The sequence below is a fragment of the Rhizobium sp. 05N49 genome (genome assembly GCF_056396805.1).
In genome coordinates this window covers 1-43457 of record NZ_JBFTME010000033.1, presented here as the reverse complement: position 1 = coordinate 43457, position 43457 = coordinate 1, and the positions used below count along the sequence as shown (strand labels likewise).

53 protein-coding genes and 2 pseudogenes are annotated in these 43457 nt (G+C 63.3%); 37 read left to right on the top strand and 18 right to left on the bottom strand.

The window, feature by feature from the left end:
• Positions 1–568: 568 nt before the first annotated feature.
• Complete coding sequence (locus AC1DF8_RS34215; protein WP_478157182.1) at positions 569–2137, bottom strand: hypothetical protein; 1569 nt, start codon at positions 2135–2137, stop codon at positions 569–571.
• A gap of 190 nt (positions 2138–2327) precedes the next feature.
• Between AC1DF8_RS34215 and AC1DF8_RS34210 the strand changes: the two genes are divergently transcribed.
• The 5 genes from AC1DF8_RS34210 (at position 2328) to AC1DF8_RS34190 (ending at position 6140) form a co-directional block, all read left to right on the top strand.
• The gene (locus AC1DF8_RS34210) at positions 2328–2915 is read left to right on the top strand and encodes a transglutaminase-like cysteine peptidase (protein ID WP_112543398.1); all 588 of its coding nucleotides are present in this window, start codon (positions 2328–2330) and stop codon (positions 2913–2915) included.
• A gap of 548 nt (positions 2916–3463) precedes the next feature.
• Entirely contained in the window at positions 3464–4804 is a 1341-nt protein-coding gene (locus AC1DF8_RS34205) for an alpha/beta hydrolase family protein (RefSeq protein ID WP_478157180.1), read from the top strand.
• 106 nt (positions 4805–4910) lie between these two features.
• Complete coding sequence (locus tag AC1DF8_RS34200; protein WP_478157178.1) at positions 4911–5384, top strand: DUF3597 domain-containing protein; 474 nt, start codon at positions 4911–4913, stop codon at positions 5382–5384.
• A 199-nt stretch (positions 5385–5583) separates the two neighbouring features.
• Positions 5584–5862 carry a CopG family ribbon-helix-helix protein gene (locus AC1DF8_RS34195; protein WP_478157176.1) on the top strand — a complete coding sequence of 93 codons (279 nt, stop codon included), beginning with the start codon at positions 5584–5586 and terminating at the stop codon, positions 5860–5862.
• Positions 5850–6140 (top strand): type II toxin-antitoxin system RelE/ParE family toxin, encoded by a 291-nt coding sequence (locus tag AC1DF8_RS34190; RefSeq protein WP_112972752.1) that lies wholly within the window; start codon positions 5850–5852, stop codon positions 6138–6140. The genes AC1DF8_RS34195 and AC1DF8_RS34190 overlap by 13 nt, the downstream gene beginning before the upstream one ends.
• A gap of 66 nt (positions 6141–6206) precedes the next feature.
• Here the strand turns inward: AC1DF8_RS34190 and AC1DF8_RS34185 are convergent, their stop codons facing one another.
• Entirely contained in the window at positions 6207–6503 is a 297-nt protein-coding gene (locus AC1DF8_RS34185; protein ID WP_478157174.1) for a YkgJ family cysteine cluster protein, read from the bottom strand.
• Between the two features lie 149 nt (positions 6504–6652).
• Entirely contained in the window at positions 6653–7453 is an 801-nt protein-coding gene (locus AC1DF8_RS34180; protein ID WP_478157172.1) for a hypothetical protein, read from the bottom strand.
• A gap of 63 nt (positions 7454–7516) precedes the next feature.
• On the opposite strand from AC1DF8_RS34180, the gene AC1DF8_RS34175 reads away from it, so the two are divergent.
• The 3 genes from AC1DF8_RS34175 (at position 7517) to AC1DF8_RS34165 (ending at position 9457) form a co-directional block, all read left to right on the top strand.
• On the top strand, positions 7517–7780 hold the full coding sequence (locus AC1DF8_RS34175) for a hypothetical protein (RefSeq protein ID WP_018114411.1): 264 nt from the start codon (positions 7517–7519) through the stop codon (positions 7778–7780).
• 134 nt (positions 7781–7914) lie between these two features.
• Complete coding sequence (locus AC1DF8_RS34170) at positions 7915–8433, top strand: hypothetical protein (RefSeq protein WP_478157170.1); 519 nt, start codon at positions 7915–7917, stop codon at positions 8431–8433.
• A gap of 181 nt (positions 8434–8614) precedes the next feature.
• Complete coding sequence (locus AC1DF8_RS34165) at positions 8615–9457, top strand: alanine--tRNA ligase-related protein (RefSeq protein ID WP_478157184.1); 843 nt, start codon at positions 8615–8617, stop codon at positions 9455–9457.
• A 271-nt stretch (positions 9458–9728) separates the two neighbouring features.
• Here the strand turns inward: AC1DF8_RS34165 and AC1DF8_RS34160 are convergent, their stop codons facing one another.
• The 4 genes from AC1DF8_RS34160 to AC1DF8_RS34145 form a co-directional block, all read right to left on the bottom strand.
• Positions 9729–9947, bottom strand: coding sequence for a hypothetical protein (locus AC1DF8_RS34160; protein ID WP_112972756.1), 219 nt, complete (start codon positions 9945–9947; stop codon positions 9729–9731).
• Positions 9944–10696: a TMEM165/GDT1 family protein gene (locus AC1DF8_RS34155; protein ID WP_113212808.1), complete on the bottom strand. Its 753-nt coding sequence runs from the start codon at positions 10694–10696 to the stop codon at positions 9944–9946. Before AC1DF8_RS34155 ends, AC1DF8_RS34160 begins: the two co-directional genes overlap by 4 nt.
• Before the next feature lie 290 nt (positions 10697–10986).
• Positions 10987–11805 (bottom strand): COG4705 family protein, encoded by an 819-nt coding sequence (locus AC1DF8_RS34150; protein ID WP_478157167.1) that lies wholly within the window; start codon positions 11803–11805, stop codon positions 10987–10989.
• A gap of 29 nt (positions 11806–11834) precedes the next feature.
• Positions 11835–12104, bottom strand: coding sequence for a hypothetical protein (locus AC1DF8_RS34145; protein WP_478157166.1), 270 nt, complete (start codon positions 12102–12104; stop codon positions 11835–11837).
• 279 nt (positions 12105–12383) lie between these two features.
• Between AC1DF8_RS34145 and AC1DF8_RS34140 the strand changes: the two genes are divergently transcribed.
• Together AC1DF8_RS34140 and AC1DF8_RS34135 are read left to right on the top strand one after the other, a co-directional pair.
• Positions 12384–13061, top strand: a complete 678-nt coding sequence (locus AC1DF8_RS34140; RefSeq protein ID WP_112543412.1) for a winged helix-turn-helix domain-containing protein — start codon at positions 12384–12386, stop codon at positions 13059–13061.
• Between the two features lie 98 nt (positions 13062–13159).
• A complete protein-coding gene (locus tag AC1DF8_RS34135; RefSeq protein ID WP_478157163.1) occupies positions 13160–14548 on the top strand; it encodes a HAMP domain-containing sensor histidine kinase in 1389 nt (462 codons plus the stop codon).
• 35 nt (positions 14549–14583) lie between these two features.
• On the opposite strand, the pseudogene AC1DF8_RS34130 reads toward AC1DF8_RS34135, so the two are convergent.
• The 3 genes and pseudogenes from AC1DF8_RS34130 to AC1DF8_RS34120 all read right to left on the bottom strand — a co-directional run.
• A pseudogene (locus AC1DF8_RS34130) lies at positions 14584–14853 on the bottom strand (hypothetical protein); the annotation flags it as partial.
• 3 nt (positions 14854–14856) lie between these two features.
• Positions 14857–15567, bottom strand: a complete 711-nt coding sequence (locus tag AC1DF8_RS34125) for a phosphatase PAP2 family protein (protein ID WP_112543413.1) — start codon at positions 15565–15567, stop codon at positions 14857–14859.
• Positions 15568–15697: 130 nt separating this feature from the next.
• The gene (locus AC1DF8_RS34120; protein ID WP_183877605.1) at positions 15698–16150 is read right to left on the bottom strand and encodes an Lrp/AsnC family transcriptional regulator; all 453 of its coding nucleotides are present in this window, start codon (positions 16148–16150) and stop codon (positions 15698–15700) included.
• A 119-nt stretch (positions 16151–16269) separates the two neighbouring features.
• Here AC1DF8_RS34120 and AC1DF8_RS34115 point away from each other — a divergent pair, with 119 nt between their 5' ends.
• The 5 genes from AC1DF8_RS34115 (at position 16270) to AC1DF8_RS34095 (ending at position 21258) form a co-directional block, all read left to right on the top strand.
• Complete coding sequence (locus AC1DF8_RS34115; protein ID WP_478157160.1) at positions 16270–17247, top strand: nucleoside recognition domain-containing protein; 978 nt, start codon at positions 16270–16272, stop codon at positions 17245–17247.
• 314 nt (positions 17248–17561) lie between these two features.
• Entirely contained in the window at positions 17562–18080 is a 519-nt protein-coding gene (locus AC1DF8_RS34110) for a hypothetical protein (protein WP_113017306.1), read from the top strand.
• A gap of 93 nt (positions 18081–18173) precedes the next feature.
• Positions 18174–18566, top strand: coding sequence for a COG4315 family predicted lipoprotein (locus AC1DF8_RS34105; RefSeq protein ID WP_049800935.1), 393 nt, complete (start codon positions 18174–18176; stop codon positions 18564–18566).
• A 543-nt stretch (positions 18567–19109) separates the two neighbouring features.
• Complete coding sequence (locus tag AC1DF8_RS34100; protein WP_478157159.1) at positions 19110–19745, top strand: hypothetical protein; 636 nt, start codon at positions 19110–19112, stop codon at positions 19743–19745.
• A gap of 163 nt (positions 19746–19908) precedes the next feature.
• Positions 19909–21258 carry a carbohydrate porin gene (locus AC1DF8_RS34095; protein ID WP_478157158.1) on the top strand — a complete coding sequence of 450 codons (1350 nt, stop codon included), beginning with the start codon at positions 19909–19911 and terminating at the stop codon, positions 21256–21258.
• 95 nt (positions 21259–21353) lie between these two features.
• Here AC1DF8_RS34095 and AC1DF8_RS34090 read toward each other — a convergent pair whose 3' ends face one another.
• Entirely contained in the window at positions 21354–22298 is a 945-nt protein-coding gene (locus AC1DF8_RS34090) for a hypothetical protein (protein WP_478157157.1), read from the bottom strand.
• Between the two features lie 369 nt (positions 22299–22667).
• Between AC1DF8_RS34090 and AC1DF8_RS34085 the strand changes: the two genes are divergently transcribed.
• Complete coding sequence (locus tag AC1DF8_RS34085; RefSeq protein WP_478157155.1) at positions 22668–22883, top strand: hypothetical protein; 216 nt, start codon at positions 22668–22670, stop codon at positions 22881–22883.
• Complete coding sequence (locus AC1DF8_RS34080) at positions 22870–23229, top strand: DUF3140 domain-containing protein (RefSeq protein ID WP_478157153.1); 360 nt, start codon at positions 22870–22872, stop codon at positions 23227–23229. The genes AC1DF8_RS34085 and AC1DF8_RS34080 overlap by 14 nt, the downstream gene beginning before the upstream one ends.
• A 251-nt stretch (positions 23230–23480) precedes the next feature.
• On the opposite strand, the gene AC1DF8_RS34075 is transcribed toward AC1DF8_RS34080, so the two are convergent.
• Together AC1DF8_RS34075 and AC1DF8_RS34070 are read right to left on the bottom strand one after the other, a co-directional pair.
• Positions 23481–23705 carry a hypothetical protein gene (locus AC1DF8_RS34075; RefSeq protein WP_113146546.1) on the bottom strand — a complete coding sequence of 75 codons (225 nt, stop codon included), beginning with the start codon at positions 23703–23705 and terminating at the stop codon, positions 23481–23483.
• A gap of 162 nt (positions 23706–23867) precedes the next feature.
• Entirely contained in the window at positions 23868–24380 is a 513-nt protein-coding gene (locus tag AC1DF8_RS34070; protein WP_478157151.1) for a GNAT family N-acetyltransferase, read from the bottom strand.
• A gap of 103 nt (positions 24381–24483) precedes the next feature.
• On the opposite strand from AC1DF8_RS34070, the gene AC1DF8_RS34065 reads away from it, so the two are divergent.
• The 4 genes from AC1DF8_RS34065 to AC1DF8_RS34050 all read left to right on the top strand — a co-directional run bounded on the left by AC1DF8_RS34065 (position 24484) and on the right by AC1DF8_RS34050 (position 28279).
• Positions 24484–25275 carry a potassium channel family protein gene (locus tag AC1DF8_RS34065; protein ID WP_018115869.1) on the top strand — a complete coding sequence of 264 codons (792 nt, stop codon included), beginning with the start codon at positions 24484–24486 and terminating at the stop codon, positions 25273–25275.
• Positions 25276–25367: 92 nt separating this feature from the next.
• Positions 25368–25808 (top strand): large conductance mechanosensitive channel protein MscL, encoded by a 441-nt coding sequence (gene mscL / locus AC1DF8_RS34060; RefSeq protein ID WP_478157149.1) that lies wholly within the window; start codon positions 25368–25370, stop codon positions 25806–25808.
• 128 nt (positions 25809–25936) lie between these two features.
• Positions 25937–27286, top strand: a complete 1350-nt coding sequence (locus AC1DF8_RS34055) for a chloride channel protein (protein WP_183877611.1) — start codon at positions 25937–25939, stop codon at positions 27284–27286.
• Positions 27287–27361: 75 nt separating this feature from the next.
• Entirely contained in the window at positions 27362–28279 is a 918-nt protein-coding gene (locus tag AC1DF8_RS34050) for an alpha/beta fold hydrolase (protein ID WP_478157147.1), read from the top strand.
• A 12-nt stretch (positions 28280–28291) separates the two neighbouring features.
• Here the strand turns inward: AC1DF8_RS34050 and AC1DF8_RS34045 are convergent, their stop codons facing one another.
• Positions 28292–29092 carry an SDR family NAD(P)-dependent oxidoreductase gene (locus AC1DF8_RS34045; RefSeq protein ID WP_478157145.1) on the bottom strand — a complete coding sequence of 267 codons (801 nt, stop codon included), beginning with the start codon at positions 29090–29092 and terminating at the stop codon, positions 28292–28294.
• Positions 29093–29177: 85 nt separating this feature from the next.
• Here AC1DF8_RS34045 and AC1DF8_RS34040 point away from each other — a divergent pair, with 85 nt between their 5' ends.
• Both AC1DF8_RS34040 and AC1DF8_RS34035 read left to right on the top strand, forming a co-directional pair.
• Complete coding sequence (locus tag AC1DF8_RS34040; protein ID WP_478157144.1) at positions 29178–30098, top strand: LysR family transcriptional regulator; 921 nt, start codon at positions 29178–29180, stop codon at positions 30096–30098.
• 256 nt (positions 30099–30354) lie between these two features.
• Positions 30355–31221, top strand: a complete 867-nt coding sequence (locus AC1DF8_RS34035; RefSeq protein WP_113118116.1) for a LysR family transcriptional regulator — start codon at positions 30355–30357, stop codon at positions 31219–31221.
• A 6-nt stretch (positions 31222–31227) separates the two neighbouring features.
• On the opposite strand, the gene AC1DF8_RS34030 is transcribed toward AC1DF8_RS34035, so the two are convergent.
• Together AC1DF8_RS34030 and AC1DF8_RS34025 are read right to left on the bottom strand one after the other, a co-directional pair.
• Positions 31228–31431, bottom strand: coding sequence for a hypothetical protein (locus tag AC1DF8_RS34030; RefSeq protein ID WP_183846497.1), 204 nt, complete (start codon positions 31429–31431; stop codon positions 31228–31230).
• A gap of 31 nt (positions 31432–31462) precedes the next feature.
• Complete coding sequence (locus AC1DF8_RS34025) at positions 31463–32422, bottom strand: AraC family transcriptional regulator (protein WP_478157141.1); 960 nt, start codon at positions 32420–32422, stop codon at positions 31463–31465.
• Positions 32423–32525: 103 nt separating this feature from the next.
• Here AC1DF8_RS34025 and AC1DF8_RS34020 point away from each other — a divergent pair, with 103 nt between their 5' ends.
• From AC1DF8_RS34020 to AC1DF8_RS34010, 3 genes are read left to right on the top strand one after another with little or no spacing between them, the layout of a single operon-like run.
• Positions 32526–32996, top strand: coding sequence for a nuclear transport factor 2 family protein (locus AC1DF8_RS34020; RefSeq protein ID WP_478157139.1), 471 nt, complete (start codon positions 32526–32528; stop codon positions 32994–32996).
• Positions 32993–34084, top strand: a complete 1092-nt coding sequence (locus AC1DF8_RS34015; protein WP_113118119.1) for a Gfo/Idh/MocA family protein — start codon at positions 32993–32995, stop codon at positions 34082–34084. The genes AC1DF8_RS34020 and AC1DF8_RS34015 overlap by 4 nt, the downstream gene beginning before the upstream one ends.
• A 12-nt stretch (positions 34085–34096) precedes the next feature.
• The gene (locus tag AC1DF8_RS34010) at positions 34097–35065 is read left to right on the top strand and encodes a quinone oxidoreductase family protein (protein ID WP_183846505.1); all 969 of its coding nucleotides are present in this window, start codon (positions 34097–34099) and stop codon (positions 35063–35065) included.
• 37 nt (positions 35066–35102) lie between these two features.
• Here AC1DF8_RS34010 and AC1DF8_RS34005 read toward each other — a convergent pair whose 3' ends face one another.
• Entirely contained in the window at positions 35103–35522 is a 420-nt protein-coding gene (locus AC1DF8_RS34005) for a nuclear transport factor 2 family protein (protein ID WP_478157137.1), read from the bottom strand.
• Between the two features lie 192 nt (positions 35523–35714).
• Between AC1DF8_RS34005 and AC1DF8_RS34000 the strand changes: the two genes are divergently transcribed.
• Positions 35715–35852: a hypothetical protein gene (locus AC1DF8_RS34000; RefSeq protein WP_183846507.1), complete on the top strand. Its 138-nt coding sequence runs from the start codon at positions 35715–35717 to the stop codon at positions 35850–35852.
• Between the two features lie 19 nt (positions 35853–35871).
• Here the strand turns inward: AC1DF8_RS34000 and AC1DF8_RS33995 are convergent, their stop codons facing one another.
• Positions 35872–36552 (bottom strand): RNA polymerase sigma factor, encoded by a 681-nt coding sequence (locus AC1DF8_RS33995; protein ID WP_478157134.1) that lies wholly within the window; start codon positions 36550–36552, stop codon positions 35872–35874.
• A gap of 148 nt (positions 36553–36700) precedes the next feature.
• On the opposite strand from AC1DF8_RS33995, the gene AC1DF8_RS33990 reads away from it, so the two are divergent.
• From AC1DF8_RS33990 to AC1DF8_RS33945, 10 genes and pseudogenes are all read left to right on the top strand, one after another.
• Entirely contained in the window at positions 36701–37222 is a 522-nt protein-coding gene (locus tag AC1DF8_RS33990; RefSeq protein WP_029616571.1) for a DUF4142 domain-containing protein, read from the top strand.
• The gene (locus AC1DF8_RS33985; RefSeq protein WP_113118123.1) at positions 37219–37557 is read left to right on the top strand and encodes a cupredoxin domain-containing protein; all 339 of its coding nucleotides are present in this window, start codon (positions 37219–37221) and stop codon (positions 37555–37557) included. The genes AC1DF8_RS33990 and AC1DF8_RS33985 overlap by 4 nt, the downstream gene beginning before the upstream one ends.
• A 289-nt stretch (positions 37558–37846) precedes the next feature.
• The gene (locus AC1DF8_RS33980) at positions 37847–38131 is read left to right on the top strand and encodes a hypothetical protein (RefSeq protein WP_478157131.1); all 285 of its coding nucleotides are present in this window, start codon (positions 37847–37849) and stop codon (positions 38129–38131) included.
• Positions 38132–38144: 13 nt separating this feature from the next.
• Positions 38145–39830, top strand: coding sequence for a portal protein (locus AC1DF8_RS33975; protein ID WP_113138832.1), 1686 nt, complete (start codon positions 38145–38147; stop codon positions 39828–39830).
• Complete coding sequence (locus AC1DF8_RS33970) at positions 39830–40183, top strand: hypothetical protein (protein ID WP_183877619.1); 354 nt, start codon at positions 39830–39832, stop codon at positions 40181–40183. The genes AC1DF8_RS33975 and AC1DF8_RS33970 overlap by 1 nt, the downstream gene beginning before the upstream one ends.
• Positions 40167–40865: a hypothetical protein gene (locus AC1DF8_RS33965; RefSeq protein WP_478157129.1), complete on the top strand. Its 699-nt coding sequence runs from the start codon at positions 40167–40169 to the stop codon at positions 40863–40865. The genes AC1DF8_RS33970 and AC1DF8_RS33965 overlap by 17 nt, the downstream gene beginning before the upstream one ends.
• Positions 40866–40871: 6 nt before the next feature.
• The gene (locus AC1DF8_RS33960) at positions 40872–41906 is read left to right on the top strand and encodes a major capsid protein (protein WP_113205119.1); all 1035 of its coding nucleotides are present in this window, start codon (positions 40872–40874) and stop codon (positions 41904–41906) included.
• 61 nt (positions 41907–41967) lie between these two features.
• Positions 41968–42378 carry a Bbp16 family capsid cement protein gene (locus AC1DF8_RS33955; protein WP_018115847.1) on the top strand — a complete coding sequence of 137 codons (411 nt, stop codon included), beginning with the start codon at positions 41968–41970 and terminating at the stop codon, positions 42376–42378.
• Positions 42371–42676 (top strand): hypothetical protein, encoded by a 306-nt coding sequence (locus AC1DF8_RS33950; protein ID WP_478157126.1) that lies wholly within the window; start codon positions 42371–42373, stop codon positions 42674–42676. Before AC1DF8_RS33955 ends, AC1DF8_RS33950 begins: the two co-directional genes overlap by 8 nt.
• A gap of 165 nt (positions 42677–42841) precedes the next feature.
• A pseudogene (locus AC1DF8_RS33945) lies at positions 42842–43457 on the top strand (SGNH/GDSL hydrolase family protein); the annotation flags it as partial.

Below are 43457 nucleotides of genomic sequence, written 5' to 3'. Positions count from 1 at the left end.
TTGCCGCAGCGCAAAGAAGCGGCCGAAATCGGCGACCTTTTGCCGTTCAACTACTCCAAGACAAATGCCCAATAAAGCTGGGTACCGCTAGCATCCGTGCGCGATTACCCCTGAAGAAGCCGTCAAGGCGCATCGAAAATCGCGCTTACCCTCTATCCGCACCACTTGCCCCTTAATGTCACAAAAAAGGGGTACCTTGCGGCACCCCTCTTTCGTCCCCCAAACCGGAATCCCCCTCCCAGATGCAGGATCCCGGCCCCTCACAAATACCCCTCTCCCCCCTCATCTCTGTGTTCCCGGCCCAGCCCGGGTTATCTCACAGAGATCCAGCACTCTCCCCTTTCGGGTGCAGCAACTCCTACGCACTACATCTGAACCATCACTGCACAGAAGAGACGCTGCGATTCCTGTGACATCCTTTGCGCCAGCACGCGGGCACAGGAATGAGAGAGGAAAGGGAATGCGCCAGGCAAATAGTGAAGACACCGTCGCCGGGCCGCATCTCGGATATTTCCATTGAGGAAGGGCTTCGTAGCCTGAAGCCCCTCCTCCGCTTCGCTATGCCGGATCAGTTATGGCCGCCGCTCTTGCCGGGGCCACCGGTGCCGCTGCTGCCAGAGCCACCGTTGTTGCCATTGTTGCCGTTGTTGCCCGAGCCGCCGTTGTTGCCATTGTTGCCTGAGCCACCGTTGCCGCCGTTGTTGCCAGAGCCACCGTTGCCGCCATTGTTGCCTGAGCCACCGTTGCCGCTGTTGCCCGAACCACTATTGCCCGAACCGCTGTTGCCGCTGCTGCCGGAACCACTGTTGCCCGAGCCGCTGTTGCCGCTGCTGCCGGAGCCACTGTTGCCCGAGCCGCTGTTGCCGCTGCTGCCGGAACCACTGCCCGAGCCGCTGTTGCCGCTGCTGCCGGAACCACTATTGCCCGAGCCGCTGTTGCCGCTGCTGCCGGAGCCACTATTGCCCGAGCCGCTGTTGCCGCTGCTGCCGGAACCACTGTTGCCCGAACCGCTGTTGCCGCTGCTGCCGGAGCCACTGTTGCCCGAGCCACTGTTGCCGCTGCTGCCGGARCCACTGTTGCCCGAGCCGCTTTTGCCGCTGCTGCCGGAACCGCTGTTGCTCGAGCCGCTGTTGCCGCTCCTATCGTTGCGGTCGTTTCCGCCCTTGTCGTTGCGGTCATTGCCGCCCTTGTCGTTGCGGTCRTTGCCGCCCTTGTCGCCRCGGTCGTTKCCGCCCTTGTCGYYRCGGTCGTTGCCGCCCTTGTCGCCACGGTCGTTTCCGCCCTTGTCGTTGCGGTCGTTGCCGCCCTTGTCGTTGCGGTCGTTGCCGCCCTTGTCGCCRCGGTCGTTGCCGCCCTTGTCGCCGCGGTCGTTKCCGCCCTTGTCGCCGCGGTCGTTGCCRCCCTTGTCGCCACGGTCATTGCCGCCCTTGTCGCCGCGGTCGTTGCCGCCCTTATCGCCGCGGTCGTTGCCGCCCTTGTCGCCACGGCCGTTACCGCCCTTGTCGCCACGGTCGTTGCCGCCCTTGTCGTTGCGATCCCTGCCATCGTGATGGTCACGGTCCTTACCGTCGTGATGGTCACGGTCCTTGCCATCGTGATGGTCGCGATCCTTGCCGCCATGGTGGTCACGATCCTTGCCGCCATGGTGGTCACGGTCCTTGCCACCGTGGTGGTCATGGTCCTTGCCACCGTGGTGGTCATGATCCCTGCCGCCGTGGTGGTGATGATCCTTGCCGCCGTGGTGACCGTGATCACCGCCGTTATCGCCGGGGCCGTCACCGGGACCATCGCCGGGGCCATCACCGGGGCCATCACCGGGGCCGGAGCCGCCTGGATTGCCATTTCCGTCATTGCTGCCGGTGTTCTGATTGCCGGAAGAGCCCTGGCTCGATGCCTGCTTGCCAGGGTCGGAGCGGTTTCCGGAGCGGCCGCCGAAATTGTTGCCGCTGCTGTCGTCATTGACCGTGCGGCTGTCATCGTCCTTGCGGATGGATTTCGTCGGCAGGCACAGTCTGGCCTCAATGGTACCCGGCGCTGCCGTGGCGCAGTTGACGACTGCTGGCGCGGCCATTGTGAGGCTGCTGCTTGCCAAAAGGTAAGCAACGGCGACGCTATACTTCGCTGCTTTACGGATCATCTTCTCTCTCCCAAAGTTAACAAATCGTTAACTGCGGGAATTCTTATATTAGCAGACCGTTAATTCCAAGAATAAACTGTGGATAATGGCACAGGTTCTTAAGCTATAGTTAATTACGCAAGTAATAAATTTTATTAAAGTTCTAGTATAAACTGTGTTACCTTCCGCGCCGACAATAGAGGGGTGATTCATGCGATGGATTTTTTGCCTTGTTTCACTTGTGTTCTTTCCCGCGCAGTTTCAGGCCTTTGCCGGACAGCCTCTGCCGGTCGGCAGGAATATCGGCGCGCCGGTAGGCTTTGCCTCTGCCTGCGCGAGCTATCGCTGGCTTTGCCATGAGACATCCGCCGCGCGGCGCGCCCGCGGGCCGGCCGAGCAGGCGGGCATGCCGCTTCTGCGCAAGGTCACCCGCGCGGTAAACCTGCGCGTCCGCTCGACGGAGGACAGCTCCATCTCAGGAAACGGCGATGCCTGGACCCTGCCCGTCGGCGGCCGGGGCGACTGCGAGGATTACGCCCTGCAGAAGATGAAGGATCTCATCGACGCCGGATTTCCGGCAAGCCGCCTGGCGCTCTCGGTGGTGATCGGCCCGCATGACGAAAACCACGTCGTGCTGATCGCCCGCCTGGACGACGGCGATTACGTGCTCGACAATCTCAACAATGCCGTGAAGCCCTGGCGGGCGACGCCCTATACGTTTCTGGCGACGCAGGATTTTCGCGCACGAACAACCTGGCGCGTGACGCTGGCCGGGCCGCGGGCGGGCGAGTTTTCGTGATGGGAGATGACGGGTGCGGTTGGCGCCCGGAGCCCCCTCATCCGCCCTTCGGGCACCTTCTCCCCGCGGGGTAGAAGGGGTTTCGGGGCAAGGCCTTCCTTCCGATCAAACGTACTTCTCCGGATATTGCGGCTGCCCCTTTCTCCCCGGGGGGATGAAGATGGCGGGTGCGGTAGGCGCCAGGAGCCCCCTCATCCGCCCTTCGGGCACCTTCTCCCCGCGGGGTAGAAGGGGTTTCGGGGCAAGGCCTTCCTTCCCATCAAACGTGACTTCTRCGGATATTGCGGCTTTCCCCTTCTCCCCGGCGGGGAGAAGGTGCCCGAAGGGCGGATGAGGGGGCTGCGGGCGCAAACCTTGTCAGTCGTTTGACAGGACCCCTCCTCCGGCTCCGCCGCCACGAATTTCCACCAGCCGGAGATCGACGCAAGCACCGCATCGCCGCGCGAGTATTTCTCCATCACGCACCCTTCCTGACGCGTCTCCGCAACAATGCTAAAGTAAAATCGTCAGGCAATAGTCTGTGAGCCAAGTATCCGGAGGGGGATAGGATGAAGCTGACAAGAAAACAGTTCGGCATCGGCATGGTTGCCGCAGGTTTCGGGGCGGGAATGACTGCGCAGGCAACTGAAGTGCCGGACCAGGCTCCGGCCGGGAACAAGCCTGCGGAAAACCTGCCGACGACGCCGATGGCGGCGCATCAGGCGAGCTATTTCTTCAGGAATTCCGCCTTCGAATATGTGCTCCTGACCAGCCTCGGGCGCGCCTATCACCAGGGCGGCAATGTCGGCAAGGTTCTCTATCTCACCCGCCAGATCGAGGACGGCAATTTCGACAGCGCCTACAGCGCGATGGTATCAGCCGGCGACGAGGCGCTGACGATTGCGCAGGATTCGCTCTCCGGCAGCCACAAGGAAAGCGCCCGGCAGGCACTGCTCTGGGCGCAGAATTATTATGACAGCGCCACATACTTCGCCGATGGCACCGGCGATCCGACGAAGATCACCGCCGCCTGGCAGAAGATGGACGATTGCTGGCTGAAATCGCTTCCGCTCTTCGATCCGCCGATCGAAGAAGTGAGCATTCCCTATGAGAATACGGCGCTGCGCGGCTTCTATTTCCGCGGCAAGGGCACTGCGCAGAAGCGCCCGCTGCTGATCCTCGTCAATGGCAGCGATGGCTCGGCTCTCGACATGTGGATGATGGGAGCGGCCGGCGGCACCGCGCGCGGCTATGATTGCCTGACCTTCGACGGGCCGGGCCAGGGTTATGCGCTCTGGAAACAGGGCATGCCCTTCCGCCCGGATTTCGAGCATGTGGTGACCCCGGTCGTCGATTTCGCGCTGACGCTGCAAGGTGTCAATCCCGCGCGCATTGCGATCCAGGGCATCAGCCAGGGCGGCTATTGGGTGCCGCGCGCCGTCGCCTTCGAAAAGCGGATCGCCGCCGCGATCGCCGATCCCGGCGTGACCGACGTCTCCGCCTCCTGGACCGTCAGCCTGCCGCCGCCGATGCTGGCGCTGCTGAACGCCGGCAGGAAGGAGGAGTTCGACGGCTATATGGCCAAGATGCTGGACCCGGCGACGAAGAACGCGCTTGCCTTCCGCATGCGACCCTATGGCACCACCTCCTATTTCGACGCCTTCAAGGCGACGATGGCTTACCGGCTGGATGATGTGGCTGACAGGATCACCTGCCCGATGCTGATTACCGAGCCCGCCAACGAGGCCTTCTGGCCGGGGCAATCGCAAAAGCTCTACACGATGCTGACGGGCCCGAAGACGATGGCCGCCTTTGCGGTATCCGACGGGGCCGATCTGCATTGCGAGCCGGGCGGATACGGGCTGAGGGATTTGCGGGTATTCAACTGGCTGGACAAGGCTCTGGCGTGAGAACCGGGGCCTTTCGAACGATTGAGCCTCAGAACGACATCACCGCGCGGAACACCTGACCACCCAGCGGCGTTTCCCCATCTTCACCACCGGAGGAGGGTTTCCCATGAGCATTCTCAACCGCATCAAGCGCGCCATTTTCGGCGAGGCGCAAGCCACCGAGGCCGCAGCGCCCACACAGGCGCCCACCGCCCCTGCCAGCGCAGCACCCACCGCTCCCGCCAGCGCAGCACCCACGGCAAGCGCACCGGCTTCGGCCGCGCCCGCTGCCCCCTCGCCGGCGCCGACCACCAATCCCTCACCTGCCCCGGCCAAGGCGCAGCCTGTCGATATCGAGCAGATGCTGAACGCGGCCGTGAAAAAATCCGGCCAGAAGCTCGACTGGCGCCATTCGATCGTCGATCTCATGAAGGCGCTCGGAATGGATGCGAGCATGGCGGAACGCAAGGAACTGGCCGGCGAACTCGGCTATACCGGCGATACCGGTGACAGCGCGAAAATGAACACGTTCCTCCACAAGGCGCTGATGAAGATACTGTCGGAAAACGGCGGCAAGGTGCCGGCCGATCTCCTGGACTGAGTGCGAGCCGGACCGAGCGGCAGATGGCGTCGAGGCCTGGCACGGCGCCATCATATTCAAATCCGCGGGCCTGGTACTGGAGTGTTTTGAACCCGGGTTCAATCGTCTCCAAATCTTGCGGCACAGATATTGTCATCGACTTTTGCGCGCGCAGAGCCTAGATTAGCGTAAGGTATTACCTTTGACTAAGGAGGCTCCTGTGGCATCGCCGACCTCGCTGAAGCTCGATGACGAGCTGAAGAGCCGCGTCCAGCATCTGGCCGAAGCCCGCCGCCGCTCCTCCCACTGGATCATGCGGGAAGCCATCGCGCAATATGTCGAGCGCGAGGAAAAGCGCGAGGCTTTGCGACGGCAGACACTCGACGCCTGGGATGAATTTCAGGCAACCGGGCTTCACGTCACAGGCGACGAGGTCGAGAAATGGCTTTCCAACTGGGGAACTGACGACGAGCTGCCCGCACCCGAATGCCACAAGTAATCTTCTCGCCGGCAGCTATCCGAGACCTTCAGCGGCTGCGGGATTTCCTGGCATCGAAAAATCCGTTGGCCGCGAAGCGGGCGGGTGAGACGATCATTGCAGGTGTCAGAACACTCGGCCAGCATCCGCATAAGGGCCGCCTCATTGAGGACCTACCCGAGCAATACCGCGAATGGCTCATCGATTTCGGAGACAGCGGATATGTGGTTCGCTACCGCCTTGACGAGAAGACGGTGACGATCCTCGCGGTGCGGCACCAGAAGGAAGCCATGTTCTGATAGGGGTGACCTGGCGTTTGCCGTGACGAGATCAGGTTCCCCTGAAACAAGGTCCGCCCAAAACGGCTACGCCAGCCCGAAGGCCTTACGCGCCATCGAACAGGCGTCGTCGCCGGGAAGGCATGTGCGGCAGACGTCCGGCCTGAGGCCGTAGATCACGCATGATACTTGCGAACCGACGGTGCCCGAGAGCGCAGAGCAACGCTCTCCATCACAGCGCATGCCGGTCTGATCCGCCGAAACGAAATGCGCCGGCAGCAGATCGAGGTCCTCTTCGCTCTCGGTGGTGAACCTCGGCCATTCGCTCGAATAGGAACAGCACGCGCCGCAGGCCTGACAGTCTAGCTCTGTTGATAGGGTCATGGGTGGCTCTTACCACTGTATCGGCCAAGGATGCAAAGGCATCGGTGCTATGGCGGGCCGGCAACCAGGAACACGTTGGTCTTCTGAGAACCCACGCGTCGTCGCCGGTGGCAGTCACGTCGCCGGCACCGGAAACAATACCGGCAGGCTCACTTCGCTTTCAGCGGCACCGGAAAATCGTTGCTGAGGTCGGCCAGGCACAGTTGAAAATCGATGGCCGTATCCTTCGAACGCACCCGTTCCCCGTTCGACTTGACGTCCGTCACGTCGAGTTCGATCGGAACGGTGATCATCCTGTCCCCGTAAAACTGGTTGAAGGCAACACTGATCGCGTGAGAGGAGCTCGTCGCTTCCATGAGGATTTTCAGCGCCGGGTCGGTTTCGAGGAGCATCGACGCGCTCCCGGGCACCCTGGTGCCATATGGTTCCGAGCGCTTGTCCGCGTGGCTCTCCGTACCCGCCCCGATAAGATAGGCCTGCGAAGGCGCCGATGGCGTGAAATGGATCTCGCCATCCTCTCCCATCCAGGCCTCATCGACGATAAGGGTCAACGCAATACTCCAGAGGGAAGCTACGCCGGGCGTCTTCACGAAGAAACGGGTTTTGAGCAGATCGAGAGAGCCGGTCACCCGAAGATACTGTCCTGACCGATAGACATGATCCCTCGTGATCGCGACAAACGTATAGCTGCAGCCCCCAGTCCTGCCATCCTCCATCACCTGTGGTTCAGCCGCTGCATTCAACGTACCGTTCATGATATCGAGTAGCTCGATCGCCTTTGCAGGCACCACGGCGAGGCAGGCCGAAAGCAATGTCCCGGCCAGCGAAATCCACTTCATGCCAATCCCCCACCCTTGATGACGGCGCACCATAAATGCCCGCGGCTCGTAGTCCAGCCCCCTCACAGCGACCACAAAAGAAATGCGCCCACCCATGCGGGTGATATCCACGTGCTTGTCCGAGGCGTAAAGTTTCTCCGGCCCTGATATCAGGAGCAGCAAGAGGAGGACGCAATGCCGACCATCCTGGCTCATCACGACGTCAAGGACGTCAAACACTGGCTCGCCTCGCCCCGTCGCAAGCAAGTTTTCGAACCGATCGGCTGCACGAACATTCGCACCTTCGTCGATCCGCAATCGTCCAACAAGGTTGGCCTCGTCATGGACGTTGCCGACATGGGCCGGCTGGCGGAATTCATGAAGAGCAGGCAGGCGGCGGAGGCGATGGAATATGACGGCGTATTGCCCGAGACCCTGGTAATCCTCGTTCAATCCTGACCAGGCAGCCGAGTTCGATCCGTCATGGATCGATCCGTTCTGTCGGCGCACCGCGCCGGCAATCGATCCCCTCCGCCCATGCATCCTTTTTCCGCTTCGAACGTTTGAACTCCGTCAGCAAGAAGGAGACCGAAATGGCGAGCACGACAGGCAGGGACGCCATCGAAGGCATGGACGAGCTCAGGGACGCGAGCGAGCCGACGCCAGCCCCCGAACGTGAAAAGACCCCCGAACAGGAAAAGACCGATCAGCACGCAAACGCCGAGGGTTTTGCGAGCGAGGCCGAATACAAGGCCTATCTGGATGCGGTTGCCGAAGATGCTCCGGTCGAGGAAGTCATCGTCGATATCGAGCGCGCAGCAGCACGCGAGGAGCTCGAGCGGCAGATCGAGGATGTGCGTTACGAGATCAACAATCTGCGCGCCCGGCTGCATATCGTTCGCCATCAGGCGGGCACCGTGGTCGAGCAGAACCTGCGCTGGGCCGATGCCAGCGCCCATGCACAGCTCGGCGATTATCCCTGGCTGAAACTGTCGGGCGCCATGGCCGCGGCCTTCCTCGTCGGCAAGGCCCTGCAGCAGCTGCCCTTCGGCTCACTGGTGAGCGCGGCGGCACCGATGCTGATTGCGGCGGCGCGGGAAAAAAGAAGGTAGCGGGCGCCCTTTCCCCGATGCATGCTACCCTGCCCTGACCGACAGAGCTTTGCTCGGTGCCGGCAGGGCCCGCCGGTGGCGCAAAGCCAGCCGGGCGATCTTCTTGCAATCAAGGCGCGCTTTTTCTATCTTTGCTGCGGGCACTTGAACAAAGGAGGTTGCCTATGACACCGCGGGACGCCTGATCCAGGACTATCGTGACTACTGCCTTTCCAAAGGCATCGACTACGCATGCATTCGATCCGTACGGCCGCACGACGATACCACGCTCTTCTGCAGCGCCGGTATGCAGCAGTACAAGCCCCTCTTCTCCGATCCGTCCCACAAGGGAACCGTCGCAAACAGCCAGGCCTGCCTGCGCATGGGCGACCTCGACGAGATCGGCGATGGCACGCATTTCCTGCACTTCACCATGCTCGGACTATTCTCCTTCCGTCAGATGACGGTCGGCGAAGCGATCGATTTCTGGCTGGATTTCCTTGGGCTGCTCGGGCTCACGCCCGACCATGTCACCATCCATCCCGACAGGCTGAAGGAATGGACTCCGCTCTATCGCGGCCGCGTGCCGATCATTCCCGATCCCGAATGCATATGGAGCGACGGCAGCATCAGCGGATACTGCACGGAATTCTATAAGGACGGGATCGAGATCGGCAATATCGTCAATCCGTTGGGAACCTGCATCGACGTCGGCTTCGGCGCCGAGCGGCTGGACATGATCGTCAACGGCACCCCGCCCGGGACCGTCGTCGACAGGCTCAAATCCGCGATCATGACGATCATCGATAGCGGCTACCGTCCCGGCGGCAAGGAGCACGGCTATGTTCTGCGCAAGCTCCTGCGGCACCTGCATGCCGTTGGCGGAATGCTCGACCATCCCTTCTTCCGTGAGGAGGTGGAGCGGCAGAGCCGGCTTGTCGAAAAGTACGAGCGGCTTCGCCACAAGCATCCCGACAAGTCACCGGAATGGTGGTTCGACACGCATGGCGTGGATGTCGAGACAATGCGGTCCTCGGGGGAGTGATGCCCGGCGCTTGATTGGGGAGGCGCTCCCCAATCTCGCTTGCCAGGTCTGATGACGGTGAGGTTGAGCCCGGAGCCCCCTCATCCGGCCCTTCGGGCCACCTCTCCCCGCCGGGGAGAAGGGGTGCCGCTGCAACGCCTCGGCATCCCATCAAGTCGTCACATCAGAGATGGTGCCGCCGGTTTCCCCTTCTCCCCTTGGGGAGAAGGTGCCCGAAGGGCGGATGAGGGGGCTGCGGTCGCAAACCTCCCCCAAGCCTATCCCAGCACCATCACCGCCGAAACTTCCGCCGTGCCGCCCGCATCACGCTTTCCGCAAGGATCACAAGACACCCGACCATGAGCAGCACCGCCCCTGCGGCCGGACCAATCAGTGCCGTTTCCACGGCGAGGCCGACGGCGAGCACCAGGAGCAGGCTGAACAGCGCCAGCGCCCCGTCATCGATGAACATGCCGATGAGTTCCTTGACGGCGATCCTGAGAATGCTCATCGGGCGGGCTCCATATGCGTGTCGTGATATTGGCGCAGCCGCTGCACGGCGATGAAGGAAAAGGCGGCAAGCAGGGCGAAGATGCCGATCAGCGAGAAATCCTCGCCCGGCCATGGGGCACCGATGCCCTCGCCCACCCAGAAGATGCCGAAAGCCGTCAGCAGCAGCCCGACCGTGAATTTCAGCGTGTTCTCCGGCACCGAGGACAGCGGCTTGTGGACGAGGAAGCCGATGACGAGCACGGCGATGCAGGCAATCAGCGCGCCGGCGCTCGCATAGGGCAGCATGCCGGGCCGCGCGCCTGTGGCGATCACGATGAACACCACTTCGATGCCTTCGAGCAGCACGGCCTTGAAGGCGGCCGTGCCGGCCAGGAAATCGGCGCGCCGGTCGGCGGACTGCCGGGCCAGTGCATCGGTCTCGGCGGCGAAGGCCTTTGCCTCGTCATGCAGCGCGATGAAGCCGGAAGCGCGCAGGATCGCCTTTCTCAGCCACCGCATGCCGAACAGGATCAGCAGCGTGCCGATGGCAAATTGCAGGATATCGATCGGGACAAGGCCGAGCAGCGGGCCGAAGACCAGCACCAGCACCGCCAGCACGAAAAGCGCCAGCCCCGTGCCGATAAAGGCCGGCCGCCAGCTCTGCGTGACGCCGACCGCAAGGATGATGGTGAAGGCTTCCACGACTTCCACGAAGGAGCCGAGGAAGGAGGCTGCCATTGTCGAGGTTATGCTAGTTATCGTCGTCATCGTCTGCTCGGTTTTCCTGGGTCTCGATCCGGACTGGCCGGGTCCACGGCAAGGAGAATGCCAGCAGCAATCCAGCCATGTCTATCGCACTTATGGCTCGGTAGACACCGGCTTTGTCGGGCGGGAAGATTGCCGGGCCGGGAGGACTGGCATGTGGCGGGCGCAGGTCGTGCCAAGGCTGTAGGTCAGGGACCTGTCCTGCCCTTTTCTATATCCTGCAAATCCGTAAGCGCCCCCTCGCCCCGCATGCCAGACGCATGACAGGGCGAGGCGGGCACATCGGGCAGCCCTCAACGCAATGGCTCTCCCGGGCTGCCTTCGATCTCGGGTTCGTAGTTGAAGCTCATGTAGATGACGATGAAGATGATGATCGCGAGGAACATCAGGCTCGTATAGATCGTGCCGAGGCCGAGGCCGCCATAGTCCGGCGGCTGCGAGAGATAGTCGCCGAGCGAGGCGCCGAGTGGCCGGGTGAAGATATAGGCGAGCCAGAAGGCCAGGATGCCGTCGAGCCTGAATGCGTAATGGGCAAACGCGATGGCGGCGATGATGGCGCCGAAGATCAGGCCCGTGGTGATGTAGCCAAAGCCGAAGACTTCGGAGATCAGGTCGCCGACCGCCGTCCCCAGAGCGAAGGTGAAGAGCACAACCAGCCAGTAGAAGGCTTCACGCCGCGCCGTGAAGATCGAGTGGATCGACAGCGTTCCCTCCCTGGCCCTCCACAGGATGAAGGTGATCACGAGCGCGATCGAGAAGAAGATGGTCGAACTCRGCAGCGGCACGCCGAAATTGTCGGTCAGATTGTCCGTCACCAGCGTTCCGACAACGCTGATCAGCACCACCGCCAGCCAGTAGACCGAGGGGACGTAACGCCGCTGGGCGAACTGCAGCACGATGGCGCCGATGAGGATCGCCGTCATGATGACGGAGGTGACCGTCAGGCCGAGGCCCATATTGACCGCCAGATAATCGGCGGCGGTCTCGCCCATCGTCACCGCCATCAGCTTGATCAGCCAGAAATCGACGGTGACGCGCGGCACGCGGTTGATGTCATCGACAGGCATGTTCGCCAGCCTGTCCGCCAGCCTGTCCGTTCGTCTTTCTGCCATTGGATCTCTCCTTGCGGCTTGCCTTCGGGTCACTTGCCGATCAACGCCATGGCCTCGGTCAGGAACTTGTCCGAGCGGGTGTCGTCATCGGCATTGCAGCGCTCGACCGCTTTCGCTTCGAGATCGTTGACCCTGGCCATGTCGGCATCGCTGAGCGTGGCCTTCGCCTTGGCCGCCCGCATGTCCCTCAGCATGTCCTCGCAGGGCACGGTCGCGGCATGGGCGGGCATGGTGACGGCCATGAGGCCGGCGATGGCGATGACGAAGGCATCGAGACGTGTCGTGGGGGGCGTCTTCATGGGATAACTCCTTGAATGCGGCGACCGGCGCCGCCTGCTTGAACAACGGTGGCTTCACGTTTTTCGCCACCGTGTCCGAACTTCTAGCCGACGGCCCATACGCGGCCTTTGCCGGGAAGATACGGTTTCGTAAGAAAGGTCGGCTGCGGGAAAAGCCGGGATCGGACCGATCCCGCCTGCTTACGAATCCGTAAGAATTCGATAAGGTGGCGGACACAATTCTGCGCGAATTGTGCGGCGTGAGAGTAATCTTCCGATCGTGAAAGGTTTGGACAGGCCATGCGCATTCTCGTCGTCGAGGACGATCAAAGGACGGCCGATTTTGTCGCTCGCGGCATGATCGAGGCGGGCCACGTCTGCGACGTCATCGACGACGGGCGCGACGCACTTTTCCAGGCGACACGGGAGCCATATGACGTGCTTGTCGTCGACAGGATGGTGCCCGGCCTCGACGGGCTGTCGCTGATCAAGGCGGTGCGCGCCGCAAGGATCGGCACGCCGGCGATTTTCCTGACCTCCGTCAGCGGCGTCGACGACCGCGTCGAAGGGCTGGAGGCCGGCGGCGACGATTACCTCACCAAGCCCTTCGCCTTTTCCGAGCTTCTCGCCCGCGTCAACGCGCTGGCGCGCCGCCCGCCCGTGCAGGACCAGAAGACGGTGCTGCGCGTGGCCGATCTCGAACTCGACCTGGTGCGCCGGCAGGTGACGCGGCAGGGCCAGGCGATCGAGCTGCAGCCGCGCGAATTCACCCTGCTCGAAGTGCTGATGCGCGGCGAAGGCCGGGTGCTGACCCGCACCATGCTGCTCGAACGCGTCTGGGATTTCCATTTCGATCCGAAGACCAGCGTCGTCGAAACCCATGTCAGCCGGCTGCGCGCCAAGATCGACAAGCCTTTCGACATTCCGCTGCTCCATACCGTGCGCAATACCGGCTACAGCCTGCATGCGCCGCGCTAGAGCATCGGACCGAAAAGTGTATGGCGGTTTTCGGATAATCCGATGCTGAAGGAAAAAACATCGGATCGAAAGGTGTGCAGCGGTGTTCGGATCATCCGATGCTGAAACAAAAAGCCGTTTCCGGGAAAAGCTCCAGGCTGCTGCGCAGCACGCCCTTCCGGCTGGCGCTCGCCTTCGGCCTGCTCTTCATCCTGGCCTTTCTGGTAGCCGGCATCATCACCTACCAGCTCCTGAAGCGCGATCTGGCCCAGGCGCTCGACGATTCCGTGCGCGAGACCTATTCGGTCGTCGCCTCCACCTATTCGCCGGCCGATATCGAAGACCTCGTCGCCGCTGTCGCAGCCTATGCCCGCCTCAACAATGCCGAGGACAGTATTTTCCTGCTGTCAGGCGACAAGGGTAAGCGGCTTGCCGGCAATGTCTCGCCCTTTGCGGCGCAAGACGGCCTTTCGACCATCGAGTCCGGCGACATCGGCCAGAAGGGCGACGACCGCATCCGCATCCTGGCGGGCACCGTCGGCGGCAACCGGCTGATCGTCGGCGAGAGCTTTGCCGAAACCGAGGATCTGGAACGGATCGCGCTGATGAGTTTCGGCTGGGCGACCGGCGGCATCGTGCTCCTCGCCTGCGGCGGCGGCGCCTTTCTCGCCGCCCGCGCACAGCGCCGGCTCGACGGCATCGAGCGGGCGATGAGCGACGTTTCGGCCGGCGATCTTGCGCGGCGCATTCCGCTCGAAGGCAATGGCGACGATATCGATGTCGTCGCCGCCCATATGAACCAGGCACTGGACCGGCTGTCGGCCCTCGTCGAGGGCATGCGGCAGGTGAGCGCCGATATCGCCCATGACCTGAAGACGCCGCTCAACCGCCTGAAGATGACCGTCGAGCAGGCGATCGAACAGGGCGGCCGCGGCGAGGATGTCCGGCCGCTTCTGATCGACGCCCGCGAGGAAAGCGACCGCATCAATGCCACCTTCGAGGCGCTGCTGCGCATCTCGCAGATCGAGGCCGGCGCCCGCAAGGCGCGCTTCCGCCCGGTCGACATCAGCGACATCATGGCGTCGGTTGCGGAAATCTACTGCGGCGTTGCCGAGGATAACGGCCAGTCGCTCGACTTCGCCGCCAGGCCCGCCTCCCCCTGCATGGTCAATGGCGACCGCGAACTGCTGACCCAGCTCTTCGTCAACCTCGTGGAAAACGCCATCAACCATTGCCCGCCGACGACCAGGATCACCCTTGCCCTGCAGGCCGGCGATGACGGCTTTGCGGCTGGTATTTCCGATGACGGCCCCGGCATTCCCGAAGCCGAGCGCGAACTCGTCTTCCGCCGCCTCTACCGCCTCGACAAGAGCCGCACGACATCGGGCAGCGGCCTGGGGTTAAGCCTCGTCAAGGCAATCGCCGACCTGCACGCCGCCCGCATCACGCTCGCCGACCGCCATCCAGGCCTTGGCGTTACGCTTGTTTTTCCTGCGCAGCAGGGATGAAACTGGCAAAAGCCGGGCTCTCTTTGGAGATTCGCGGTCCTCACCTCTCTTGCCATGTTAGATAAAAGCAAGGTTGAGGCCGGAGCCCCCTCATCCGCCCTTCGGGCACCTTCTCCCCGCTGGGGAGAAGGGGTTGCCGCACCGTCCGCTCCGCATCGGACTGTCAAACGCGCCGCAAAGGGCGCAACGGGTTTCCCCTTCTCCCCGCCGGGGAGAAGGTGGCCCGAAGGGTCGGATGAGGGGGCTCCGGCCTCAACCGCGCTTTTGTCTGAGCTTGCAAGGCAGGATGGGGGTGGCGCCCTCACCCATCACCCCCGCTCGCTCTGCACCTCATCTGCCGTCCTCGCGATAAACCGCTTCGAGACCAGCCAGCAGCCGAGCGCCCAGAGTGCGCCGGCGACCCAGCCGGCGAGCACGTCCGTCGGGTAATGGACGCCGAGATAGATGCGGCTGAGGCCGATGATGACGGCGAGGAAGATGCCGGCCGCCATGACGAAGATGCGTGTGGCGCGGTAGCGCTGCGTGCGGGCGAGCAGCGCGCCGAGCGTGAGATAGGTGACGGCGGAGACCATCGCATGGCCGCTCGGGAAGCTCATGTCGCTGACATCGACGAGATGCGGAACGATATCGGGCCTGGCGCGGGCGACGATGATCTTGAGTGCCGTGCTGGCGAGCCAGCCCGACAGGACCGAGAGAAACAGGAAGACGGCAATCCCGGTCTTGCGGTCGAGCAGCAGATAGACGGTCGCAAGCGCGGTCAGGATCGTCAGGACGGTCACGCCGCCAAGGCTGGTAATGTCGCCCATCGCGTGGGTGAGCCATGACGGGCCGATCGGCAGGCTGAGATCGCCAGGCTGGCGCAGCCACAAGAGGATCGTCTGGTCGAAGCCGAGCGTTTCGCCCTCCAGCACCTCGCTCGTCAGCCGCTGCAGCAGGAAAAGGCCGCCGGCGATGCATGCGAAGGTGATGAGCGTCATCGGCTCATACTGGTTCAGCCAGGTCTTGATACGCTGCTGCATTCTTCTCCCGTCACACAAGATTACGCGCCCGGAAAGTTCCGGCGCAGGAACCCATCAACTGTGTGCAGCGGCTTGATTTTGCAAGGGGTGGCTGCCTCCGGCCGGCCCTCGCCGACGAGCGGCAGGCCGATCAGAGCCGGATGGCCGTTTCCTCCTTCGCCGTGCGGATGACGATCATGGTGAAATAGCGGGCGACATTGTTTTCATCGCGGAAAAGCCGTTCGCACAGCGCATCGAATTCCTCCATGTCGCGCAGGCGCAGCATCAGCACGACATCGGTTTCGCCCGTGACGGAATAGGCTTGCGAGACCGCCTCCTCGGCGACCGCGATATCGAGAAAGCGGCGCATATGCGTCTCGCCGTGCAGCTTCAGTTCCACCGTCACAAGGGCCTTGATCCCGCGCCCGGCCTTTGCCGGATTGAGGATAGCGACGATGCGGTCGATGACACCCGATTTGCGCAGCCGCTGCACGCGGCGCAGGCAGCTGGAGGGAGCAAGACCCACCTCGTCGGCCATGTCGATATTCGTGCGCGACGCGTCGCGCTGCATGAGGTTCAGGAGTTTGCGGTCGATGCGATCCATTCCCGGAGCATAGCGGCCGAACAGGCATTTGCAATAAAATTGCAAGGCACTGCAATCTTTGACCGCAAATTCGAAGCGAACGGGTCTAGCAGATTGGGGCACCACAAAAGGGGTCTCCGATGTCGTTCCTATCCTTCGTGAAGCGCAATACCAGCCAGACACTCGCCATCTACTGGGTGCTTGTCCGCATCACCGTTCCGATCGCAATCCTGACCGAGATCCTGTCGCGGATGGGTCTGGTCAAGGCGGCAGCACCCGCCTTCGCGCCGGTCATGAACCTGATCGGGCTTCCGCCGGAACTGGGCCTTGCCTGGCTGACCGGCATGCTGGTCGGGATCTGGGGCGCCGTCCCGCTCGTCTTCACCCTCGTTCCCGCATCCTCGCTCAGCGTCGCCGACGTGACGGTCTTCTCGGCCCTGATCCTGTTTGCGCACGGCCTGCCGATCGAGCAGAAGATCATCCAGAAAGCCGGCCCGGGCATGATCGCGACCACGGTGCTGCGCATCGCGGGCGGCCTGCTCTATGCCTTCATGCTGCACCATGTTCTCTCGGCGACGGGCTGGCTGTCGGCGCCGGTCGATCCCGTCTGGCTGCCGATGGGCGCGACACCCGGCTGGGCCGATTACCTCATGGGTCTTGCCGAGACCATGATGTGGATGCTCGTCATCCTGCTTACCCTCTCCTGGACGCTCGAGATCCTCAAGGTGACCGGGCTCATGGAATGGATGATGAAGGCGCTTTCGCCCGTGCTTCGCCTTGCCGGCATCCGCGGCGAGGCCGGACAGCTGACGGCGATCGGCCTGTTCCTCGGCATTTCCTACGGCGCCGGCCTGCTGATCCGCGAGGCGCAATCGGGGGCGATCTCGCCGCGCCAGATCTTTCTCTCCTGCGTGTTCATGGGTTTTGCCCATAGCGTCATCGAGGACACGATCGTGGTGATGTCGCTCGGCGCCGACCTCAACGGCGTCCTGACCGGCCGGCTCGTCTTTGCGGTTGCGGCCTGCGCGGCCATCGCCGCCCTGCTTCGCCACCTGCCCGACAAGGCTTTCTTCGCCCGGATGTTCCGGCCGGCGACCATGGAGGCCGAACGGCGATAGGCGTCGGCAAGTCCGGCGCGGGCAGATCCCGCGCCGATCACATAGGGTTCACCGAACTTTGAACTCACCTCTTCATCTACCGCTTTCTCGACCTTCGTATAGTTACAAATCCCGGCCAACGCGGTGATCTTGACGGGACGGAAGAACAGTCACTCCTGGATAGCGGATGGTTGGCCATGGATCGAGACACGCCCTGTCAGCGCATGAACGGCCACGCGCCGTTGCAGCCGATCCCCCGTCCAGGCTCTGCGAAATCCCTGGCATCCCCTCCCTCCCGACCGCGCCATCCTCAAATCCGCATAGAGAAGAACCGCATGCACAAGACAGTGCTGGCCGCCGCCGCAGCGCTTGCCGTTTCCGCCGTGCCCTCGCTTGCCGCCGGCAAGGAACCGCTGAATGATCGAGCCGCAAACCAGATCAGGACGCAGTTCTCCAGGCTGATGGATCTCGCCAACCGGCACGATTTCAAGGGCCTGCACGCAATGTTCTGGCAATCGCCCTCTGCCCTCCTCGTCGCCAAGAGCGCCATTCCCGCCGAAGGAAACTGGGCGGGTTTCTGGGGCAACGAAGCGATCGACCGGAAGCTGCACGACATCGGCACATCCGGCCCCGTCGTGCTCGAGCCGGACTACACGAAACTCAAGGTCGTCGGCCTGACGCATGATGTGGCCGAATCCTACGCGCCGATGAACATCACCGTCTCCTATGCCGGCCAGGACGGGACGCCCAAGCCCTTCCTGATGATCATCGACTGGATTCATGTCGGAAAGGACTGGAAGGTTGCTTCGGAAATCATTCTGCCGGTGCCGCCGGCACCTGCCGCCAAGGGTTAGCTGCCCGCAAGACTGAAACCCTCCCCCAACCCTACGCCGCCCGTGCCGCCTGCCCCCGTTCAGGCACGGAGCGACAACAGAAAGGACCTCGAAATGTCTGCAATGACCAGAACCCTCTTCGTTTCCCTCGGCCTCGCCCTGATGTCGGCACCGCTCGCAGAGGCAAAGACCATGTCGCCGGCGGCCGTCGCAACGATCGGACAGCACAAGCTGCTGACGGATGCCGATGGCCTGTCGCTTTACACCTACGACAAGGACCAGCCCGGAAAGTCCGACTGCACCCTGCTCTGCGCTCTCGCCTGGCCTCCGTTCGAAGCACCGGCCGGCGCCAAGGCTTCCGGCCCCTGGAGCGTCATCACGCGGCCGACCGGCGTCACCCAGTGGGCCTATAACGGCGCGCCGCTCTATACCTATCACTTCGATTCCCAGCCGGGAGACGTTCATGGTGACGGCGCCGAAGGCGTCTGGCATGTCGCCCGGCCCTGAGGTCGGCTCTCCGACAACTCGCTGAAGAGATCACATCCATCATGACGTTTGCGGAAGGTGCGCGGGAATTGGCACCGCCAAAAACCGCACCATAGGCAATCTCTTGCCGCCCCGACGCTGGCGCGCTCATCCTATTGGCGTCAACGCGCCGGGACGGTTCTTTGAATCTCTACAAGCCCGAGCATAGCGGTCGCGCGCCGTGCGCCCCGCCCCTCTGGTCTCATCCTCAGTGAAAAACCGGAAATCTCCGACGTAGTCGAAAACGCAGTTTCGATCTGCTGAAGCTGGCATTGGTGCAGTCGGTCGATCAGACCACGCCGACAACACAATGTGACGCATGACCGCCTGTTTTTCGAGCAGGACACTTTTTCCCGCTCGCAAACATTCCCCCAATTTTCGCCGGAACGCGGCATAGCACTTATTTGTGGATCACGTGCAATTTCGCCGCGAAAATGCGGCGCCGATGTTGCCAATATGTTCCAAAGCAGCTCTCATCAACCAAGAGGGGGACGCTGATTCGTATTAAGTTATGGTGGCCGGAACGTGCCCAAAACCGAATATGGAATTTACACTGACGTCCTAAACCGTCACCCCGCCGAAAATATCTGTCATGCTTTTGATTTCGCTGCCTGGCTTGGCTGCCCCCTAAACAACTACCTTGTTATCAACTTCGATAGCGAGAGCGCAGAACAATCGGGCCACATCTTCCGGGCGGTCAGACATAAATACCGCGACTGGCTGAACCGTCGCACCAAGCAACTCCACGGCTTCGCCCTGCCTCCCATGTACGTCTACACTCACGAAAATCCGGACGGCCATGCCCACTGTAACTGGGTCGTACATGTTCCTCCCGCCCTGCAAGCTGATTTCGACAAGAAGCGGCTGAAATGGATCGAGCGAGCGCATCGCAATGTACGTCGTTACGATGTGAAGGTAGAACCCGTTTGTCCAGAGACCGCAAAAACCCTCTGTAAATACATCATCAAAGGTACGGATCCGTTGTATGTGAATTATCTGCACCTTCAGGAGTATGCAGAACCACAGGGCCGTGTGTGGGGACGGCGGGCGGGCACCAGCCCGGCGCTCAGTCGTGGTGCAAGGACCGAGGCTGGTTTCGTTGCGAAGCGGGATCGTGGGAAGCTCCGAGCTGCTAACTATGCCCGTCGCAATGCAGCTTGATGCCGCTTGGCCCGATTTGGTTACCTATTTGCTCGAGTGCCGTGCTACGAACTTGCCCTACCGCGCAATCGTCCCAACGATAGGGAGCTTATGTTCGCGCACAGACACTCCAGATCAGCGCCTGCACATCCCCGAAATCAGAGCTTCCGGAAAAGGGACGCGAATGAAGAAGCTACCCGGCGCCGTTCTTGTACTTGCGATCGCCGTCCATGGCGCCGGGGCACGGGCAGACGATGCGGCACCGCCCTCCTACGCCGATACGACACTGACCGGCGACTGGCACGGCTACCGCAACTGGCTGCGCGACCAGGGCGTCACCTTCACGATGTCCCAGACCAGTGACGTGCTCGGCAATGTCTCCGGCGGCCTGAAACGCGGGACGGCCTATGACGGTGTCTTCCAGCTGCAGGGTGATTTCGACATGGACCGGCTGGTCGGCTGGACCGGCGGCGCCATCCATATTTCCGGTTATGCGATCCAGGGCCAGGGCCTGTCCGGCAAGGATATCGGCAATCTCCTGACAGTCACCTCGGTGGAAGCCGATCCCGGCTTCCGGCTCGGGGAATTCTATCTCTCGCAGAGCCTCATGGACGACAAGGTGACGGTCAGGCTCGGGCAGATCCTGGCGGACCAGAGTTTCGCGATCAGCAATACGGCGAGCCTTTTCGTCAACTCCACCTTCGGATGGCCGGGCATCTTTGCCGCCGATCTTCCCGGAGGCGGACCGGCCTATCCCTTCGCCGTTCCCGGCGCGCAGATCATCGTCAAGCCTGACGATGCCTGGACGCTGCAGGCCGCCATCTTCAATGGCAGCCCGACCGGGTCCGACCCAGACGGCAATGCCAATGGACTGGGATTTCCGCTGGGCGATGGCGTCCTGGCGATTGCCGAGGCAGGTTATGCCTATATGCCCGCAAAGGGCGGGACCGGCCTGCCCGGCACCTACAAGATCGGCGCCTGGTACAATTCCGAAGAATTCGACAGCCTGACCACCGCATCGAACGGCGTTTCGCTCGCCGATCCGCTCTCGAGCGGCAGCCCGCGCCGGCTCTCGGGCAATTTTGCGGTCTATGCCGTCGTCGACCAGACGCTCTGGCAGGAGCCGGGAAGTTCGGACAATGGGCTCAATGGATTTTTCCGGATTGCCGTGGCGCCGCAGCAGGAGCGCAACAGCATGAACTGGTATTTCGATATGGGCCTTGCCTATAAGGGGCTTCTGCCAGGCCGCGACGACGACACCGCCGGCATCAGCTTCGCCTATGCCAGCATGAGTTCGGGCATGTCGGATCAGGTAAAGGCCGAAAATGCCTTCAACGGCACATCTCAGCCGGTGCCGAGTTCCGAAGCCGTGATCGAAGCCACCTATCAGGCGGCCGTCACGCCATGGATGACGGCGCAGCCATTCTTCCAATATGTCATCCGTCCCGGCGGCAATGCAGCCGATCCCGACAAGCCGAATTCACGGATCCAGAACGCGGCGATTTTCGGCCTCAGGGCAGTCGCGTCTTTCTAAGAGTTTCATCAAGACCTCCGGCGCGGCCCGCGCATCCGGCAAGCTGAAGCGGCGCCCGTCCACCGGGCGCCGCCTTTCTTTGATGCGAGCGGCTTTTACACGAGCGGTCCGCGGCCGGTCGCAATCAGGTCCTCTTCCTCATCGCGCTGGTGCCCGCCGAATGCGGCGGCCGCAGCGGCGATGAAGGCGCCGACGAGCAGCGAGAGCGAGCCGATCAGCGCCGAGGTCGCGGCAGCCTTGCGGGCCTTGTCGGCGGCAGCCTGTGCCGCAACCTTGGCATCGTCGATCTGCTTCAGCACGGTATCGACCCTGGCGCGGGCATCGGCCTCGGAAAGCCCTGTCCGGGCCGAGACGATGCCGGCAATATAGGTCTTGTCACCGTCAGGCACCGAGCCGTTCGCGGCACCCTGCAGCAGGATCCGGGAAATCTCGGCCGTGGCCGCGCCATTATCCTCGCTGGCGCGATTGGAAATATTCTGCGGCCGCAGCAGCGCGTCCGTGAAATAGGCCGTGGCCATGCCGGGGCCGGCCGTATCCGTATCCGAAGCCGAGGCTGAAGCGGCAGACCCGCCTGCGACACCAGCGGCCATTGCAGCCTGGCCGGCCGCACTTGCACCGGCACCCGCAAGCGAGGTCAGCGACGACGCCAGGAAACCGGCGACGAAGACGGTCGCGAGCGCCCAGCTGAGGAAGCCATGCGCGGTATCGCGGAAGAAGACCTCATTGGTGTGGATGACCGCCCATTTGGTCCTCAGACGCCCGGTCAGATAGCCGCCGAGCGCCGACGAGAGCCACTGCACGACGACAAGCCAGATCGCCGCGGTGATGCCGACTGTCGCAGCCGAGCTGCTCTCGCCCGACCAGGGAGAGACCATCGTCAGCCCCACGCCGGAGCCGAGCAGCAGCAGGATGAGCGTGATGCCCGTCGCCGCCACGGCGCCGCCGACGATCGGGCCCCAGGCAATGGCAGGCTTCGAGGATTCGACCGGCATCGCACCTGTGCGATTGCCGGCGATGACTCTTTCTTCAGCAAGAGACATGGCAGCCTCCTATCGCATGAAGAGCACGAGCAGGATGACGATCGGCAACGGGATGCCCAGAAGCCAGAGAAGAATACCGCGACCCATTTGAAAATCCTCCGTGAATTGAATGTGTTCGCGAGAACCGAACGCCACCGAATACTGTTTGTTCCCGAGGCGGATGCGGCGTGGGTGCGTGGAAGTTTGCCCGTTTGGTTCCTTCGAGACGGAAGCGGGTAAGCGGATGCGCACGCGGCCCGAAGGGCCGGATGACGAGGCTGCGGGCGGCAGGCCGCAACACCGGCCCGCAGATCGGCCGACGCAATCCTCAACCTGCATGGAACAGGCGACTCCGCCCCGCGTTCCCATTTCAGAAGAAAGGAATATTTCATGGCCCGTAAGACAAAACCGCTCGTCGAAGTCGCCGCCAGAACTGAGGAAGGCCGCGTGCCGCTCGGCATCATGAACACCAAGCAGGCGCTCGACCTGCCCGAAGAGCTGGATGTGGAGATCTCCCATCCGGACGAAGAGGCCGGCGCGACGGATAACTTCATCGACAGGGACGAACTGTGCAGGGTCCGGAGAAAAGCCCATGGCAAGGGATGAGCATGAGCAAAGCGACCGCGAGCAGGTCTGGAGGAAATTCCGCAAGGCGGTGAACATGACGCCGGCCACGCTCGAGAAATGGCTGGCGACCGACGAGAGCAAGGCGAATGGCTGGCAGGAGGAAGGCGGCAACGAAACGATCGGCCATCACTCCGGCCGCCGGATCGTCGAGATCAGGCACAAGAAGAAGGCCGACCTGACAGAGGCCGACTATGCCCACATGCGCAAGGTCGTCGGCTACGTGCATCGCCACCTCGCCCAGGGCGGGCCGCAAGAGGACAAGGAGCATTCCCCCTGGCGCTACTCGCTGATGAACTGGGGCCATGACCCCCTAGTCAAACACTGATGCACCCCGTGCATCAATGTTTGATCCAGCACCCCCCTGGGTCAAGGCGCAGCCTTGATCCCAACGTCAAGGCGCAGCCTTGATCCCAACGTCAAGGCGCAGCCTTGATCCCCATCGGCATTGTCAGAAAATCTATCTTTATGCCGTTCGAGAAGGTGCCCGGAAAACTCCAGGTGACATGCGACCAGCGGCGAACTCTGCATCTTCGGATGACCGTAAGTTCGAAGGCTTCAGTCGACCGAACATGTACCTCAAGCGCCATTTTTCCGTGAAAAGAGCGCCCTCATGATCTTGAAGAAATCCTTGATCAGCCGAATGTAGGTCCAATGGTTTGGATATTCGTCATATGACACCTCCCAAGGCGGCGTGCGCGGATCTCTTTTCTTGCGCCTGACACCCCAGGGGCCGACCTTGTCGCCTCCCGATTTCCGGATCGCTCTCTTGAGTGCATCGATCTCGTCGCGCTCTGTCGGCATTTAAACCCTAAACACTCCGGAAGTCATGAGACGCTCAACGTCGGGGCCGCAGGCGGAAAATTCCGGAGTTCGGTAACAACTGCCACCAAACCAAGTTGCGTCATTTGGCAGGTTTGCGCCAGAAGCGGTCATGTTCCGACTGTTGGATACAATGGCAGAGCGTTAGGTCCCCAGTCTCCGGTTTTCCGCAGAAAGCACCTTTCTTAGGAAAAACCGCCGGGGTGTACGGTCGTCCCCTTCGAGTTCCCCAAACTGCTCGTAACCAAGCTTCAGGTAGAACGGTTTTGCTTGAAAGTCGTAAGTGTCCAGGAAGATGCCCAGGTATCCCCGTTCGCGAGCGATGCGCTCTGCTTCTCCCATTAATTGACGGCCAAGCCCCTTTCCTCGGAGTGCCTCAGGCACAACCAAATACTTGACGAACAGCCAATTGAGTTCATCGAACGCATACAGGCCGCCGACGATCTCCTCAGTCTCCGGTTGCCTCAAAACTATGCCAAGATGAGGCCATTCCGCTATGGTCGCGGTGTGGTGGCTGTTGAATTCCACCAGCGGCTTAAGGAGTTGGTCAAGCTCATCAGCAGTTGGCTCGGCCGAGAGGGTCTCTATAATTGCAATCATCGCGCGAGAATGCGTGAAAGGACGGCCGTTGTCCAGTCGATCGTTGCGGCTGTTCATCCGCTTCGGGGCCGACAGGCGCGGCTTGATCCATACTCAAGCTTCCGCGCCCCGCGAAAGCCCCGCCTATTGATACCCGTCATACGCGAGCTATTTCGCCGTCATGGATCATCTCTTCGACGACGACACGCATCACAAGAGCCTGCGCGCGGGATTGCGCCGCATTGAGCGGGGTGACGGCCGCAAGGCCATGCTGCTGCAATTCATCTTTACCGTCATAGACATCGCCATCCTCGCCTTCTTCGTGCTCGGCCCCTATTTCCGCGCCGCCCCCACCTATCTCGTCATCGATTACGTCATCGCCGTCTGGATCGCCGCCGAGATCGCGGCGCGCGCCGTTGCGGCCCCCTCGCTGCGCAGCTGGATCCTGCGGCCGATGACCTGGATCGATTTCATCGTGCTGGCGACGCTGCTCTTTCCCGATGCGCTCTTCAACTTCGCCTTCCTGCGCGTCATGCGGCTCTGGGCGATCGGGCGAAGCCCGCTGCTGAAGGAGGCGCTGCGCCGGATGAGCTGTGGCTATGCGCTCGATGTCGTGCGCGCGGTGATCAATTTCCTGGTCTTCCTCTTCCTCGTCACCGGCTTCGTCTACACCTCCTTCTTCTACAACCAGCCGGGCGGCGAAGGCTTCGTCGACGCGCTCTATTTCACCGTCGCGACCGTGACCACGACGGGCTTCGGCGACATCACCCTGCCCGGAACGCTCGGCAAGCTGACCTCCGTCGTGACGATGATCGTCGGCATCTCGCTCTTCGTGCGGCTGGCCCAGGCGGTGGTGCGGCCGCACAAGGTCACCTTCGCCTGCCCGCGCTGCGGCCTGCAGCGCCACGATGCCGATGCCGTCCATTGCAAGGCCTGCGGCGAGATCCTCAACATTCCAGACGAGGGCACGTAAGCTGCTGCCTGCCCAAAAAACGACCGCGCCGCGGAACCGCCTGCCTTCCCTATCGTTAGGATCAAAGCCCCCTGAGATCCGAAGGATAGAGAATGAGCGTTATCAGTGAGTTCCAGTCATTCATTGCGAAAGGCAACGTCATGGACCTGGCCGTCGGCGTCATCATCGGCGGCGCCTTTGGCGGCATCGTCAAGTCTCTGACTGATGACATCATCATGCCCGTCGTCGGCGCGGTCCTCGGCGGCTTCGATTTCTCGAACTATTTTTTCCCGCTCTCTTCCACCGTCAATGCGCCGACCCTTGCGGCCGCCCGCGCCCAGGGCGCCGTCTTCGCCTATGGCAGCTTCATCACCGTCGTCATCAACTTCCTGATCCTCGCCTGGATCATCTTCCTGATGGTCAAGGGCGTAAACTTCCTGCGCGCGCAGGTGGAGCACCAGGAAAAGACCGGAGAGACCCCGCCCGCCCCGCCGCCGGCCGATGTGCGGCTCCTGACCGAGATCCGCGACCTGCTGGCGAAAAAGGCGGCGTGAGACAGCAGGCCGGCAGCCCGGCCCTGCCGGCCGCAGCTCAAATGCAATTCCGCTAAATCAGCGGGTGATATCGGGCAGGATTTGGGTCTATACCGGGGCTGCCCCCGAAATCGCCTCCCGAGTCCGCCATGCCGCTTCCCTATCGCAATTCCCGGCTGCTTCGCCGTTCCCGCGTCATCTGGGGATCCTTCTCGCTCTGGCGGCCACGGCTGGTTTTCTGGTGCGGGGCGCTGGCGATCGGCCTTGTCAGCGTCGGTTTTGCCAGGCTTGCCGATCTCGCGCAAAAGGCCTTTGCCGGCCTGACGGCATCGGGCGAATGGTCGTTCCTGCTGCCGCTCATTGTCAGCCCGCTCGGCTTCATGCTCTCGGCCTTCCTTGCCATCAGACTGTTTCCCAATTCGCAGGGCAGCGGCATTCCCCAGGCGATTGCCGCCCGTCACCTGCGCGAGGAGGAAGACCGCTCGCGGCTGCTTTCCCTGAGGATCGCCGCCGGCAAGATCGCACTTACCGTTCTCGGCCTTTTCTGCGGCGCCTCGATCGGCCGCGAAGGACCGACGGTGCAGGTCGGTGCCTCGATCATGCTGGCGGTGGCGCGTTTCGGCGGCATGGCGCAGGCCCGCGGCCTGATCCTGGCCGGCTCGGCTGCCGGTATCGCCGCCGCCTTCAACACGCCGCTTGCCGGCATCGTCTTCGCCATCGAGGAGATGAGCCGCACCTATGAATCGCGCGCCAATGGCGTCGTTCTGACCGCCGTCATCCTCTCCGGTCTCGCAGCCCTCGGCCTTGCCGGCAGCTACAACTATTTCGGCGAGGCCTCCGTTTCGCCGGCTGGCCTCAGCGACTGGGGCCTCGTGCTCGCCTGCGGCATCGGCGGCGGCGCGCTCGGCGCCGGCTTCAGCGGACTTGCCCTGCATTTCGGCCAGCGCATCCGCCGCTGGGCGCAGCCGCAGCCCCTGCCGCGCATGGTGGCGCTTGCCGGCCTCTGCGGCCTGGCGGTCGCCGGCATCGGCATCGCCTTCGGCGGCACGACCTTCGGCACCGGCTACGAACAGGCGCGAAGCGCCGTCGAAGGCCACCCGCTGCCGCTCCTCTTCTTCGCCGGCAAGCTGGTGGCGAGCTTCCTGTCCATGCTCTCGGGCATTCCGGGCGGCATCTTCGCCCCTTCGCTCGCCGTCGGCGCCGGCTTCGGCAGCACGGTCGGTCTGGCTCTCGGCACCAGCATCGCGCTGGCAGCCATCCTCGGCATGACCGGCTATTTCTCCGGCGTCGTGCAGGCGCCGATGACGGCCTTCGTGATCATCCTGGAAATGACCGGCGACCACCAGGCCGTCATCCCCATCATGTCCGTCGCCATGCTCGGCTACCTCACCTCCCGCCTGCTCTCGCGCGAGCCGCTCTATCACGGCCTCTCCCGCGTCTTCATCGCCGCGGCGGTGCGGGCACGGCGGGCAGTCGAACGCGAAGAGGCCGCGGCCTGAGGGCGCGCGTAGCGACGCATCCTTGAACCAAACCCCGGCCTCGCGAGTTCTCCCCGCAACCGAGGGAGAAACACCATGTCCGCAGGTCTCATCGAAGGCTTCCAGCAGCGTCGCCTCCCGGGCGATGGCCTGGAGATCGACGCGCTTGTCGGCGGAAACGGCCCGCCGCTGCTGCTCCTGCACGGCTGGCCACAGACGCGCATGTGCTGGTCGCGTGTCGCGCCTGCCCTTGCCGCGCATTTCACCGTCGTCATTCCCGACCTGCGCGGCTATGGCCGCAGCGACAAGCCCGAAGGCAGCGCCGATCACCAGACCTATTCCAAGCGCGCCATGGCCCGCGACCAGATCGCCACCATGCGCGCACTCGGCTTCGAGCGCTTTGACGTCGGCGCCCATGATCGCGGCGCCCGCGTCGCCTACCGCCTTGCTTTCGATCATCCCGAAGCCGTCACGCGCCTTGCAAGCCTCGACGTCATCCCGACGGCCGACATGTGGGCGCGGATGGGCGCGAAGGAGGCCGTTTCGGCCTGGCACTGGTCTATGCTGGCCCAGCCGGACGGACTGGCGGAAAAACTTGTCGGCGGTGATCCGGAATGGTTCGTGCGCTACATTCTCGCGCATCAATCCGCACCCGGCTTCATCTTTCCGGAAGAAAATCTCGCCGACTATCTCGCCTGCGCCCTAGACCCGCGGAGCGTCCATACCTGGGCCGAGGACTATCGCGCCGGCTGGACGATCGACCGCGAGCTCGACGAGAAGAACCGCGGCTGGAAGCTCGACATGCCGCTCCTGATGCTCTGGGGCGAGCGCGGCACACTGAAAGGCAGGGATGGGTCGATCCCTGGCGGGCCTGGGCCGAACAGGTGGAGGGTGAAGCCCTGCCCTGCGGTCACTTCATTCCCGAGGAAGCACCCGATGCCGTCATCGCGCATTTCACCCGGTTCTTCGGCGCGGCGCGCTGACGGCCACCTTCCGTGCGCGCCGCCGCCATGAAAGCGCCCTGCTTCAGAAGGCCGAGCGGATGGTGCCGCCATCGACGCGCAGCGTCGCACCGCTGATATAGCCGGCATGATGGCTTGAGAGATAGATGACGGCAGCTGCGATCTCATCGGGACGGCCGAGACGGCCGATATCGTTCGGCACCATCTCCTTGACGCAGCCGCTTTCGATGTCCTCCCAGCGATCGCCCCAGCCATGCGCGGGCGCGATCTTTTCCAGGAGGTCCCGCACGGCCGGCACGAGGATCGCGCCGGGCGACACGACATTCGACGTGACGCCCGTATCCTTCAGCCGCCGCGCCAGCGAGACCGCGAGATTGTGGCGCGCGGCAAGCGACGCTTCGTAATCCGGCTGCATCGGGATCGGTTGCGAGGCCAGGCCGCCGCCGATCTGGATGACCCGGCCAAAGCCGCGACCGACCATTGCCGGCACCAATCCCCGGATCATCCTGACGGCCGAGACGACGTTGATCTGATAGGTCTCCACCCAATTGGCCGGTGTTGCCGAATGCCAGTCGAGATGGTGGTAATGGCCGGCATTGTTGACGAGAATATCGATATCGCCGCCGGCAAGCGCCTGGCGGATAACCGCTTCGGCCCCTTCGTCATCGGCGAGGTCGCCGATCGCCACGTCCGCCCTGCCGCCGGCCGAAACGATGGCCCCGGCCACAGCCTCGGTGCGCGCCCGGTCACGGCCGTGCACCACGACGGCAACCCCTTCGGCCGCAAACATGTTCACCATCGCCTCGCCGAGCCCCGAAGACGAGCCGGTCACGAGGGCCCGCTTGCCGGAAAGCTGCATATCCATTGTCTTTCTCCATTTGACGATCTTGGATGAGACAAGAATAGGCGCTAGAGATTATCCCGATTAGCCGTTTAAATCGGGACGAACCATGCCGATATTCCGCACAGTAGAGGGCGGTGGATTCACCGAAATCAGGGCGGCGATCGCCGTTGCCGAGCATCTGAGCTTCCGCGCCGCCGCCGATGCGCTATCGATGTCGCCGACGGCGCTGAGCAGCAATGTGCGCGCGCTGGAGGACCGGCTCGGCATCCGCCTCTTCAACCGCACGACCCGCAGCGTCTCGCTGACCTCCGCCGGCGAGGAGTTCATCGCCAGCGTGGCCCCTTCGCTGGCCGCCATCGAACAGGCCATGCAGGCTGCCGGCAGCCATGGCACGCGTCCCTCCGGTACATTGCGCATCAACAGCTCGGTCACCGGCGCCCATGAAATCCTGACACCGCTGATACAGGCCTACATGGCGCGCCACCCGGCCGTACAGGTGGAGCTGTCGAGCGAAAGCCGGCTGGTGGATGTGGTGCTGGAAGGCTGCGACGCCGGCATCAGGCTTGCCGAATCCGTGCCGGCCGAAATGGTGGCCGTGCCCCTGCCCTTCGGTCTCGATTTCTGCGTGGTGGGCGCGCCCGGCTATTTCGCCGATCACCCGGCGCCGCGCACGCCGCTCGATCTGGCGGCACACAGCTGCATCCGCTCGCGGGCATCGGGCGGCGGCATCTACCGCTGGGAATTTGAACAGAATGGCGAAACGCTCGAGATCGATGTGCCGGGCGCGCTGACGCTCGACGACCAGTCGCTGATGCTGAAGGCCGCCATCGCCGGCATGGGGCTTGCCTATATTTCCCGGGCGATCGCCGCTGAGGCGGTCGCGACCGGCAGGCTTGTGACGGTGCTGGAAGACTGGGTGGCGGGCTCCTCAGCCCTTTGCCTCTACTACCCGCGCAACCGCAATACTTCCGCGGCACTTCGCGCGCTGATCGATCTGATCCGCGCAGACAGCGGCAGCCGCGGCTGAGACTGGTCGAGCCTGTAGGGTCTCTGCGCCACCAGGCTCAGAAGCGGCAAGGCCCAGCGCAGGCCATCCCATTCCGGCGCATCGAGCGGATCGGCGAGCGGGTCTTTTCTCCGCCGGCGGCTATGCCTGTGAAGCTCGTTTGCGAGCATGATCCAGTTGAGAAGCATCATCCTGCCTCCATCTATGACAGATGCAACTGAGCTAAGGCGCGGAGCCCGGCAAAGGTAGACGCGCGGATAAAAGGGGGTTTTCATCCGTGAAAGAGGCAAGCTGGGATGACCTGCAGCTCTTCTTCCATGTCGCGACATCGGGCGGCCTGACGGGTGCGGCCGCGCGCACGGGCCTCAGCGCCCCGACGATCGGCCGGCGCATGCTGGCGCTGGAGCGGGCGACCGGACGCACGCTCTTCCGGCGCGGCCCGACCGGCTATCTCCTGGCCAGCGATGGCGAGATGCTGTTCGAGCGCGTTCTCGTCATGCAGGAAGCGGCCGAGGCGATATCGGACTGGCGCGGCGACGTGCTGACCCTGCCGATCGTCTCGACCGGTGCCGATGCCTGGACGCTGCGCTTCATCGCCGATCATCTATCCGAAGTCTGGAGCCCGAAAGACGAGTTCCGCATGTGCTACAAGGCGCTCGACACCGGCCAGGACCTGACCTATCGCGAGGCGCATCTCGCCCTCATGCACGGCAGGCCGGAGCGCGGCAATTTCGCCACGCGCCGCTCCGTCTCCGTCGCCCACGCGGCCTATCAGGCCGCCACCTTCAGCGCCGCCAATCACAACTGGATTTCACTGGGAACCGAGATTGCGACAACACCCGCCGACAAATGGACCTTCGAGCAGCCCGACCATTGGATCACCAGCTGGACGAACACGCCGCTGATGCTGCCCCACCTCATCCGCGGCGGCGCCGGCCGCGGCCTGCTGCCCTGTTTCATGGGCGACGCCGACCCCGGCCTCGTTCGCGCCGGGCCTGTGATCGACAGCCTGACCTATGACATCTGGATCACCGTGCACGAGGACGAGCGCCAGCGGCCCGAAGTGCGAACCGTCATCGACAGGCTGAGTGCGCTGTTTGCCGCTCATGCGGGTCTGTTTGCCGGCCGATGCGAGCACCATTGAGCGCCATTACAAGGCGGCCGGAGGCGCTCCATGCCGCGGCCATTGCGGCGGCTGCACCGCCGGATGCGTGAGGCCCTCCTCTTCGGCCTCGTCATCGCAGGCCGTCCGCAGCTTTGACACGCTGCCCTCGATCTGGTCGAGCAGGGTTTGAACCTCATCGAACCGGCCGAGAAGGCGATGGGTGAGTTTCCTGAATCTGCGTCTGGACATGGTGAACTCCTTTGATCCGGAACGCTGCGGATCAAAGAAAGTTCGGCTGGCTCCGCTCTGCCATCTGGCTTACCGCCGGCAATCCGCCGTCGCGGCGGAAAGCCCCCGGCGTCGCTCCGGTTTCCCGCTTGAAGACGCGATTGAAGGCGGCGATCGATTCATAGCCGACGGCGCGGGCGATTTCGGTAAGCGGCAGCTGCTGATCCTGGATGAGGCGGCTTGCGCGATAGATCCGCCATCCCGTGAGATAATCGAGCGGGCTCTGGCCGACCACCGCCTTGAACCGCGCGGCAAAGGCCGAGCGCGACATGCCCGAGAGGCGGGCGAGCGTTTCCACCGTCCAGTCCTTTTCCGGCTCGCCATGCATGGCGTGGATCGCCCGCTCCAGATTGGCGTCACCGATGGCCGCAAGCCAGCTCCGCGTCGGCCCGCCAGGCATGGCCGAATAGGCGCGCACCGCATGGACGAAGAGCAGCTCGAACAGCCGGGCGATGACGGCATCCGAGCCGAGGCCCGGCGCTTCCGTCTCGGCCGCCAGAAGCTCCAGCACCGACTGGAAGGCCAGGCTGCGGTTCTGGTCGAGCTTCAGGTGCAGAAGCGGCGGCAGGACTTTCGTGAGCGGGCGCGCCTCCAGCCTGTCCATCTGGAACATGCCGCTGACGAAGGTGGTGACGGCCCCGCCGCCGCCGACCTCGATCCGGTTTCCGACCCTGAGCCTCTCCACCTCGACGCAGGGCATCGGCAGGGAATCCTCATGGTCGTACATGCGGTAGGGCTCCTCATCCAGCATGATGAAGACATCGCCGCTGCGCAGTGCGATCGGCTCCGGATGGCTGTCCGTCGTCAGGATGCCGGAGCCGCGCACGACGAGCACGAACTTCACCACCGGCTCGCCCGACGAGGCCCAGGCCCAGGGCGCGCTCGCCTCCAGCCGGGTGAAGGTTGCCTGGCGGATGCTGAAATCCCCCAGAATTTCCGTCAGCGGATCCATTTTCATCCTCCACTTTGGACGAACGAGCAATAATCATGGACGTTCGAAGCTCATACGTCCTGACGTCCGCATCCTATATGGACGGAAACAAGGACGGAGAGCAATGACAAATCCTGTTTCCACTGAACAGACAGATCCGATCGGCGAGGTCAGGCGGGCCAAGGCGCGCTATTGCCGCTTCATCGACACCAGGCAATGGGACGATTTCGCCGCCCTGTTGCTGCCCGATGTCGGCATCCGCACGGTCGACCCCGATGGCGGCCTGATCGCCGCCTTCGACGACAGGGATGCCTTCATGGCGGTGACGACGGCCTTCCTGCAGGGCGCGCGCTCCAGCCATCACATCCACAATGAGGAGATCGACCTGATCTCCGACAGCGAGATATCGGCGGTCTGGGCGATGGAAGACATCGTCGTCAACGCCGCACCCGCCCCCGGCCAGCCGGCGCGCATGCACGGCTACGGTCACTACCACGAGACATGGAAGCGGACGCCGCAGGGCTGGCGCATCGCGCGGCTTGAGCTGAAGCGCACCATCCTCGAATTCAACGACAATCAGGAAACACAGCCATGAGCAAAACCCCTATCCGCGTCGGCATTATCGGCGTTCACCCCGACAAGGGCTGGGCGACCATTGCCCATATTCCGGCACTCGCGCAGCTGCCCGAATTCCGCCTGACCGCAATCAGCCACAACAGGCCTGATGTCGCCAAGGCCGCCGCCGAGAAATACGGCGTTCCCCATGCGCTCGGCTCCGCCGATGAACTGATCGGCCATCCCGAGGTCGATCTCGTCGTCATCAGCGTGAAGGTGACGCATCACCGCGAACTGGTGGAAAAGGCTGTCGCCGCCGGCAAGGCGGTGTTCTCCGAATGGCCGCTCGGCATGAACCTTGCCGATGCCACCGCCATGCGCGATCTCGCCCGCGACAAGGGTGTCGCGACCAGCATCGGCCTGCAGACGCGCGCCGTCCCGGCCTTTGCCTATATCAAGGATCTCATCGCCGAAGGTTATCTCGGCGAAGTGCTCTCGGCCACCATGGTCGGCTCCGGCATCACCTTCGGCGAAAGCATGAGCGAGACCTTCGCCTATACGCTCGATCCCTCCAAGGGCGTCGGCATGCAGAATGTCGTCTTCGCCCATTCGATCGACGGGCTGACCGATATGCTCGCAAGCCGCTTCGAAACGGTGACCGGCAATCTCGCCACGCGGCGCAAGACCACCCGCATCGAGGAAACCGGCGAGATCCTGCCGATGACCGTTCCCGATCAGCTCGTTGTCAGCGGCACGCTGGAAAATGGCACCGTCGTCGCCGCGCATTTCCGCGGCGGCCTGTCGCGCGGCACGAATTTCCGCATCGAGATCAACGGCACGAAGGGCGACCTGATCCTGACGAGCCCGGTCGGTTACGTCGGCATCGGCGGCTTCACGCTGATGGGTGCGACCGGCGACGAGACCCTGCACGAGCTGGAGATCCCTGGCCGCTACGGCGCCGACCGCTTTGCCGAGGGTCCGTCGCAGAGTGTGGCGACCGCCTATCTCAGGCTCGCCGCCGATATCAAGGATGGCACGCATACCAGCCCCGATTTCGACGATGCCGTGGCGCTGCACCGGCTGATCGATGCGATCGAGACCAGCGGCGGCAAGCCGCGCAAGCTTTGAAGGAGAGAGAAGATGAAAGCTGTCATCATGAGCGGCCCCGGCGGGCCTGACGTACTGCAACTGACCGAGCAGCCGGAGCCTGTCGCCGGCCCCGGTCAGGTTCTGGTGGAGATTGCCGCCGCCGGCGTCAATTTCATGGATATCGGTGCGCGCCGCGGCGGCCTCTGGAAGGAGATGCCGAACCCCAAGATCATGGGCGTCGAAGGCGCCGGCCGGGTGCTGGCCCTGGGTGAAGGCGTGACGGAGTTTCGGCCGGGCCAGCGCGTCGCCTGGGTCTATGCGCCGGGAAGCTATGCCGAGCGCATCGCAATTCCCGCGGGCTCGCTGGTGCCTGTGCCCGACGATATCGACGACAGGACGGCCGCCGGCGTGATGATGCAAGGCCTGACCGCAAGTCATTTCGCGACGGATTTCTACCCGGTCCAGCCAGGTGACACGGCCCTCGTCCATGCAGCTGCCGGCGGTCTCGGCCTGCTGCTGACGCAGATTATCAAATCGCGCGGTGGCCGGGTGATCGGGCGCGTCTCCAGCCCGGAAAAGGCCGCCATCGCCAGGCAAGCGGGCGCCGACCATGTCATCGTCGATCCCGCCGGCACCTTCGCCGACGAAGTGCTGAAGCTCACCGGCGGCGAAGGCGTAGACGTCGTCTATGACGGATCGGGACCGGAAACCTTCGCCGGCTCGCTCGCGTCGCTGCGCCGCTCCGGCACCTTCTGCTGGTTCGGCCCCGTTCTCGGCGGCCCCGGCCCGCTCGACATCATGAGCCTGCCGAAAAGCATCAAGATCGGCTACGCCGTCTTCGCCGACCATATCCACACGCCCGAACTGCTTCGCCGGCATACGGCCCAGCTCTTCGAGTGGATCTCGCGAGGTGAGATGACAGTGCATATCGATGCTGCGTACCCGCTGGCCGAAGCGGCAGGCGCGCATGCCGCGATGGAAAGCCGCGCCACGAAGGGCAAGCTGCTGCTGATACCGTGATGGAGCTGTGGCGGGTGGACCGACTAGGACGCACCCGTCACGCCGTCGCCGAACCGCGAGCGCCGACAGGATTGCGCCGGAAGAGTTCGCCGACCAGCCAGCTGTCGAGATAGGCGCGCACTTCCACGATCGTTTCACCCTGGAAGCGGCAGAGCCAGCAATAGCGGTTGTCGAAGCGCATGCCGTCGCGGGCTGTCGCCATGGAGCGGAGCTCGACGATCGCCCAGTCACCGTCGATGAGGATGTTTTGCGTGGAGAGCCGGGTGCCCTCCGGCAGCACCTTGTGCAGCTTCTCGAAAGTGGCGGCGAAGAATTCCTGCTTGGAGCGGTAATGGCCGGCAAGCGGATGCGTGCCCATGACCGTCCAGTCCACACCGTCGGCGACATGGGCGAAGAAGCCCGCGCCATCGCCTTGTTCGAGATGCGAAAAGAGTGCCGCGACATGCTCTTTGTTCATGGCACTTCCCCCTGAGCGGCCGGGATGAACAATGACCTGATGAGAACTGATCGAACCCGATGGAACGGGAACGATGCAGCCATCGATAGCATGAGTTAGGAAGTGCTGAAATAGCGCGCACCTGCCGCCAGGCGGGAACGAACGCCGTTCGGGCAAGTTATCCGGGCAACAATCACCTGATCGGATCGCCCGATGCGAATGCTGATGATGTTAATCCTGGCGCTGATGATCGCATCCGTCGTCGGCATATTGGCGGTGCAGATGTTTGGCGGCGGCAGCGCCAAGGGCGACAAGCCGCCGGCGGTCATCCAGCAGCCGGAGCCGAAATAGCGCCCTCACCTTCCGCCCCTTACTTGGGCTCCAGCCGCGCCAGCACCCGCTCCGTCAGACGGTCGCATTTCCAGCCGGCGAAGGGAAAGGCATCCATTGCCACCGGCCCGATCAAAGCGTCGAGCTGGCGGCGCAGCAGGGCGCGGGCGCGATGCAGGCGGCTGCGTACGGTTTCGGGCTTGAGCGACAGCATCTCGGCGGTTTCCTCGACGCTCATTTCCTCGATCACCCTGAGGATGAAGACGAGCCGGTATTCTTCCGGCAGGCTGTCGGTCGCCTCTTCCACGAGTTTCAGGATCTGTCGCTGCGCCATTGTGATCTCGGGATTGTCGATGGGCGAACCGGTGGGAAAATCGACGACGCGGCTTTGCATCGCCGCCGTATCGACGGAGACTTCCGGCATGCGGCGTTCCCTGCGAAGGCGGCCGAGCGCCTCGTTCATGACGATGCGCGTCAGCCAGGTGGAAAAGGCGCTGGCGCCCTGGAAATCGGCCAGGTGCCGGAATGCCTTGAGATAGGCATCCTGCAGCGCGTCTTCCGCCATCGCATCGTCGCGCAGGATGCCGCGGGCAACGCGGAAGAGCCGCCGGTTATAGCGCCGCATGATGGCGCGGAAACCCCTGATATCGTTCGCCAGTGCCAGCGCCACCAGCTCGGGGTCGCTTCTATCCGCCAGCGATATCTCTGCCTGAAACGTCATGGCTCATCCTTTTTCCGCATTGGATGCCGGGGCAAGCCAAAGGTTCCCGGCATCGCGAAAAAATCTTTCGGGAACGCCAGCCCGATACCGGCATCCAATCCTGCGTAGGAAACATCGACCGGCACCTATCTGCCGGATGGAGGACCAGATGCACAAACACCTTATCGCCGCCCTCGCCGCCATGGCGCTCTCCGCGCCCGCAGCCCTTGCCGCCGGGCCAGCCCCCACCGATCCGCAGATCGCCCATATCGCCTATACGGCCGGCGTCATCGACATCGAGGCGGCCAAGCAGGCGGTCGAGAAATCGAAAGACAAGGAGGTCGTTGCCTTCGCCAAGGACATGATCCGCGACCACGAGGCCGTCAACAAGCAGGCGCTCGATCTCGTCAAGAAGCTGAAGGTGACGCCCGAGGACAATGATACCAGCAAATCGCTGAGTGCCGATGCGAAAAAGGAGCGGGAGAAACTCTCCAAACTGAAGGGCGCCGCCTTCGACAAGGCCTATGTCGACAATGAGGTCGCCTATCACAAGGCGGTCAACAACGCCCTGAAGACAACGCTGATCCCGGCCGCGCAGAACCCGGACCTGAAGAGCCTGCTCGAAACCGGCCTGAAACTCTTCGAAGGCCATGAGCAGCATGCCGAGCATGTTGCTTCGATGCTGAAATGAAGGTCATGAGTGTCATGACCGTCATGGCGATCCTGCCTGGACTTTGCCTTGCGGCCGGCCTTTCCCTTCTTGGGACGGCCGCAAGCGCTGCCACGATCGAGGTGACCATCGAGAAGCTGGCGTTCGCGCCGGCGGTGGTAAAGGCGCATCCGGGCGATACGATCCTCTGGCACAACAAGGATGTGATGGATCACACCGCGACCTCGAAAGGCAATTTCGATGTGGTGATCCCGGCGGGCAAGTCGGGGTCCCTAGTGGTGAAGGGGGACGGAGCGTTCGACTATCTCTGCCGGTATCATCCGAACATGAAGGGGCGGATCGAGGTGGGGCGGTAGGGGCAGCCTTGGGCGCTTGCCAGGAATTTTTGGCCGTCAGCCCTGTCGTTTGTAAGGAAACCCCTCCCCACCCCCTCCCCACAAGGGGGAGGGACTAACCCGGCGGCACTTCCAAAACGCCTGACATGGGGAAAACGGGTGCGACAGCTTAAGCCCCTCCCCATTGTGGGGAGAGGTTTGGGGCGGGGTCTTCGTCACGAGCTCTAAGCAAACTGTTTCCCCCCATGTCACCCCCACAACCATTCATCCCCCACCCTCCCGCCATCAAGCCAAATCGGCCGGATGGTGGATGATCATCCGTTCCGGCCACACGCCACCAGGATCGGATGACCTCATGTGCATGTTCTCCTCGCCGCCGAAAGCCGAGCCGCCGCAGGCGCCGCCCGAATACGCCCAGCAGAAGACGCCTGATTATGYGGCGGCCCAGTCCGCTGCCGCGCGCCGCGCTTCCGACAAGGTGAAGGGCGCCCCGTCCACCATTCTCACCTCGCCTTCGGGCGCGCCGCCGCTTGCCGATACGCAGTCACCGCTGCTCTCGGGCAACAGCCTCAAGAAGACGCTGCTCGGGCAGTAAGGCGGAGAGATCAATGGAAAATCCTCGTCGCGACAACGAGACACAGATTGCCTATCACCGCCGCCGGCTGAATGAGCTGAAGGAGGTTCGCCAGCCCTGGGAGGCGGAATGGCGGGCGCTCGCCGAGCATATCGAGCCGACGCGCCTCAGGCTGCATTCCGGCCGCGAAGGCCCGCGCTCGCGCGACAAGATCGTCGACAGCACCGGCACCCATGCCTATGAGACGCTGAAATCGGGAATGCATTCGGGCCTGACCTCGCCCGCCCGCCCCTGGTTTCGCCTCACCACCTTCGATCCCGATCTGAAGAAGCTCGACGCCGTCAAAGTCTATCTCGCCGCAGTGCAGGACAAGATGCGCGAGGTCTTTGCCGCCTCCAATCTCTACCGCGCCTTCCATATCGGCTATGGCGATCTCGGCCAGTTCGGCCAGTCGGTGGCGATCCTCGTGGAAGACGAGGAGACCGTCATCCGCGTGCAGCAGCTGGTGCATGGCCGCTTCTGGATCGCCCGCGATCACAAGGGCAAGGCGACCACGCTCTACCGGACCTTCCGCTGGTCGGTGCAGCGCATTATCGAGCGCTTCGGCTACGACAATGTGCCGGAGCGGCTCAGAGGCCTCTACGACACGTCGAAATATGGCGAATGTTTCGACGTCTATCACGCCATCGAGCCGCGCCACGACCGCGACCCCAAACTGATCGACAAGCGTAACAAGCCCTTTCTCTCCAATTACTGGATCGACGAGATCGGCTCCGAGCTGCTGGAAGAAAGCGGCTTTGACAGCAATCCGATCATCGCGCCCGCCTGGGAATTGTCCGAAGACGATCACTATGCGCTCTCGCCCGGGCAGAAAGCGCTCGGCGATATCAGGATGCTGCAGCTGGAGCAGATGCGAAAGCTCGAAGGCATCGACAAGAAGGTGCGCCCGCCGATGAACGCGCCGACCTCGATGCAAAACAGCCCGGCCTCGCTGCTGCCGGGTGCGGTGAACTATGTGGATGACCCCACCGGCAAGGGCTTCCGGCCCGCGATGGAGGTGAACCTCAGCCTGATGGAGCTGCGCGAAGATATCCAGGAAGTGCAGAACCGCATCGAGAAGACCTTCTTTGCCGATCTCTTCTTCGCCATCACCAATATGGAGGGCGTGCAGCCGCGCAACCAGTTCGAGCTGACCCAGCGCAAGGAAGAGCAGCTGCTGCAGCTCGGCCCCGTGCTCGAAAACGTCTTCGGTGACCAGCTCGGCCCCACCATCGACCGCACCTTCGACATCCTCGCCGCCCGCGACGAGCTGCCCCCGCCCCCGCCGGAACTGCAGGGCACGGAGCTGAAGGTCGAATATATTTCCACGCTGGCGCAGGCGCAGCAGGCGGTGGCGACAGGCGCGATCGAGCGCGGCGTCGCCTTCATGGGCCAGGTCTCGGCAGTCAAACCCGAGGCGCTCGACAAGCTCGATGTCGACGAGGCGATCGATCTCTATTTCGATGCGATCGGCGCGCCGCCCTCGATGATCCTTGCCGATGACAAGGTGGAGGCGATCCGCGCGCAGCGGGCACAGCAGATGCAGGCGGCGCAGACCGCACAGATGGCCTCGCAGGTGGCGCCCGCGCTGAACCAGGGCGCCAAGGCCGCACAGGTGCTGGCCGATGCCAATGACAACCCGAACGGCGCCGCCCTGCTGCGCCAGCTGGGGCTCGCCTGATGGAGCAGTTTAAGGATCAACCATCCATCCCCCAAAACCTGGGACGAGACGAAATCACCGCGGCCTTCCGCGATGTCTTCGCCAGCGCATCCGGCAAGCGCGTGCTCTTCTGGATGCTCGAACAATGCGCGATCTACCAGGAGGCCTATGCCGGCGAGCTCGTCAACGCCACGCATTACACGCTCGGCAAGCAGGGCGTCGGTCGCCGGCTGATCGCCGAGCTCGATCGCATCGACCCGACGCTCTATCCGCGCCTGCTTCTGGCAATCGCGGATCTCAAGGCAAACGACAAGGCAGCGGCGGCAAGCCGCGCCGCAAGCGAGGAAGGCGAAGAACATGACGTTGATGCTTAGGATCGGCAGGCCGGAAATGGCGATGAGTGCCGAAGGCCCAAATAGCGGCGGCAATGGCAGCGGCGGCGGCGAAGATGTTGCACCCGAGAGCGTCCTCTTCCCCGAGGATACGCCATCACCTGACGGTGACAGGGACGGCGATGGTTCGTCCGAAAACCGCATCGACACCAACGATCAGACCGGCGACGACGCTGCCGACCGCGTGCCCGACGATGGCCGCTATGCCCTGACCATGCCCGAGGGCATCGAGGTGGATCAGGAGCTGATCGACGCGCTCGGCCCCGATTTTCACACTCTCGGCCTGACGAACCGGCAGGCACAGCAGCTCGCCGATCGCTTCATCGAAATCCAGGGCCGGCGCGGCAAGGCGGCGGGTGAAGCCTGGGCCGGCCGTGTTCAGGGCTGGGCAGACGAAGCCCGCAAGGACCGCGAGATCGGCGGCGCGAAATGGACGGGCACCGTGGGCTCGGCGCAACGCGCCCTCTCCCGCTTGGGCACGCCTGAACTGCGCGCGTACCTGAATACCAGCGGCGGCGGCAACCACCCCGAGATGATCAGAATTTTCGCAAAGGTCGGATCGATGATCCAGGAGGACAACCCACCGAATGGCGGCGCGGGCGGAAACGGCAGGAAAGCCGAAACCGCGCACCTGATGTTTCCCAAAGACGCACCGAAGGGCTGATAAGACATGGCCACCATTGGCAGCTACTACCCCAACCTCGTTGACGCATTCAAAGGCTCTGCCGAAGGCGCCGTCATCGAGCTTCTCTCCCAGCAGAACCCGATCCTCGACGACGCGATGGCCGTCGAGTGCAACATGGATGCCGTGCACCGCCATATGGTGCGCACCGGCCTGCCCTCGGTCTCCTGGGGCCGGCTCTACCAGGGCATCAAGCAGTCCAAAGCCACGATGCAGCAGGTGGATGACACGACCGGCTTCGTGCATGCCCGCTCCGAAATCGACATGCGCCTGCTCGATCTCGCACCCGACAAGGCCAAGGCCCGCCTCGTCGACACCATGCCCTTCATCGAGTCCCTGAGCCAGGAAATGGCCTCCGGCCTCTTCTACCATGATACGGCGACGACGCCGGAGAAGTTCAAGGGTCTTTCCGCCCGCTACTCCGCCTATAATCCAAACCTGCCGAATGTCGCCCAGCCGAACATCGCCAACCAGGTGGTCAATGGCGGCGGCACCGGGGCCGACAATACCTCGATCTGGTTCGTCACCTGGGGCGACCACGCCACCCACCTGCTCTATCCGAAGGGCACCAAGGCAGGYGTCAAGATCGACGACAAGGGCGAGCAGCGCGTGCTCGATGCCAATGGCGACCCCTATTATGCCAAGGAAACGCTCTATACCTGGCATATCGGCGCTGCCGTCAAGGACTGGCGCTACAATGCGCGCGTCGCCAATATCGACGTCTCGGACATGATGGCGGGCACGGTCGATCTCTGGTCGCTCCTGCGCAAGGGCTACTACCGCCTGCAGTCGCGCCGCCTGAATGCCAAGGCAAGCCGCATCGCCATCTACATGAACAAGGATGCGCTCGAAGTGCTCGACGTGCAGTCCTCGGACCGCGCGCTGACCTCCGACCGGCAGAACACCGTGCACCTGACCACGCAGTTCGTCGAAGGCCAGGAAGTGAAGTTCTATCGCGGCATCCCGATCCGCGAGACGGACGCCATCCTCAACACCGAAGCCGCCGTTCCGGCCCTCGCCTGATCGTCTCCCTCAGGCCCGCCGTCTTGAGCGGCGGGCATCCTCTCTCGAAAGGGTATCCAACATGATTTTCGACCGGCAGACGCTGCTTTCGGACGCGCAGGTAATCACCGCAACCGGCCCCAGCACCAATGTCATCAATCTCGGCCCGATCAAGGCCGGCCTCACCCGCGATATCGGCAAGGGCGAGCCGATCCCCTTCCTGATGCAGGTGGTGGAAAGCTTCAACAACCTGACCTCGCTCGCCGTCACCATCCAGACCGACGACAACGAGGCCTTCTCCTCGCCAAAGGCCGTCATCACAACGACCCTCAACCTCGCCGATCTCAAGGCAGGCAAGATCATCCCGCCGAGCCATATCCCGCGCGGCACGGACGAGCTCTACCTGCGCCTGCTCTACACGGTGACCGGCACGGCACCGACCACGGGCAAGATCACCGCCGGCTTCACGGCTGGGGTTCCCTCGCATGGTTGATGTCGTCGCCACCGAGCGCGGCTATTTCGGCAGCATCCGGCGCGAACCCGGCGAGCGTTTCAGCTTGCCGGACGCGCTCTGGAAGGACGAAAAACGCCGCCCGACATGGGTGCGGCTCGCCCGATCCTGCGACAAGGCCGGCGGCAAGACTGAAGCCGAACCGGCAGGCAAAAAGCCGGTCGCCAAGCCCACCACACCTCCCGAGCCTGATGGCAACGGCGTGCAGGAAGCGCTTGGCGGCCCCGCCCCGGACTGGGTGCCGCCGGAAATCCGGAACTCCTCCCAGCCTGGCGACTGACACCCGCTCGACAGGCCACCTCTGGAGCGCCGTGCGTCATGCACGCATGAAACACGGCTCCAGCTTTCTATTCGACGCATCAGGCTTCCGAAAATCGATCGGTTTTCGGGCCGATGCTGCAGCGGCCTTGGCCGCTCTTTTTCTGTTGAGCGAGGAACAGTGCCGATGGCGAAACTCTACAATATGCAGCGCGTCCAGGGCGTCGTCATCGTTGCCGACGGCACGCAGATGTTCAACAACCGCCCTGTCATCGGCATCCGCGATGTGGGCGATACCATCCTCTTTGACCACAACAAGCTCGTTCTCGGTGTCGAGATCATCAGCAATGGCGCGACCATCCATAACGACCTGCCCGTGCTCGGCGCCGTCATGATATCGGATGGGCGCAGCCTCTACGGCAATGCGCCGGTCATTCCCGTGAAGGGCGCAAATGTCGCCGTACCGCTGCCGGCCCTGCCGCTCGCAGCCGGCGCCAAGGTCATGGGCCTCGGCCACAGCTTCATCGGCCTCGGCGCGGCGCAGACCTATACTGCCGGCCAGACGGCGACGAACGGCCATACCGGCTTCTACGAGAATGGCCGAACCGTCCTCTCCTGGATCAAGGCAGCCGACGGCCGGTTCAACCTCGACATGTTCGCAGAGCTCGCTCACCCCTTCTTCGCGCCGAGTTCCTTTGCCGCCTTCTCGGGCGCCATGGGCGGAAAATCGGGCGATTGCCTCTTCCCCGTTCCTGGCCTCGAAGCACAGTTTCCCGGCACGCTGGCCCGCACCGCCTACGCTC

Coding starts and splice junctions, on each gene's coding strand:
- AC1DF8_RS34205 (WP_478157180.1), top strand. CDS start 3,464: ATGAAGCTGACAAGAAAACAGTTCGGCATCGGCATGGTTGCCGCAGGT.
- AC1DF8_RS34135 (WP_478157163.1), top strand. CDS start 13,160: ATGCTGAAACAAAAAGCCGTTTCCGGGAAAAGCTCCAGGCTGCTGCGC.
- AC1DF8_RS34010 (WP_183846505.1), top strand. CDS start 34,097: ATGAAAGCTGTCATCATGAGCGGCCCCGGCGGGCCTGACGTACTGCAA.
- AC1DF8_RS33990 (WP_029616571.1), top strand. CDS start 36,701: ATGCACAAACACCTTATCGCCGCCCTCGCCGCCATGGCGCTCTCCGCG.
- AC1DF8_RS34070 (WP_478157151.1), bottom strand. CDS start 24,380: ATGAACAGCCGCAACGATCGACTGGACAACGGCCGTCCTTTCACGCAT.
- AC1DF8_RS34000 (WP_183846507.1), top strand. CDS start 35,715: ATGCGAATGCTGATGATGTTAATCCTGGCGCTGATGATCGCATCCGTC.
- AC1DF8_RS33985 (WP_113118123.1), top strand. CDS start 37,219: ATGAAGGTCATGAGTGTCATGACCGTCATGGCGATCCTGCCTGGACTT.
- AC1DF8_RS34015 (WP_113118119.1), top strand. CDS start 32,993: ATGAGCAAAACCCCTATCCGCGTCGGCATTATCGGCGTTCACCCCGAC.
- AC1DF8_RS34085 (WP_478157155.1), top strand. CDS start 22,668: ATGGCCCGTAAGACAAAACCGCTCGTCGAAGTCGCCGCCAGAACTGAG.
- AC1DF8_RS33975 (WP_113138832.1), top strand. CDS start 38,145: ATGGAAAATCCTCGTCGCGACAACGAGACACAGATTGCCTATCACCGC.
- AC1DF8_RS34175 (WP_018114411.1), top strand. CDS start 7,517: ATGCCGACCATCCTGGCTCATCACGACGTCAAGGACGTCAAACACTGG.
- AC1DF8_RS34200 (WP_478157178.1), top strand. CDS start 4,911: ATGAGCATTCTCAACCGCATCAAGCGCGCCATTTTCGGCGAGGCGCAA.
- mscL (WP_478157149.1), top strand. CDS start 25,368: ATGAGCGTTATCAGTGAGTTCCAGTCATTCATTGCGAAAGGCAACGTC.
- AC1DF8_RS33995 (WP_478157134.1), bottom strand. CDS start 36,552: ATGACGTTTCAGGCAGAGATATCGCTGGCGGATAGAAGCGACCCCGAG.
- AC1DF8_RS34080 (WP_478157153.1), top strand. CDS start 22,870: ATGGCAAGGGATGAGCATGAGCAAAGCGACCGCGAGCAGGTCTGGAGG.
- AC1DF8_RS34045 (WP_478157145.1), bottom strand. CDS start 29,092: ATGGATATGCAGCTTTCCGGCAAGCGGGCCCTCGTGACCGGCTCGTCT.
- AC1DF8_RS33970 (WP_183877619.1), top strand. CDS start 39,830: ATGGAGCAGTTTAAGGATCAACCATCCATCCCCCAAAACCTGGGACGA.
- AC1DF8_RS34185 (WP_478157174.1), bottom strand. CDS start 6,503: ATGACCCTATCAACAGAGCTAGACTGTCAGGCCTGCGGCGCGTGCTGT.
- AC1DF8_RS34125 (WP_112543413.1), bottom strand. CDS start 15,567: ATGCAGCAGCGTATCAAGACCTGGCTGAACCAGTATGAGCCGATGACG.
- AC1DF8_RS34055 (WP_183877611.1), top strand. CDS start 25,937: ATGCCGCTTCCCTATCGCAATTCCCGGCTGCTTCGCCGTTCCCGCGTC.
- AC1DF8_RS34140 (WP_112543412.1), top strand. CDS start 12,384: ATGCGCATTCTCGTCGTCGAGGACGATCAAAGGACGGCCGATTTTGTC.
- AC1DF8_RS34170 (WP_478157170.1), top strand. CDS start 7,915: ATGGCGAGCACGACAGGCAGGGACGCCATCGAAGGCATGGACGAGCTC.
- AC1DF8_RS33950 (WP_478157126.1), top strand. CDS start 42,371: ATGGTTGATGTCGTCGCCACCGAGCGCGGCTATTTCGGCAGCATCCGG.
- AC1DF8_RS34075 (WP_113146546.1), bottom strand. CDS start 23,705: ATGCCGACAGAGCGCGACGAGATCGATGCACTCAAGAGAGCGATCCGG.
- AC1DF8_RS34120 (WP_183877605.1), bottom strand. CDS start 16,150: ATGGATCGCATCGACCGCAAACTCCTGAACCTCATGCAGCGCGACGCG.
- AC1DF8_RS34155 (WP_113212808.1), bottom strand. CDS start 10,696: ATGACGACGATAACTAGCATAACCTCGACAATGGCAGCCTCCTTCCTC.
- AC1DF8_RS34065 (WP_018115869.1), top strand. CDS start 24,484: ATGGATCATCTCTTCGACGACGACACGCATCACAAGAGCCTGCGCGCG.
- AC1DF8_RS34110 (WP_113017306.1), top strand. CDS start 17,562: ATGCACAAGACAGTGCTGGCCGCCGCCGCAGCGCTTGCCGTTTCCGCC.
- AC1DF8_RS34090 (WP_478157157.1), bottom strand. CDS start 22,298: ATGTCTCTTGCTGAAGAAAGAGTCATCGCCGGCAATCGCACAGGTGCG.
- AC1DF8_RS34030 (WP_183846497.1), bottom strand. CDS start 31,431: ATGTCCAGACGCAGATTCAGGAAACTCACCCATCGCCTTCTCGGCCGG.
- AC1DF8_RS34190 (WP_112972752.1), top strand. CDS start 5,850: ATGCCACAAGTAATCTTCTCGCCGGCAGCTATCCGAGACCTTCAGCGG.
- AC1DF8_RS34020 (WP_478157139.1), top strand. CDS start 32,526: ATGACAAATCCTGTTTCCACTGAACAGACAGATCCGATCGGCGAGGTC.
- AC1DF8_RS34160 (WP_112972756.1), bottom strand. CDS start 9,947: ATGAGCATTCTCAGGATCGCCGTCAAGGAACTCATCGGCATGTTCATC.
- AC1DF8_RS34210 (WP_112543398.1), top strand. CDS start 2,328: ATGCGATGGATTTTTTGCCTTGTTTCACTTGTGTTCTTTCCCGCGCAG.
- AC1DF8_RS34025 (WP_478157141.1), bottom strand. CDS start 32,422: ATGGATCCGCTGACGGAAATTCTGGGGGATTTCAGCATCCGCCAGGCA.
- AC1DF8_RS33965 (WP_478157129.1), top strand. CDS start 40,167: ATGACGTTGATGCTTAGGATCGGCAGGCCGGAAATGGCGATGAGTGCC.
- AC1DF8_RS34050 (WP_478157147.1), top strand. CDS start 27,362: ATGTCCGCAGGTCTCATCGAAGGCTTCCAGCAGCGTCGCCTCCCGGGC.
- AC1DF8_RS34040 (WP_478157144.1), top strand. CDS start 29,178: ATGCCGATATTCCGCACAGTAGAGGGCGGTGGATTCACCGAAATCAGG.
- AC1DF8_RS34005 (WP_478157137.1), bottom strand. CDS start 35,522: ATGAACAAAGAGCATGTCGCGGCACTCTTTTCGCATCTCGAACAAGGC.
- AC1DF8_RS34095 (WP_478157158.1), top strand. CDS start 19,909: ATGAAGAAGCTACCCGGCGCCGTTCTTGTACTTGCGATCGCCGTCCAT.
- AC1DF8_RS34105 (WP_049800935.1), top strand. CDS start 18,174: ATGTCTGCAATGACCAGAACCCTCTTCGTTTCCCTCGGCCTCGCCCTG.
- AC1DF8_RS33955 (WP_018115847.1), top strand. CDS start 41,968: ATGATTTTCGACCGGCAGACGCTGCTTTCGGACGCGCAGGTAATCACC.
- AC1DF8_RS34115 (WP_478157160.1), top strand. CDS start 16,270: ATGTCGTTCCTATCCTTCGTGAAGCGCAATACCAGCCAGACACTCGCC.
- AC1DF8_RS34145 (WP_478157166.1), bottom strand. CDS start 12,104: ATGAAGACGCCCCCCACGACACGTCTCGATGCCTTCGTCATCGCCATC.